Source organism: Bacillus sp. FSL W8-0920 (assembly GCF_038593215.1).
Lineage (GTDB): Bacteria > Bacillota > Bacilli > Bacillales > Bacillaceae > Bacillus > Bacillus pumilus.
In genome coordinates this window covers 3,052,134-3,109,804 of sequence record NZ_CP151974.1, presented here as the reverse complement: position 1 = coordinate 3,109,804, position 57,671 = coordinate 3,052,134, and the positions used below count along the sequence as shown (strand labels likewise).

Here is a 57,671-nt window from a genome sequence, read left to right as displayed (position 1 = left end):
CAGATGAACCTTCAATATACACGTACCTTTCAAGTTTTATTAAAAAGTCCGATCGTCATTGAAAAAGTAAAAGAAACACTCAATCTCACAGAATCAGCTGAAGGATTAAAACACAAAATTGCCACAAGTACAGAAAATGAGTCTGAGGTCATCAATATTTCTGTGCAAGATGAGGATCGCGCAAAGGCAGTTGCCATCGCGAATACTGCAACAGAGGCGCTGCAAGAAGAAATCAAAAAAACCATGAATATGGATCGCATTAATGTTTTGTCTGAAGCCAAGCTGTCCAATACGATTCTCATGAATTCAAGAAAATTCGTTCATATCGTACTGGCACTAGGCGCCTCTTTATTAGGGGGGATAACACTCATTTTCTTAATGAACCTACTCGATGATACTGTAAAACGAACACATCAAATAAGAGAAGAGATCGGATTGCCGTCGCTCGGTAGCGTCTATCAGATGCAGGCAGACAGGAGGGCAAAAAAAGACAAGCAGTCCGTCATAACGGGAGGACAGAACATTGATCTTTAAGAGAAAGAAAAGAGAAAAGAGAGATTTATCCTGTATTTCTGTATTAGATCCTCACTCTGTCATAGCAGAACAATTTCGTACGATCCGAACGAACATCGAATTCACATCAATCCAAACAAGGCTGAAATCCATATTGGTGACATCCTCCTTGCCGAAGGAAGGGAAATCATTTACGGCTGCAAATCTAGCAGCTGTTTTTGCACAGCAGAAAAAGCGGGTGCTGCTAATGGATGCTGATTTGCGAAAGCCGGCTGTTCATGAATATTTTGACCTGAGTCATCACACTGGCTTAACCAATGTGCTATTAAATAATTGCAGCTTGGAGGAAGCTATTTTACCCACACCTATTGAACATTTAGAGCTGCTTCCGAGCGGAACCATTCCGCCGAATCCAGCTGAGCTGCTCTCCTCATCTGTCATGAAGCAGCTGTTTTATGAAATTGAACAGCAATATGACATGGTGATTGTTGATTCTGCGCCGCTTCTGCCAGTAGCCGATGCAAAGATCCTGGCGAACCGGACAGATGGAAGCATTCTTGTTGTCTTAAGCGGCAAAACCAAGATAGCTGCGGTCAAGAAATCAAAAGAAGTGTTAGACGGGACAACAGGTAAACTGCTTGGGGCTATGCTAAATGGCAAGAAAGAGAAAAAGGGAAGGCTGTATATGTATTAACAAGATTGATAGGTGATGTCTCCTAATCTTTAACAATGGAGGCACTCGATCCTGCTGTGGGCATGACCAATGCCTTAGATGCTCGTCATCAATAGTGGGATGTGAGGACGGGTTTGATGCCCATTTTACGTAAGAATAGTGATGTTTTAAAAAGGGGGAGGAGCGTTGACTTACGCCCAAAGATTATCAATCATCGTGGCACTAGATTCATATCTCATCTTAGTGGCTGTCTTTTTTGGTTTTCAATTTGTCCAAGAAGCGGCGTTAACTGTTTATACATTTGAAATGCTCGTCATTTCTTCGCTCAGTCTACTCATTGGGCACCATTTGTTTTCGTATATTTTTCACGTGTACAAGCAAGTATGGGCTTATACAGGGGTAAGAGAGCTATTTTCTTTAATGAAGACCTTTGTATGTTCTTTTTTATTTTCAATGGCAATACTGTACCTTTTCGTGCAGACATGGCCCTTCCGTTTTTTATTCATCGTATGGCTTTTTCACGTATTATTCATCGGTGCATCTCGAATGGCGTCCCGGCTATTACATGATGGGGCAAAGCGGCTGCAGGTAGAAAAGGAGCGGGCCTTAATCATTGGCGCCGGATCAGCTGGAACCATCATCGTTCGTCAGCTTCAGCAATCGAGTGATGTACATATTGAGCCAGTCGCCTTCATAGATGATGACAAGACGAAGCATAGGCTTGAAATCATGGGACTACCTGTTCTAGGGGGAAAAGAACAGATTCAAACAGCTGTTGTGATGATGGATATTCAAAAGATCATCATCGCCATTCCGTCCAAAAGCAGCCATACGTTAAAAGGGCTGTATAAGGAATGCGTAGCGACTGGGATCAAGACACAGATCATGCCGGAGATGGAGCAGATTTTAAAAGGAACCCATGCGCTGAATCAATTACGAGATGTACAGCCAGAGGATCTATTAGGTAGAGAACCGATTCAATTAGATTCGAGCCGTCTATCTGTCCATTTAAAGGGGAAAACCATCATGGTCACAGGGGCAGGCGGATCGATTGGGTCAGAAATCTGTCGTCAAATTTGTGTGTTTGCTCCTCAAGCGATTGTGCTTGTGGGACATGGAGAATTTAGCATTCATTCTATTTTACTAGAGCTGAAAGAAATCTATGGGGACACCATCAGTCTCTATCCGCAAATTGCGGATATCCAAGATAAACAGAAAATGAGTGAAATCGTTGGTCAGTTTCAGCCGGATATGATTTATCATGCTGCGGCACATAAGCACGTCCCGCTCATGGAGATCAGTCCAAAAGAAGCAGTGAAAAACAATATTATCGGGACAAAAAATGTCGCAGAAGCTGCACATGAGCATGGCATTGAAACATTCGTCCTCATTTCCTCTGACAAAGCGGTCAATCCTGCCAATGTGATGGGCGCCACAAAACGATTTGCTGAAATGCTGATCATGCACATGGGGGCAAGCAGTGACACCAAATTTGTCGCGGTTCGATTTGGAAATGTACTCGGAAGCAGGGGAAGCGTCATACCAATTTTTAAGAAACAGATTGAACAAGGCGGGCCGGTCACGGTCACACACCCAGCCATGACAAGATATTTTATGACCATTCCAGAAGCATCAAGGCTTGTCATTCAGGCGGGTGCCTTGGCAGAAGGAAGACAGATTTTCGTATTAGACATGGGGGAGCCAGTGAAAATTGTTGACCTCGCAGAAAACCTCATTCATCTCTCAGGTTACACCACAGACCAGATTCCGATTACGTTCACAGGCATTCGCCCTGGGGAGAAAATGTATGAGGAACTACTCAACCAGCATGAAAAAGCACAGGAACAAATTTTCCCGAAAATTCATATCGGCCATGCGCTGGATGGAGACCCATATGTACTGAACCGCTTTATCCATGAATTTGACATGATGAGTGAAGAGCAAATGAGAGAAGCATTGTTTGCTGCCATCGAATCGCATGATTTGTTGTCTGAACAGATGAAAAGAGAGGGGGAAGCGCTTGCCGATGAAGAAAAAAGTCTTGTTTTGCGCAACGGTTGACTATCATTTTAAGGCATTTCACCTTCCGTATTTCCGGTGGTTTCAGGAACAAGGATGGGAAGTGCATACAGCGGCAAATGGTCAGCTGGAGCTTCCCTATGTGGATCAAGCGCACTCGATTCCGATTCAGCGATCTCCTTTTCATGTGCACAACCGGTTTGCGTATGTGGAGCTGAAGAAGCTGTTAGCGAAAGAGCACTACGACTTTATCCATTGCCACACACCAATGGGAAGTGTGATTGGCAGACTAGCAGCCAAAAGCACGCGCAAAAAAGGGACGAAGGTTCTTTACACAGCACATGGTTTTCACTTTTGGCAAGGAGCACCGCTTCAAAACTGGCTGCTCTATTATCCGATTGAGCGATGGCTCGCCCGCCATACAGACGCTCTGATCACCATTAATGGAGAGGATTTTAAAAGAGCAGATCGTCTATCAAAAGAGCGGGCATCTGTTTATTACGTTCCTGGTATGGGTGTGGATATGAAACGATTTGCACCAGTTATTGAAAAAGAGAAGCAGCGTCTTCGCGCAGTCCATGGCTTTTCTTCAGAAGATTTTATTGTGCTGTGCGCTGGCGAATTAAATGCGAATAAAAACCAAGGGATGCTCATCAAAGCATGTGCCCAGCTATATAGGAAAATACCAAATGTGAAGGTCGTGTTTGCCGGTGAAGGGGCAATGAGGCCGATGTATGAAAAGCTGGTTCACGAGCTCCATCTTGAAAAGCATGTCCACTTTGCTGGTTTTTGCAAACAAATTGAGGAATGGATGCATTTGAGTGATGTATGTGTGTCGACTAGTTTGAGAGAAGGGCTCGGCATGAATCTGCTTGAAGCGATGTCTGCAGAAAAGCCGGTCATTGCAACAGAGAATAGAGGACACTGTGAGTTGATCAGACATGGCGTGAATGGTTTTTTAGTCAAACTGCATGATGTGAATGACTTGGCTGAATATTTGCACCAGCTTTATCACAAAAGAGATCAGCTGCCCCTCATGGGAAAAGCGGGGCGCTCCTTAGCCCATGCATTTGCACAGGAGCAGACGGTGAGTGCTATGGAAGAAATTTATACAACCTTTATGGATCAAGCAGAGAAGGTGATGTGAGCATGCATAAGCCAAAGGTGTCTATCATCATGGGCGTCTACAATTGCCAAGACACAGTAGAAGAAAGTATTGAATCTATTCTTCATCAAACATATGACAACTGGGAGTTCATCATATGTGATGACGCATCAACAGACGGCACCTATGAAAAAGTGCTGTCCTATACAAAACGAGAACCTGAAAGAATTCGCCTTATCCGCAATGAGCATAATCAAAGGCTCGCTGCCAGTCTGAATCGCTGTCTAGCTGAAGCGAGGGGAGACTTGATTGCAAGGCAGGATGGCGACGATATATCAGTACCTGATCGTTTAGAAAAACAGGTGCATTTCCTTGAATCACATCCTGAATATGATGTGGTCGGGACGGCGATGACCGTGTTTGATGAATCGGGTACAAAAGGTGTACGTGCACTGATTTCAGAGCCTGATCGAAAAGTGCTGGCAAGAGGGACGCCTTTTTGTCATGGAACCATTATGATGAGGGCTGCTGCGTACAAGGCTTTAAATGGATATCGCTCTGTGAAAACAACGAGGCGGATGGAAGATATTGATCTGTGGATCCGTTTTTTTGCTACGGGGAGAAAAGGCTTTAATTTACAAGAGCCGTTATACCTTGTGAGAGAGGATGAAGCGGCTTTTCAGCGTCGTAAGTTTCAATATTCGATAGACAATGCTTGGCTCGTTTTGAAAGCATGCTGGTTATTAAAATTGCCGCCGGTTCATTATTTGTTTGCGCTAAAGCCGGTGATCCGCGCCTGTTTATCACCGAAGATCATGAAATTTTATCACCAGCGGAAGCTGGAGGCGTCTTTGTTGAAAAGGAGGACGATTCGGGATGAGTGAGCCAAAGCGTGTACTTCATATTGTGGGCGGGATGAACCGCGGCGGAGCTGAAACGTTGATCATGAACATCTATCGTGCACTTGATAGAAATGTCCTCCAATTTGACTTTATTACCCACCGGAAGGATGTCTGTGATTATGATGAAGAAATTCAGAGGCTCGGAGGACGTATCTTTTACGTCCCGAGTATTGGGGCATCCTCTCCTTTGGCATTTGTCAGAACATTGACAAAGACGATCAAACGAACAGGACCGTATCAAGCAGTGCATGCACATACAGATTTTCAAACAGGCTTCTCTGCCCTTGCTGCGAAATTGGCGGGTGTAAAGGTGCGGATTTGTCATTCGCATAATACAGCTTGGAAACAGTCGCCAAATTGGGTAGACCATTTGATGCTCAAAGGGTTTCGCCGGCTGATTTTTGCATTTTCTACAAAGCTTGTTGCATGCGGTGAGGATGCCGGCTCCTTTTTATTTGGGCAGAAAAAAATGAAGAATGGACAGGTTGAGGTGCTGCCGAATGGGATTGATTTATCCCTTTTCTTTCAGCCTGATCCAGAAGAAAAGGTGAAGATCAAAAAGCAGCTTGGTCTTCAGGAAAAGAGTATGGTGATAGGTCATATTGGTCGTTTTCATGAACAAAAAAATCACGTTTTTTTTATGGAATTGGCACAGACCTTAAAGAAGCAGGGGGTCTCATTTCAGCTTGTCCTTGTAGGGGATGGACCGCTGAGGCAGGTGGTTGAATCATATGCGGAAAAGGCCGGTTTGTTAGACAACATTGTCTTTACAGGCGTTGTATCGGACGTTCCAGACTATATGAAAGCATTTGATGTATTTGTGATGCCTTCCTTGTTTGAAGGCCTTCCACTCGTTTTAGTGGAAGCACAGGCATCTGGATTGCCTTGTGTGATTTCAGATCATATTACAGAGGAAGTAGATTTAGGCTGCGGTCTTGTGAAAAGAATGTCGCTGCGGGATTCCGCGCATGAATGGATGAAGGCGGTACTTGAAGCGTATCATGCAGAGCCTCCTCTTCAAGAGACCATTACGTACCAGCTTGAACAAAGAGGATTTGATGTCAAACAGAACATCACACGTGTGATGAAAGGATATGGACTGTAAGGAAGGAATGGCAGATGGCGGTATATTTGGTGAACATGATCATGGTCTATTTATGGTCGAGCTTTGCCGCATTTTACGGCAGGCGTGATGATACCATTCAAAGCGGATGGCGGCCTAACAAGATTCTCGTGTTATTTCCGTTTTTGTTTCTTTGTATTGTCGCTGGTATTCGGTACAAAGTAGGAACCGATTTTGTCACATATGGACAGATGTATGAGTTCTCCATCAATTATGAAAAGCCTTGGCACATATTCGGATTTGGTGTGGACAAGGCGGCCACTGACCCAGGATTTACGTTTATTTTATGGATGCTCAATCAACTGTCCCATGATCCGCAAATCATGTATATCTCGGTTGGGGCGATCACTTATTTTTTTATCATCAAGACGCTCATTCAATATGGTCGTCCCTTTGAGCTGAGTATGCTGCTTTTTCTCGGCACCTTTCATTATTACGCTTCGTTTAATGGCATGCGTCAGTATATGGTGGCGGCGGTTCTTTTTTATGCCATCCGTCTTGTGATCAATGGTCAGTGGAAATTGTATTTTCCGCTCGTCCTCGTATGTTCATTGTTTCATTCATCGGCTCTCATCATGATTCCTGTGTATTTTATCGTGAGAACAAAATCGTGGTCTTGGATGATGCTGGTCTTATGCATGATTTTCTTAGGGTTAACCGCTCTTTATGACCGCTTTATTTCCGTGTTTGTCGTAATGCTGCAAGGCAGTTCATATGGGCATTACGAGGAATGGCTCACAACGAATACAAATGGAATGAATGTGACAAAAATCGGTGTATTGATTTTGCCGCTTTTGCTTGCGTTCTTTTATCGAAAACGGCTTCGTGAGCTGACGCCTGAGAGTGATTACGTTGTGAACTTTTGTTTGCTCGGTTTCTTGTTTGGCATCCTTGCCACCAAGGATGTCATTTATGCAAGATTTCATATTTATTTTGGCTTGTATCAGCTTATTTTACTGCCGTATTTCACACGTATTTTTGATCAGCGGTCTAATGTTTTTATCTATGTAGGGATTGCTGTTTGCTATATTCTGTACAGCATCATGCTGATGCCGTTCGATTCATCTGTGTTACCGTACAGGACGATATTTACAAAGTAGATTTTGAGAAAGGTGGGGCATGTTGTAATGCCAGCTATCAGTCTATTGGTCGCAGTCTACAATACGAGTCAGTATGTGGAGCAATGCCTTCAATCAATTGCAGATCAAAGTTTTTCAGATATAGAGGTTATTCTCGTGAATGATGGATCTACAGATCACAGCGGAGAATATCTTGAAGCATTTGCTGCACAAGATCAGCGGTTTCGGGTCATTCATCAAACCAATCAAGGGTTAGGCGCTGTGAGAAACCGGGGCATCGAAGAAGCAAAGGGCACGTATATTGCCTTTATTGATTCAGATGATATTCTCGCGCCTCATTACTGCGAAGCCTTGTATGAAAAAGCTGAAATGATCGGCGCAGATTTAGTTATCAGTGAGTACTGGATTCAATTTGAACAGTCAAAGCGAACCATACCAACGACGCTGTTAGCCGAGCGGTCGGCCGAAAAAACGAGTTTAATTGAAGCGTTATTGCACGGAGACATGACGGGGTTTTCATGGAATAAGCTGTATCGGCGTGCCTTTATCGAAGAACACGACATTCGATTTCCGTTGCGGGGAGAACTTGAGAACATAGAAGATCAATATGTGACGCTGCGCTGTTTTTCTTTATCACACAGTATTGCCTTTGTTCATGAACCACTTTATTACTACCGTGTTCATCTATCTTCTATTGTGCAGCGATATCAAAAGCAGTATTTTCATCATGGACTAACCTTTTATCATGCACAGCGCTTGTTTTTGACAGAATATGATGACATCTCTCTGTATGAGAAGGCACTTGATTTTTTTATTGTCAATCACACTCTTCATTGTATGCTCAACGAATGGAAGAGCCAAAATGCACTCTCTCTTCGGGAAAAGCTTGATCATATGCGGGAAATGGTGACACACGAGGCTTTTCAGCATGCCGTCAAACAAGTGGAGCCATCGAAGCTCACCGCGCGGAAGCGAATGATTTTATTCCTTGCGAAGTGCCGGCTGGTCTATCCACTTTCTGCCGCCGCTTCTAGCTATCAAAAATGGATCGAATATCAAACAAGGAAATAGGGGTGATGAGATTGACATTGCAGCAATTGAAGGCGCACGCCGCAGAGTGGCTGCTCTTAAAGGTTAAATATCCGCTTGAATATCGACTGAGCCGCCAAAGCCTGCCAGAGCGGAGTCATCAGAAGAAAATCATTCTCACGCTGCTGCCAGGACATGATAATTTAGGGGATCATGCGATTGCCTATGCGAGTTATTGTTTTTTAAAAGAGCACTTTCCCGCCTATGACATCATGGAAGTGGACATGAAAGAGATCTATCGCCTCGCCCGTCCGTTAAAGCGTATGCGGCACCCGGAAGACATCGTCTGTATCATCGGTGGGGGCAATATGGGAGACTTATACCGTTATGAAGAATGGACGAGACAATTTATCATGAAAACCTTCAAGTCCTATCCGGTGATTCAACTGCCGGCCACTGCCCATTTTACAGAAACAAAGAGAGGAAAAAGAGAGGAACGCCGCGCTATTCAAACATACAAACACCATCCGAGGCTGCTTCTCATGGCAAGAGATCAAACAACCTACACTTGGATGAAGCAGCACTTCCCTGATCAAGATGTGTGGAAACAGCCTGATATGGTGCTGACATTAGATGAATCAAACAAGGAACAAAAACGTAAAGGGGTTTTACTTTGTTTGCGAGAGGATAAGGAAGCGTACCTCACCGAAAAGGAGCGGCGGCAGCTAAAGCAGCAAATTCAAGAGACGTATGATCAAGTCGATTTGATCACAACGACAATTGGCAAACGAGTGGATCGAACGACTCGCTTAGATGAATTATCTGCCTTATGGACAGAGTTAAGTAAGGCGCAGGTCGTCGTGACAGACCGGCTTCACGGTATGATTTTTTGTGCGATTACGCAAACACCGTGTGTTGTCCTCAGGTCGTTTGATCACAAGGTGATGGAAGGGTATGAATGGGTGGCTCATCTTCCGTTTTTGACGCTATTGAAAGAACCGAATGGGGCGTCTGTGAAAGAGGCGATTCATCAGCTGATGAAAACGAGCAGACAAAAGGGAGAGGAAGCTGGATGAAGGCTTTTACACGCTGCGTGAAATCAAAATGAATCGAGCGTTTCTTTACAATGCCAGTGCAAACATCATGACGTTTGTCTTGATGATGCTTATGTCTGTTTGTTTAACACCGTACATCGTTCATACACTTGGAGTCGAAGCATTCGGCTTAATCCATCTGACGCAAAATATGATCAACTATTTATCGGTTATTACGGCGTCATTAAGTGCTGTGGTGGTGCGCTTTTTTTCTGTGGCGGCTCATAAAGGGGAAATGGAGAGGGCGCAGCGCTATCTCTCATCTTATTTCGTCAGTTCCATTTTTTTATCGATCAGTCTTTTTCTGTTTTGTCTATTCATGTCCCGCCAGCTGGTAGAGTGGCTTCATGTGCCTATTTATCTCGCAAAAGACACACAGACCGCCTTTATATTAGGGGGTCTTTTATTTATGCTCAATTTTGTCATGTCCGGCATTGGGGCTGCCCCGTTTTATGCGAATAAGTTATATGTATCAAGTATTGGTCAGGCCATTCAAATGTTTTTGAGGGCACTGATGATTGTGCTGCTGTTTACATGGACGGCACCCGCCATCTGGCATATTCCACTTGCGGCTGTGATAGGAAGCTTGGCGGCTATGGGAATTGGTATCTATTATTTTAAAAAGCTTATTCCTTGGTTTTCGTTTAAGTGGCGGCACGTTTCACTATCTTCTAGTCTCACACTTGTTCGATCAGGGGTCTGGCATTCTTTTGAGCAAATGGGGATTTTGCTATTTTTACAGATTGATTTATTGATGACGAATCTGCTCATTGGAGCGGAAGCGACGGGACAGTATGCGGCGATATTACAATTTCCATTATTATTACGCACACTCGCAGGGACATTGGCAGTTGTGTTTGCCCCAACGATTACGAAATTTTACTCGAATCAAGATGAAGACGGTCTCATCCAATATGCAGCCAGTGCCATTAAGTGGAGCGGATTATTTGTCGCGTTTCCGGCCGCTCTGCTAGGAGGACTTGCCGGTCCGCTCATGCTTTTATGGCTTGGACCTGCCTTTGAAGAGCTGAAATGGCTTCTCATGATTCATGCTGCTTATTTATGCTTGACCTTGATGTTTTTACCGCTGACATATGTGCCGACCGCTTTTAATCGATTGAAGGTTCCAGCGGTGGTCACGCTCATATTAGGTGTATCCAATGTACTTTTTGCCTATGGATTGACTCATACGCTTCAGCTTGGTTTATACGGCATTGCATCAGCGGGAGCGATTGTTTTATTGATCAAAAATATCGTGTTTCTGCCATTTTATACGGCCCGCATCACGAATCAGAAACGCACCATCTTTTACAAACATACGATGGTTCCACTTGCAGGAGCGCTCATGGTTTGGGGCGTCTGTGCAGGAATTCAAGCGATTTATGACGTGACGTCCTGGTGGGAGCTGTTTTGTATTGGCGGTCTATGTTTCTTTCTCTATATGGGCTACTTGTATCAATTTGCAGGAACAAAACGAGAGCGGCAGCAGCTGGTGCACAAGGTAAAACAAGCTGTTTCCCGCTAGTGAGATAAGGAGATTTCATGATGAAAAGAATGTTAGATGTGATGGTGGCATTGACGCTGCTCATCGCAGGCAGTCTTCTTTTTCCTCTGCTTTATGGACTGATTCGGTGGAAAATTGGGACGCCTGTGTTGTTTCGGCAGAAGCGGCCTGGTCTGTATGGCCGGCCATTTATGCTATATAAATTTCGGACGATGACCGATGAACGTGACGAGCAAGGGGCGCTCCTGCCAGATCATCTTCGATTAACAAAAACCGGCGCTTTGATTCGCAAGCTCAGTCTTGATGAATTGCCGCAGCTAGTCAATGTCCTAAAAGGAGAGCTCAGTCTCGTTGGACCAAGGCCGCTTCTGATGGAGTATTTGCCGATGTATACAGAGGAGCAAGCAAGGCGCCATCTTGTCAAGCCTGGCATTACTGGATGGGCACAGGTGAATGGAAGGAACACGATCTCCTGGGAGGAGAAATTCACCTATGACCTCTGGTACGTCGAGCATCAATCATTTTGGCTTGATATGAAAATTTTATGGATGACCTTGCTGAAAGTCATCAAAACAGAGGGGGTGCAGCAGCCGCATCATGCCACAGCTGAAAAATTCAAAGGAACTGATATGTAAAGAGCAACCGATTGGTTTAATTGGGGATGGCGGGCATAGCAAAGTCATTCAAGAAATGATTGCTGCCCATCCCGATTACTCATTATGTGCCGTATTAGATGATCAATTTGAAGAGACGACGACTCAAAGCAGTATCTTGTATGGACCGATCTCCATGAGTCAACAGCTGAGAGAGACAATGCCACATATGAAATGGCTGATTGCGATCGGACAAAATGAGAGCAGACAGTTAGTAAAGGAACGCCTCTCCTTTGAAAACACGGCATTTGCCACACTCATCCATCCACAGGCGGTCGTAAGTCCATCAGCAGTCATTGGAAGAGGAGCTGTCGTTATGGCAAGGGCAGTAGTTCAAGCAGATGCAGCAATCGGTGAACATGCGATTATCAACACAGGATCTATCGTAGAGCATGACTGTATACTGGAATCGTTTGTCCATCTGTCACCGGGAGCAGTGTTAACTGGCTGTGTGTCTGTACGAATGGGTACACATATTGGAGCAGGTGCTGTTGTGATACCCGGGACATCGATCGGAAGCTGGACACTCATTGGCGCAGGAGCCGCAGTAACAAGAGATATACACGATCAGAAAATCGCTGTAGGCATTCCTGCAATAGAAATCAAAGATCGGCGAGAGGGTGGGAAATGATGCAAGAAAGGAAACGAATTTACTTATCACCACCGCATATGAGCGGAAAAGAGTATTTGAAAATAGAGGAAGCCTTCAAGAGCAACTGGATTGCACCGCTTGGACCTCTTGTGAATGAATTTGAGCAGGCAGTTGCGCGCTATGCAGGAGTGGATGCAGGAGCGGCTTTATCTTCTGGAACAGCAGCAATTCACCTCGCCTTAAAGCTTATTGGCGTTCAAAAAGGGGACATTGTCTTTTGTTCCACCCTCACATTTGTTGCAACTGCAAATCCGATTTTATATGAACAAGCGACACCCGTTTTTATTGATTCTGAAAGGGATACATGGAATATGTGCCCGATTGCTTTAGAAAAGGCATTTGTGGAATCAAAACGACTTGGAAAAAGACCCCGTGCTGTCATTGTCGTGCATTTATATGGACAAAGCGCAAAAATGGACGAGATTCTGGCGTTGTGTGAAGCATATGATGTACCAGTCATTGAGGATGCGGCTGAATCGTTAGGCTCTCTATATAAAGGAAAAAAAAGCGGCTCAATGGGCAGGTTCGGTGTCTATTCGTTTAATGGAAATAAAATCATTACAACATCAGGCGGCGGAATGCTTGTGAGTGATGATGAAGCTGCGATCGAACGCTGCCGCTTTCTCGCTTCACAGGCTAGAGAACGCGCGATGCATTATGAGCATCAAGAGATAGGATACAACTATCGCATGAGCAACCTGCTAGCAGGCGTCGGGATTGCTCAGATGGAAATATTGGACGAGCGTGTTGAACAAAAGCGCCGCATTTTCAGGCGTTATCAGGAGGCGTTATCTAAAGTAGAGGGTCTTTATTTCATGCCTGAATATCAAGACACCAAATCCAACCGCTGGCTGACGACATTGACTATTGATCGCGATAAAAATACCTCTCCAGTGGACATTATTGCTGCACTAGAAGAAGAACAGATTGAAGCAAGACGTGTATGGAAGCCGCTGCACGAGCAGCCGCTCTTTCGTGATTGTCCCTTTTATTCAGCGGTGAAAGGCACTCCCGTATCTGAATTGTTATTTGAAACAGGGCTTTGTCTCCCCTCTGGAACAAGTATGACAGACGCTGAACAGGATCGTATCATTGACACACTTCGTCATGCCCTGCGAGAAAAAAACTTCACCTCTTCACAGGCTGCTCACTTGTAAGCAGCCTGCCTCTCTTTTTATCAAATTCATCAACTAATGGAATAATTAGGATTTTTTGTTGTCATATCGTTTTAAATATGTTATTGACAACGGGGTTGTTCCTCCTTAAAATGAAAATGATTATCAGCATCAATTAGGAGGAACATCTTATGTCTATTTGGAGCCAATTTTTTCCGAAAATTAAAATAAATACTGTGTTTACATTTTTACTTATCTTTTTATTAGTAGGCTGCTCTCAAGCAAACAATGGAGCAGATGGAAACAAGGATCATCCTGACATGATCACGATGGCTTGGCCGAGAGATATTGGCGAAATGAATCCGCACGTATACAACCCATCACAATTGTTCGCGCAATCAATGATTTATGAGCCATTGGTCAGCTATCAAAAGAATGGAAAGCTAAAACCTGAATTAGCGAAATCATGGGATGTGTCAAAGGATGGAAAGGTGTACACGTTCCATTTAAGAGACAAAGTGACATTTTCAGATGGATCTGAGTTTAATGCAAACATTGTGAAAAAGAACTTTGATTCCATCTTAAAAAACAAGGATATACATAGCTGGTTAGGTGTGATAAAAAAAATCAAAAAGACAGAAGCAGTAGACAAGAAAACGTTTAAACTCACATTAACAGAGCCATATTATCCAACTGTTCAAGAATTAGCCGTTGTCCGCCCAGTTCGTTTCTTAGGCGAAGCAGGCTTCCCTAAAAACGGAGATACGTCAAAAGGAATTGAAAAACCAGTGGGGACAGGCCCTTGGGTATTAAAAACATATCAAAAAGATGACTATGCCATTTTCGAACGAAATGATCATTATTGGGGAGAAAAACCAAAGGTCAAAGAAATCAAAGTCAAGGTCATCCCAGATGCGGAAACGAGAGTCATGGCATTTGAAAAAGGTGATGTAGACGTCCTTTACGGAGAAGGAACCATTAGCCTTGATGCCTACAAACAGCTAGAGGCGAGCGGTAAGTACGAAACGAAAATGTCAGAGCCAGTTGCAACGAGACAGCTTGTCATGAACACAAAAGTGGATCAGCTGTCAGATGAGAAAGTGCGTCATGCCCTTCAATATGCTATGAATAAGAAATCAATGGTTGAAGGTGTCACCTCTGGCTTAGAGGATGAAGCAGATCACATATTGCCGACCAACATGCCTTACACTTCTGATATTAAGGTGAAGTCGTTCCAATATGATGTAGACAAAGCGAAAGCATTGCTGGATGAAGCAGGCTGGACACTACCAAAAGGAAAAACCGTTCGTGAAAAAGATGGAAAAACGCTTGAATTTAGTATGATGTATGATTCAGCAGAATCGATTCAAAAAGCGATGGCTGAGACGCTTCAAGCAGAATGGGGTGCCATTGGCGTTGGTGTCAAACTTGAAGGTGTGGAGCTGGCAACACAGGTGCAGCGCTTTAAAGCTAATAAGTTTGATATGAACTTCTTTAGCAACTACGGAGCGCCATATGATCCGCATACATTTATGAACGTCGTCTCATCAGATGGTTTTGGATTCAAAGAAGCCATCTCAGCCTATCCAAATAAGGACAAGCTGATCAAAGAAATGAGCGAAATTCCATCAACAACCAATGAAAACAAACGAAAAGCACTTTATTCGTCTGTCTTATCTTCATTACAGGATCAAGGGGCAATTGTGCCAATCTCTTATTTTAAAAAGACAGCCGTTTATCAAAAAAATGTGAAGGACTTTGAGTTCCCAGCAAATCGCGACGAACATCCATTCACAGGTATTAAGCTGAAGTAATAGAAGGAAGGTTAGGAAATGGGCCGCTATATCGTCAAACGCATGCTATCAATCATCCCTGTATTTTTATTAGCCACTCTTTTCACGACTGGTATGATTCACCTTTCGCCAGTCGACCCGGCTGAGGCATATTTAGCAGCGGCTCATATCCAGCCAACGGATGAAATATTAGCGCAAAAACGAAGTGAATTTGGTTTAGATCAACCGTTTTATATGCAGTATCTTCACACCATTGAAAAAGTCATTCATCTTGATTTTGGCAAGTCATATATGTCCAACCTGCCTGTGCTCAATGAGGTGATCTATAGAATACCAGCGACGATTCAATTGGCGCTGACTAGTCTACTGATTGCAATTTGTGTCAGCATTCCACTCGGCTTTTTCAGTGGCATGAGGAAAAATGGCATCGTTGATCATGTGAGCCGGCTCATTTCTTTCTTAGGAGCATCTATCCCGACGTTTGTCTTGGGGTATTTGCTCATCTTCTTTTTTTCGGTGAAGCTCGATCTTCTACCGGTTGAAGGGGTGGGAACATGGGAGCATCTCATTCTGCCGTCGGTCACACTGGCCGTCCCTTTAATTGCGATGTATACAAGGCTATTACGATCAAGTGTGAGTGAGGCGCTTCAAGAGCCGTTTGTTCAATATGCGAGAATCAGAGGATTAAAGGAACGGTCGATCATGTTCAAGCATGTATTGAGAATCGCGATATCGCCAATGCTGACAGGGCTTGGGGTGAATCTTGGCAAGCTGCTGACAGGAACCATTATCGTAGAGGCAGTTTTTTCATGGCCAGGGTTTGGGCGCTTCTTTATTGAAGCGATCTTTAACCGGGATCTGCCGGTCATTCAATTCTATGTCCTCATGGCAGCATGTATCTTTATCTTGAGCAGCTTGATTGTGGACTTACTTCAGCTGATCATTGACCCCCGTATTTCCAGAAAGGAAGGCCGCCAGTCATGATGACAAAAGGAAAATATCTCTTCTCTCATCAAAAGCTGATCTCGATCTGCGTGGTGCTCCTTGGTCTATTGCTGATTGTGACAATATGTGCGCCGTGGATCGCTCCACATGATCCGGCGGCTGTCAATCTAGCGATGAAGCTAAAGGGGTCTTCGTGGGAGTATCCTCTTGGGACAGATCAATTAGGCCGATGCAATTTATCTCGAATTTTATATGGTGCACGTGTTTCACTAGGCTGTGCGTTATTAATCTTTATCTCTTCTTTATTGATTGGGTTAATCGTTGGTTTGTTGTCAGGTTACAAAGGTGGCTGGATCGATCACGTCTTAATGAGAATCTGCGACGGGATCATGGCATTCCCGAACCTGGTGCTGATCCTCGGATTAGTCGGCATCTTCGGTCCTGGACTTTCTCAAGTAGTGCTTGCCTTGATGCTTGTGCAGTGGGTATACTATGCTCGCGTCTTCCGAGGAATGGTGCTGAGTTTAAAAGAACAGAACTTTATTGCCGCTGCGAAAATCAGCGGGACATCCCACTGGAACATCATGAGAAAGCATATGATTCCAAATGTCCTGCCGCCACTCGCGGTCATTGGCACACTTGAAATGGGCTGGGCGATTATGGACATTTCTGCGATGTCCTTTCTCGGATTAGGCGTTCAGCCTCCTATGCCTGAATGGGGAGCGATGATCCATGAAGGGAAATCGTATATTCAAACAAATCCTCAGTTGATGCTGTATCCAGGTCTTGTCATCATGGCTGTCGTCGTCCTCTTTAATTTACTAGGAGAAGCCCTTTCAGAGAAATATGGTATCAAACGCCGTGTGTAAAGGAATGATCAATGTGCAAGAGTCCATTTTACAAATAGAGAACCTGCATGTGCAGACGAAAACGCCTTATGGAACAACCTCTCTTATTCAGGACGTATCGTTTGAAGTAGGGCGAGGTCAAATCGTTGGATTAATAGGTGAGAGCGGCTGCGGGAAAACGGTGACAAGTATGTCGATCTTACATATGCTTGACCGAAAAACAACCGATGTCACTGGTAGCATCACACTTCAAGGACGAGAATTGATCGGTCTGAGTGAAAGGGATATGCGTTCTATTCGGGGCAAGGACATCTCATATATCATGCAAAATCCAATGAACAGCTTTACGCCAGTATGGACGATCGGTCATCAGCTGATTGAAACCATCCGCCGGCATACCGCTGTCAGTAAAAGGCAGGCAAAAGCGAAGGCAGTCGATGCGTTAGCGCAGATGAATCTGCCGCAGCCAGACAAGCTGTTAAACAAGTATCCCTTTGAACTAAGCGGCGGCATGCTGCAGCGTGTCATGATTGCCATGGCTGCCTGTATGCACCCGCCTCTCCTCATAGCAGATGAACCAACAACTGCTTTAGATGTACACACGCAGAAGCTGGTGCTGGAGCATCTGAACCAAATTCGTCATGACTATGGAACTGCCATCTTGCTCATTACTCACGATCTTGGCGTCATTGCAGAAATGGCAGATCAGGTTGTTGTCATGAGACAGGGAGAAATGGTTGAAAAAGCAGAAGTGCTTGAGCTTTTTGAAAACCCCAAGCATGATTATACAAAGAAACTATTAGCAGCTCGTCCATCCATCCCAGCTGTTTGCCCGATTTGAGGTGAGAAGGTCCTTGCATTTATTAGAAGTGAAAGCAGTTAGTCATTCATACAACAGCCGGTCGTTTCTGATGAGAAGAAAAGGCGCAGATCAAGTCTTAAACGGCGTCAATTTAATCATTGAAGAAGGCACGTGCGTCGGATTGCTGGGGCAAAGCGGTGCAGGGAAAAGCACGCTAGGCCGTATCATACTTGGTCTAGAGAAGCCAAAAGCCGGTCAGGTCCTTTTTGAAGGGCAGGATATATATTGTGCAGATCAAAGAACACGCAAACATTATCGCCGGCATGTGCAAGCGGTGTTTCAAGATTCGTACTCGGCGGTAAATCCAAGGTGGACAGTCGAACAAATTTTATCCGAGCCGTTTGAAAACTATGAAACCATGAGCCGAAAAGAACGCAAAAGCGTGCTGATCCATTGGCTGGAAAGAGTCGGGCTCAGTGAAAAGGACTTGTCTAAATATCCGCATCAATTCAGCGGCGGCCAGCTGCAAAGAATCAACATTGCAAGAGCCTTATTGCTGCAGCCAAAGCTCGTCGTACTGGATGAATCCGTCAGCAGCTTAGACATGGTCACACAGGGTGTCATTTTAGATTTATTAGTAGAATTAAAGAAGGAACTAGGTGTCGCTTACTTATTTATTACGCATGATATGACGGCAGCCTACCACTTAAGTGATCAATTGGCGATATTAGATCAAGGTGAACTTGTTGCTCAATTTCGATCAAAGGATGATTTCTTTTCATCAGAAGAGAAAGCGGTGCAAAAGATGAGAGATGCAATGCTCGCAGACCATCCTTTGTCTCGAACAATTGGCAGACCGGTTCGATAAATCTTCATTTCATCAATGCCTCTTTTAGAGAGGCTATTTTTCATGAAAGGCAGGTGGCATCGTGAACCATCGAGCGTATTTAGCTTTAGCCATTCCTTTAACCATCTCAACGATGACCACTCCATTACTTGGAGCTGTTGATACAGCAGTTGTCGGTCAGCTTGCCAATCCCGCGTATATTGGAGGCGTCGCAGTTGGCAGTCTCATTTTCAGTACACTCTATTGGCTCTTTGGTTTTTTGCGGGTGAGTACATCTGCTTTTGCCGCTCAAGCAAACGGGGCGCAAAGTGAAGAGCAGGGTGTACTTGCTTTTCTGAGACCCTTTTTAATCGCCATCATTGTTGGCCTTTGTTTTATTGCCCTGCAATGGCCCATTATTCAATCTGCTTTTCTAGTGATCTCTCCCTCTGCGGATGTTCGGCAATTTGCAGCAGATTATTTTCATATTCGGATTTGGGGTGCGCCGTTTACCTTGATGAATTATGTGATATTAGGCTGGCTGATGGGGATGGCAAAAATGAAAGAAGCCCTCTCTTTACAAATCTTGATCAATGTCATGAATATGGTCCTTGCCCTTCTGCTTGTTCATGTGTTTTCGTTTGCAGTCAAAGGGGTGGCGGCTGCGACATTGATATCTGAATTAACCGCCTTTGTATTAGGCGCATGGATCATCATGAAGCATTCAAAAAACGGGTTCCAGATGCCTTCTATTAAGAAAATCATGGATACACAGGCAGTGCAGAAAATGTTTCATGTGAATAAAGATTTGTTTATTCGGACGATTTGTCTCCTTGTCGTGATTAACATGTTTACAGCAAAAGGTGCTTCTTTTGGAACAGAAATGCTTGCGGCTAATGCCATCTTATTTCAAATTCACTACATCATGGCTTATTTGTTCGATGGTTTTGCCAATGCATCCAGCATCCTTGTGGGCAGATCAGTTGGTGCAAATGACCGCACCCTTTATGAGAGAACCTTAACCCTTTCAAGGCAGTGGGCACTTGTCATGGCATGCGTCATTGCGTCGGTTTATTTCCTCTTAAAAGAGCCGATCTTGGGCTTGTTTACAAATCTTCCCCGGCTTCTTGATGTGACATTAGGCTATGCAGACTGGCTCGTTCTCTATCCGTTTGCCGCTTGTTTCGGTTTGGTCATATACGGCGTATTTACAGGTGCGACAGAAATTGCCCCTGTCAGAAATTCGATGCTGTTTGCGATGATCTTGTTTATCGTTGTTCAAGCAGCAGTTACGCCTATTTGGCACAATCACGGATTATGGTTTGCTTTTATCATCTATACTGTAGGACGTTCTGGCTTTTTGATGATGTACAAATCAAGGCTGGATCGGAAGCTTTTTGCAAATGAAAAACACCCTTTGCCATCGTGACAAAGGGTGTTCTTTTTCGTTCATTCGCTTTCTTTTTTCACCTTTTGATACGCCTCATCAAGGTGCTGAATTCGCTTCAAAACCACAGCATTTTTGGTCAGCTGGTCTTGTACAAGCGTTGACACCACTGAGCGGTAATAGGCATTCATGGCATGAATCTTGTCTTCATTTTGATTCATGGCGATGTGTTGTTTCAAGTTGTCAACAAAGTATGGAACGGAAAAAAGTTCAGACATGGGAATCACTCCTATTTCGTATATACGGTCCGTCAATCTTCATGTAAAATGATGAGAGGGAGGGGAGACAATGAGCCTTAATCTGCAACAAGAACAGGTATTAAAGCAGGTGCTCACACCAGAACTCAGGCAGGCCATTACATTGCTCCAGCTGAATAGCACTGAGCTTGGCGAGTATCTTGACCAGTTAGCGCTTGAGAACCCTCTGATTGAGCGGAAAGACACGGACAGCTATCAACCAGTTTATCATAAAAAATCTCAAGATCGAATGACAGAGCCGTATCGAACGCATCAAAAAGAAAGCCTGCAAATGTATTTAAAGAAGCAAGCCATTGATTTAAATCTAAGTGAAAAGAATCAAAGGATCTTTCACTTTATGATTGAGTCCATTGATTCTAATGGCTATTTAAATGAACCGGTTGACGAGATGGCAGCTGTCTTAAAGGTGTCAGCTGAAGAAGTAGAAGCCGTCCTTCATCAGCTTCAATCGCTAGAGCCTGCCGGTATTGGCGCAAGATCTTTACAAGAATGCATCCTGCTTCAGCTGAGAAGAAAAAAGGAGCGCTGGTATGAAGCCGAGCTGATCATTGATGAGCACTTCTTTCTCTTTGCAAGAAAGGCTTGGAAGGAAATCGCGGCGAAAACAGGCATTTCCATGAAAACACTTCAAGCGGTACAAGATGAGGTGTCGCAGCTTGAACCAAGACCCGGCATCCATTTCTCATACGAAGAAGACCATGTGTATATAGAGCCGGATGTGACGATTACTGTCGTGCAGGACCACATCACATTTGAGCTGAATCAGCGCGCTTTCCCAGACGTTGAAATGAATGAAGGATACTTCGCCATGATTCAAGACCGAAAGCGGCATGAAGCATATGCGTATCTAAAGGAAAAAGAGCAGCAGTACAATTGGCTTGTCCAAGCGCTGAAGCAAAGAAAACAAACGATGACCCATGTCGTTCGTGAGATTATCTTACACCAGACAGATTTTTTCCTTACAGGGAAACATAAAATGAAACCGCTTACGATGAAGCGGATCGCAGATATATTGCAAGTGCATGAGTCAACAGTCAGTCGAACGGTGAAAGGGAAAATGGTGCAAACCCCTTATGGCCTCATGGAAATGAAGCAATTTTTCCAAGCAAAGCTAGAAGGACCCTCGCTGGAAGAGGCGTCCAGCTACACAGTCAAGACGTACATCGCAGAGCTGATCCAAACGGAAAATAAGAAAAAACCGTATTCAGATCAGCAAATGATGACGCAGCTACAGCAAACCTTTGGCATCCGAGTGTCGCGCAGAACCATTGCGAAATATCGTGAACAAATGAATCTTCCATCATCTACACTGCGGAAGCGCTATGATTAAAAAGAAGTACTTGCCAGAAACATGGCAGGTGCTTTTTTAGTTGAAAGCGAGGCATACAGAAGATTTTTTGAAAATTAAATCGGGGAGACGTGTGAACGGAAATTTTGGGGTAAAGTATAAGATAGGGCATGAGCCGAAAAGGGTAGACAACAGTGATGAGGTGAGACCAATTGAAATATAAACAAATCAAAACCAAAAAAATATATGAAGAAATTGCGGATGCATTAATCGAATCGATTCGCACTGGTGAGCTTCTTCCGGGAGAAAAATTAGATTCGGTTCAATCGCTCTCAGAAAGCTTTCAAGTCAGCCGTTCCGCTGTGAGAGAGGCGCTGTCTGCTCTCAAAGCGATCGGATTAATAGAGATGAAACAAGGGGAAGGCACATATGTGAAGCAGTTCGATCCTGAACAGCTCGCATTTTCTTTATCTCCTGCATTTTTAATGAAGCAGCATGATGTCAGGCAGCTCCTTGAAGTGAGAACCATTATTGAAACAGGTGCTGTCAAAAAGGCGGCGCTGCTTCGGACGGACGATGACCTACATCAGCTGCGTGATGCACTCGAACAAATGAAGCTGGCAGAAGCCCATGAAGAAATTGGTGAAGAGGCAGATCTTACCTTCCATCTCGCCTTAGCCAAAGCCTCGAAGAATGATGTATTAAAGGTGTTAATGAATCAAGTCTCATCCTTGTTAGTAGAAACGATGCGGGAAACGAGAAAAGTCGTGTTATTCTCAACGAAAGCCTCCATTCGGAAGCTTTACGAAGAACATGAACAAATTTACAAAGCCATCGTTGCAAGGCAGCCAGAAGAAGCAGAGAAAGCGATGCTTACGCATTTGAAAAATGTAGAAAATCTGCTCGGTGATGTGCTGCCAAAACCAGCAGAACAGTCAGATACACAATAAGCTGTGCCGGATGATGGCACAGCTCTATTATTGACGAGAAATATGTAGCTTTTTCATTCGATATTGCAGACTTTGCCTGCTCATGCCCAATAACTTTGCAGTCTGTGAAATATTATCGTCCATTTTTTCTAAGTAATGGACGATGTATTGTTTTTCGAATCGTTCCATTTGGGTTTGGAAATCAGTCGTTTGTTCTGGGCTTGTATACACAAAGGTGTCAGCAGCTGCGGTTTGCTGCAAAGAATTTGTTTGCAATTGCGCCTTAGGACGGACTTCCCCGTGCTTAAATCTAAAATGATAGGGAAGGTGATGCATGCTTAAGTCGTCTTCATCCATCATCATATTCATCCCCGCCTCAATCACATGCTCAAGTTCTCTTACATTGCCTGGCCAATGATACGCCTTAAAAAGGGCAAGTACCTCTTCATCAGCCGCTTTCACCTTCATTTGAAACAGCTCATTATATTTTTGAATAAAATGATTCACAAACGTAGGAATGTCCTCTTTTCGTTCAGAAAGCGGCGGAATAAATAAGGTGACAATACCGAGACGATAAAATAAATCCTTGCGCATGCGTCCACCTGCGATTGCATCCACAGGGTCCTCATTCATATTGGCAATCACCCTTACATCAACAGCAATTTCCTTTGTGCTTCCTAGCCTTCTCACACGTTTCTCCTGTAAGACGCGCAGTAGTTTTGCTTGAAGATGAGGATTTAGTGAGTTGATCTCATCTAAAAGCAAGGTTCCTCCTTGCGCCTGCTCAAATAAGCCAGGCTGATCAGCTGCCCCCGTAAAAGCCCCTTTTTGTGTACCAAAGAGCAGACTTTCAATCAGATTATCAGGCAGTGCCGCACAATTTTGAGTAATAAAAGGTCCAGATGACCGGCTGCTGCCGTTATGAATGCTTTGAGCAAACAGCTCTTTCCCAGTCCCAGTTTCGCCAACAATGAGCACATAGGAAGAGGTGCGTGTCGCTCGTTTCGCATGCTCAATCACCTCTAAAAAGGCAGGGCTTTGTCCAATAATAGAATCGAAGGTAAAGCGGGTGCTTCCTTTTTTCTTCATATTGTGATGAATCAGCCGTTCCAGCTTGGTCACATCATTCGAAATTTCAACTGCCCCTTGAATGAGACCATCTCGAACGAGCGGGTATGTATGGTTAATCGTTGTGATTTCTTTTCCGTTGTAATTATGATACGTCTGCTTGGCATGTACGGTTTGTTTCCCGGTACGCAGCGCTTGGACAAGTGTACTGTGCATCTCATCTTGAAAGGCGAAGAAATCGAGTACATTTTTATGGAGAACATCTGAGCGTTTTAAAGACTCGATCTCCATCATTTTTTTATTATAAACAACCGTATGTCCATTCTCATCAATTGCGTGAACCCCGACATCAATTAAATCGAGCATTTGTTTATATAAATCAATCTCATTTTCAAGCTTTGCGGCATGCAGATCTTTTTTCAATTGCGCCACCTCCTGACGTTACCTCTATTTTACATGAAAAATTTTGCGGTTTCCTCTAAAAAATTTGGCATATGCAAAGAAATTTTGCGTAATTAATGAAGTAGACCCCATGATCAAGCGGTCAGAAAGTTGGCACGATCCTTGCATAACATATGGATGAAGATGAACCCAATTGAAAGAAGCTACCTTACAGAAGGAGGAATAGATGATGACGACACAGACAAATGAATTGATTCAACAAACAGAGCAATATGGAGCGGCAAACTATCATCCGCTGCCAATTGTCATTTCAGAGGCTGAGGGAGTGTGGGTGACAGATCCTGAAGGCAATCGATATATGGATATGCTGAGTGCGTATTCCGCAGTGAACCAAGGACATCGCCATCCCCGCATTATTGAAGCGCTCAAAAAACAGGCAGACCGCGTGACGCTCACCTCGAGAGCCTTTCATAATGATCAGCTTGGTCCTTGGTATGAAAAAATTTGCAAACTGACGAATAAAGACATGGCACTGCCAATGAATACAGGTGCTGAGGCTGTAGAAACCGCTGTAAAAGCAGCGAGACGCTGGGGCTATGATGTGAAAGGAATCGAAGAGAATCGTGCAGAAATCATTGCGTGTGTTGGCAATTTCCATGGGAGAACGATGACGGCTGTATCTCTTTCCTCAGAAGCAGAATACCAAAGAGGTTTCGGCCCAATGCTTCCTGGAATTAAGCTAATTCCTTACGGAGATATTGAAGCGTTACGTGAAGCGATCACACCACAGACAGCGGCTTTCCTCATTGAGCCGATTCAAGGAGAAGCGGGGATTGTCATGCCGCCAGAAGGCTTCTTGAAAGAAGCCAAAACGCTTTGTGAGCAAGAAAATGTGCTGTTCATTGCGGATGAGATTCAAGTGGGGTTAGCACGAACAGGTAAGATGTTTGCGTGTGATTGGGAAGACATTGAGCCAGATATGCTGATTCTTGGGAAAGCTTTAGGCGGCGGAGTATTCCCAATCTCGTGTGTTGTAGCAAACCGCGATATTTTAGGCGTGTTTAACCCTGGTTCTCATGGGTCTACCTTCGGAGGAAATCCTCTTGCGTGTGCAGTGTCGCTTGCTGCACTGGATGTTTTAATCGACGAAAAGCTTGCAGCACGCTCTATGGAGCTTGGTGAATACTTCAAAGACAAATTGGCACGCATTCAAAGTCCTGTGATTAAAGAAGTGCGCGGCCGCGGACTATTTATAGGCATGGAGCTGACAGAGGCAGCTAGACCTTATTGTGAAAAGCTGAAGCAAGCAGGTTTGTTATGTAAGGAAACTCATGAAACAGTCATCCGTTTTGCACCACCACTGACCATTTCAAAAGCAGATTTAGACTGGGCGATTGGTCATATTGAAGCACTGTTTCAAGCTTAAATGGCAAAGGGGGAGGAAGCTTCACTTTCTCCCTTTCTTTTTCAACGAACAGCGAATTTTGTCAAAGGATGCTGAATAGAAGAGTGAAAGTGGGGAAGTGGATTTGATGCAAGAACAGCATAATGAACTAGAGCGTTCCATGAAAAGCAGACATCTCTTTATGATTGCCTTAGGCGGCGTCATCGGTACAGGGCTTTTCCTTGGGTCAGGATTGATTATCCATCAGGCAGGACCGGGGGGAGCCATTCTATCGTTTATCATTGGCGGATTTTTAATGTATTTGGTCATGCTCTGTCTTGGAGAATTAGCAGTGGCGATGCCAACAGCCGGTTCCTTTCAGGAATATGCAACCAAATATATAGGTCCGTCCACAGGCTTTATGATCGGCTGGCTGTATTGGTTTAGCTGGGCGTGTACGATTGGTCTGGAGTTTACATCAGCAGGCATATTGCTCCAAAGGTGGTTTCCAGATATTCCGGTTTGGCTCTGGTGTCTAGCATTTAGCGTGATATTATTTGCCGTGAATGCCATCTCTGCTCGCAGCTTCGCTGAAACGGAGTTTTGGTTTTCAGCCATCAAGGTTGCGGCCATCCTATTGTTTATTATCATCGGAATTGGCGCAATTTTCGGAATGATTCATTTAAAAGGCGGAGAACCAGCCCCTTTATTTCGTCATTTGACGGATCATGGCGGACTATTTCCTAATGGTGTTTTTGCTATTTTATTAACCATGGTCACGGTCAATTTCTCCTTCCAAGGAACAGAACTTGTAGGGATCGCAGCAGGTGAGAGTGAACGCCCTGAAAAAACATTGCCTCGATCAATACGGAATATTATTTGGAGAACGATGGTCTTTTTCGTTTTATCAATTGCGGTTCTAGCCGCACTTCTTCCATGGCAGACAGCAGGCGCTGTCGACAGTCCGTTTGTGGTCGTGCTGGACAAGGTCGGCATCCCATATGCTGCAGATATCATGAATTTTATTATCATCACAGCTGTCTTGTCTGTAGCAAACTCTGGATTATATGCATCATCACGTATGCTCTGGTCGCTTTCAAAGGACGGGAAAGGACCTGCCTTTACGAAAAAGCTGTCCAAGCGTAAAATCCCGATCAATGCATTATTGGTGACAATGGGTGTATCCGCTCTATCTCTGCTCACAAGTATTGCGGCACCAAAAACGGTGTATGTGTGGCTTATTTCGATTTCTGGAATGGTTCTTGTTGTGGTGTGGATGTCCATTTGTTTGTCTCAATATTTCTTTAGAAAACAATTCATAAAAGACGGGGGAGATGTAAAGGATCTCGTCTTCCGTACACCGCTCTATCCATTTGTCCCACTAGCAGGCTTCATCGCATTTGGCATCGTGCTCATTAGCTTATTTTTTATCGAGGATCAGCGGATCGGTCTTTATTGCGGAATCCCGTTCATGGCTGCCTGCTACATCATTTATTATCTCAAAATCAAACCGAAGGAAGAGGCAAAGCGTTTCGCCGAAGAGGAAGGAATCCCAAAAACATAAAAGACGACTATATCAAAAAAGTGTGCATGCGGACCTCTTACGCATGCACACTTTCATTGATGAATTCATTCAATATAGAAGAAAATAAAATATTTCGAAAAGAAAAATCATAGCAAGAACCTTGATGACAAGCAGGCTATCGGTGAAAATGTGTCTATTTTTTGTCTAAATGTGTTTGTAATAGTTGAAAATGCAAGATGATCCTGTTAAAATAATTAAAGAAAGCAGGGATTGATTTTTTTTGGCTGTGGCGGGACGTTTTTTGTCACAGTGGGACGTTTTTAGTCCAACGTGAAAAGAAAGGGTCGTTAGCCATGAATCGTTTATTGGAAGCTCAAAAAAAATTATTGCCAGATCTTCTCATCGTTATGCAAAAACGCTACGACATTTTGCAGTACATCAGATTAGCTGAACCAATCGGCCGCAGAAGTCTTGCGACGAGTCTTGGTCTCAGTGAGCGCATCTTAAGAGCTGAAGTTCAGTTTTTAAAAGAACAAAATCTGCTGGATGTCAAAACGAGCGGCATGATGCTGACGAGTGAAGGCCACGCTTTGCTTGAAATGCTTGAAGGAATGATGAAAGACGTTTTAGGTTTAACCTTTTTGGAAAATACATTGAAGAGGAAGTTAGGCCTAGAAGAAGTCGTGATCGTTTCTGGTGACAGTGACGAATCCCCGTGGGTGAAGCAAGAGATGGGAAGAGCTGCTGTCCAATGTATGAAAAAAAGGTTTACTGGAAATAATATCGTCGCCGTCACTGGCGGAACGACGATGGAAGCCGTTGCCGAAATGATGACCCCTGATGCCAAAAACAGAGACATGATGTTTGTCCCTGCGAGAGGCGGTCTTGGGGAGAATGTAAAAAATCAGGCAAACACCATTTGTGCCCACATGGCTGAAAAAGCTTCCGGTACTTACAAACTGCTGTTTGTTCCAGGACAGCTGTCAGAAGGTGCTTACTCTTCCATTATTGAAGAGCCGTCAGTCAAAGAAGTGCTTCAAACGATTAAATCATCCACGATGCTCATTCATGGAATCGGTGAAGCAAAAACAATGGCGATGAGACGAAACACACCAGCTGAAGATTTAAAAAAGATTGATGAGCATGACGCAGTGACAGAGGCCTTTGGCTATTACTTTAATCGTGATGGTGAGGTCGTCCACAAAGTGCACTCCGTCGGCATGCAGCTAGATGATTTAGAAAGCATTCCACACATCATTGCTGTTGCAGGTGGATCATCAAAGGCAGGGGCCATTGAAGCTTATTTCAAAAAACCCCGCCGAACGGTTCTCGTCACAGACGAAGGAGCCGCAAAAGAGTTATTAAGGGAGTCAATTGATCCCTCAATATAAAACATTGTGACCTATAAAAGGAGGAAACATCATGGCAGTAAAAGTCGGTATTAACGGATTTGGACGTATTGGACGTAACGTATTTCGTGCAGCATTAAACAATCCTGAAGTTGAGGTAGTAGCGGTTAACGATCTAACAGACGCTAACATGCTTGCACACCTTTTACAATATGACTCTGTTCACGGAAAACTAGATGCAGAGGTTTCTGTAGACGGTACGAACTTAGTAGTGAACGGTAAAACAATCGAAGTATCAGCTGAGCGTGACCCTGCGAAATTAAGCTGGGGTAAACAAGGCGTAGAAATCGTTGTTGAATCTACTGGATTCTTCACAAAACGTGCAGACGCTGCAAAACACTTAGAAGCTGGCGCTAAAAAAGTCATCATCTCTGCTCCTGCTAACGAAGAAGATATCACAATCGTTATGGGTGTAAACGAAGACAAATACGATGCAGCTAGCCACGATGTCATCTCTAATGCATCTTGTACAACAAACTGCTTAGCTCCATTTGCAAAAGTACTTAACGATAAATTTGGTATCAAACGCGGTATGATGACAACTGTTCACTCATACACAAATGACCAACAAATTCTTGATCTTCCGCACAAAGACTACCGTCGTGCTCGTGCAGCTGCGGAAAATATCATCCCAACTTCTACAGGTGCTGCGAAAGCTGTTTCACTTGTATTGCCTGAACTTAAAGGTAAATTAAACGGTGGCGCTATGCGTGTTCCAACACCTAACGTTTCTTTAGTTGACCTTGTGGCTGAATTAAACCAAGATGTAACTGTTGAAGATGTAAATGCAGCACTTAAAGAAGCAGCTGAGGGAGAACTTAATGGAATCCTTGGCTACAGCGAAGAGCCATTAGTATCTGGTGACTACAATGGTAATGCAAACTCTTCAACAATTGATGCTCTTTCTACAATGGTAATGGAAGGCAGCATGGTGAAAGTCATTTCTTGGTACGATAACGAGAGTGGATATTCTCACCGCGTTGTTGACCTTGCAGCTTACATTGCAAAACAAGGTCTTTAATTTGTCACACTGAAGGAACTCACTTGGTTCTTTCCTATAGACACGATATAATGAAGACGGACAAGGGAAGGGGAAGCATCCCTTTCCCTTTTTCTCTGTTTTTATCCGTTCTGCACGATTTCTCGTTTTGATGAGGGCAAAATGGGAAAAGGATAAAGAGAGACTTGTCCAATGCGTAAGGAAACCAGAATAAAGGAGGATCTCCTGACGAGCATGAATAAGAAATCAGTAAAAGACATTGACGTAAAAGGTAAAGTTGTGTTCTGCCGCGTAGATTTTAACGTTCCAATGAAAGACGGAAAAGTGACGGATGATACTCGTATTCGCGCAGCATTACCAACGATTGAGTATTTAACAGGACAAGGCGCAAAGGTACTACTAGCTAGTCATTTGGGTCGTCCGAAGGGTCAAGTTACTGAAGAACTGCGTCTGACACCTGTAGCGAAACGTCTGCAAGAGCTTCTTGGACAAGAAGTGAAAAAAGCGGATGAAGCTTACGGCGACAACGTGAAAAAGCAAATCTCTGACTTAAAAGAAGGAGATGTGCTAGTGCTTGAAAACGTTCGTTTCTATCCTGGTGAAGAAAAGAACGATCCTGAACTATCAAAAGCATTTGCTGATTTAGCCGATGTGTATGTCAATGATGCGTTCGGTGCTGCACACCGTGCACATGCATCCACTGCTGGTATTGCAGCATATCTTCCGGCTGTTTCTGGCTTCCTCATGCAAAAAGAGCTTGAGGTTCTAGGAAAAGCCATTTCAAACCCTGATCGCCCATTTACAGCGATTATCGGTGGCGCAAAAGTAAAGGATAAAATCGGTGTGATTGAAAGTCTTCTTGATAAAGTGGACAACCTCATCATCGGCGGCGGACTTGCTTACACATTTGTGAAAGCACTAGGCCACGAAGTAGGAAAATCTTTATTAGAAGAAGACAAAGTCGATTTAGCGAAATCCTTTATGGACCGTGCAAAAGAAAAAGGCGTGAACTTCCTGATTCCAACAGATGTTCTGGTAGCCGACGACTTTTCAAATGATGCGAATACAAGCATTGTGCCAATCTCTGAAATTCCAAGTGATCTAGAAGCACTTGATATTGGAACAGAGACAATAGGCAAGTACGCTGATGTGATTAAAAACAGCAAGCTTGTTGTTTGGAACGGACCAATGGGTGTATTTGAAATCGACGCATTCGCTAAAGGAACAAAAGCAATCGCAGAAGCACTGGCAGAAGCAAAAGATACATATTCTGTCATTGGCGGTGGAGATTCAGCAGCAGCTGTTGAGAAATTTGGTCTGGCTGATCAGATGAGCCATATTTCTACAGGCGGCGGCGCTTCACTTGAATTTATGGAAGGCAAAGAGCTTCCAGGTGTTACTGCATTAAACGATAAATAAGACCAAAACTGCTATAAGGAAGTGTCAATCATGAGAAAACCAATTATAGCTGGGAACTGGAAAATGAACAAAACACTTGGCGAAGCGGTTAGCTTCGTTGAAGAAGTCAAGTCATCCATTCCATCTCCTGACAAAGTGGAAGCAATTGTCTGTGCGCCAGCTCTTTTCCTTGAAAAGCTAAACAGCCTTTCTAACGGAACAGACCTTAAAATTGGTGCACAAAACATGCACTTTGAAGAAAATGGTGCATTCACTGGTGAAATCAGTCCTGCTGCGCTAAAAGATCTTGGCATTGGCTACTCAGTGATCGGTCATTCAGAGCGCCGTGAATTCTTCGCTGAAACAGATGAAACAGTGAACAAAAAAGCACATGCTGCATTCAAGCATGGCATCGTTCCAATTATCTGTGTAGGTGAAACGCTTGAAGAGCGTGAAGCTGGCAAAACAAATGAACTTGTCGCTGATCAAGTGAAGAAAGCACTAGCTGGTTTAACAACTCAGCAAGTTTCTGAATCTGTTATTGCATATGAGCCAATCTGGGCGATCGGTACAGGGAAATCTTCTACAGCGAAAGATGCAAACGACGTTTGTGCGCATATCCGTCAAACGGTTGCAAGCGAATATGGTCAAGAAGCGGCAGACAGCCTTCGCATTCAATATGGCGGAAGCGTGAAACCTGCGAATATTAAAGAATATATGGCAGAATCCGATATTGACGGTGCTTTGGTAGGCGGCGCAAGCTTAGAACCTCAGTCTTTCGTTCAATTATTGGAGGAAGGTCAATATGAGTAAGAAACCAGCTGCATTAATCATCTTAGATGGATTCGGTTTAAGAGGCGAAACAGTTGGTAACGCTGTTGCCCAAGCAAAGAAACCGAACTTCGACCGCTACTGGAACGAATTCCCGCATCAAACCTTAACGGCTTCAGGTGAGGCAGTAGGCCTCCCACAAGGTCAAATGGGGAACTCTGAAGTTGGGCATTTGAACATCGGTGCAGGACGCATTGTGTATCAAAGCTTAACAAGAGTGAATGTTGCCATTCGTGATGGGGAATTTGAGAAAAACGAAACGTTCCTAGAGGCAATGACTTATGCAAAAGAGAATGACAAGGCCCTTCATTTATTCGGTCTCCTGTCAGACGGCGGTGTGCACAGCCACATCCAGCATCTTTTTGCCTTGCTGAAACTAGCGAAAAAAGAAGGCTTAACAAAAGTATACATTCATGGCTTCTTGGACGGACGTGATGTTGGTCAAAAGACAGCCAAAGTGTACTTAAAACAGCTTGAAGAACAAATCAAAGAAATCGGTGTCGGAGAAGTGGCAACACTTTCTGGACGCTATTACTCAATGGACCGTGACAAACGCTGGGATCGTGTGGAGAAAGCATATCGCGCGATGGCGTATGGTGAAGGCCCAAGTTATCAAAACATCTATGATGTCGTTGATGACTCCTATGAAAATGGAATCTACGATGAATTCGTTATTCCATCTGTCATCACGAGAGAAAATGGTGAGCCAGTTGCAAAAGTAAACGACGGCGATTCTGTGATTTTCTATAACTTCCGCCCAGACCGTGCAATCCAAATTTCGAACACCTTCACAAATGAAGATTTCCGCTCGTTTGATCGCGGAGAAGCACATCCGAAGCATTTACACTTCGTCTGCTTCACACACTTCAGTGAAACGGTTGATGGCTATGTTGCCTTCAAACCAGTGAATTTGGATAACACAGTAGGAGAAGTGCTAGCGCAAAATGGATTGAAACAGCTGCGGATTGCTGAAACAGAGAAATATCCTCACGTGACGTTCTTTATGAGCGGTGGACGTGAAGAAGAATTTCCTGGTGAAGACCGCATCTTGATCAATTCGCCAGATGTGGCAACCTATGACCTCAAGCCAGAAATGAGCGCTTATGAGGTAAAGGATGCACTAGTTGCAGACATCAATGCTGACAAGCATGATGCGATCATCCTGAACTTTGCTAACCCGGATATGGTTGGTCATTCAGGTATGCTTGAGCCAACAATCAAAGCCATTGAAGCAGTAGATGAATGCTTAGGAGCTGTTGTCGACGCAATCCTAGCAAAAGGCGGACATGCCATCATCACGGCAGACCACGGTAACGCAGACGTGCTGATTACTGAAGAAGGAAAGCCGCATACTGCACATACGACAAACCCTGTTCCAGTCATCGTAACGAAAAAAGGTGCAACGCTTAGAGAAGGCGGCATTCTAGCCGATCTATCTCCAACGCTTTTAGACTTACTTGGTCTTGAAAAACCAAAAGAGATGACAGGAACATCATTGATTCAGAAATAACAAATTGATTCAAAAGGAGAGAAATAACGATGCCATACATTGTTGACGTATATGCACGCGAAGTATTAGACTCCCGCGGTAACCCAACAGTTGAAGTAGAAGTTTACACAGAATCTGGCGGCTTTGGCCGTGCACTAGTACCAAGTGGTGCCTCTACTGGTGAATATGAAGCAGTAGAACTACGTGACGGAGACAAAGACCGTTACCTTGGAAAAGGTGTTCTGACAGCTGTAAACAACGTAAACGAAATCATTGCACCAGAGCTTTTAGGCTTTGATGTAACTGAACAAGTAGCAATTGACAAAATGTTAATCGAACTTGACGGAACAGAAAACAAAGGGAAATTAGGCGCAAACGCAATCCTTGGCGTATCTATCGCTGTAGCACGTGCTGCTGCTGATTTCTTACAAATTCCACTTTACCAATACCTTGGTGGATTCAACTCCAAAACGCTTCCAGTGCCAATGATGAACATCGTCAACGGCGGAGAGCATGCGGATAACAACGTAGACATTCAAGAATTCATGATTATGCCTGTAGGTGCACCTAACTTCCGTGAAGCACTTCGCATGGGCGCACAAATCTTCCATAGCCTGAAATCTGTATTAAGTGCAAAAGGCTTAAACACAGCTGTAGGTGACGAAGGTGGATTCGCTCCAAACCTTGGTTCTAACGAAGAAGCACTTCAAACAATCGTTGAAGCGATTGAAAAAGCTGGTTTCAAACCAGGTGAAGAAGTGAAACTTGCAATGGATGCTGCATCTTCTGAGTTCTACAACAAAGAAGACGGTAAATATCATTTATCAGGCGAAGGTGTTGTGAAAACATCTGCTGAAATGGTTGACTGGTATGAAGATATGGTATCGAAATACCCAATCATCTCGATCGAAGACGGCCTTGATGAAAACGACTGGGAAGGTCACAAACTATTAACTGAGCGCCTTGGCAGCAAGGTTCAGCTAGTAGGAGATGACTTGTTTGTGACAAACACGAAGAAGCTTTCTGAAGGAATCAAAAACGGCGTTGGTAACTCAATCCTAATCAAAGTAAACCAAATCGGTACATTAACTGAAACATTTGATGCAATCGAAATGGCAAAACGTGCAGGATACACAGCTGTTATCTCTCACCGCTCTGGTGAAACAGAAGACAGCACAATTGCAGACATCGCTGTTGCAACAAACGCTGGACAAATCAAAACAGGTGCTCCGTCTCGTACGGACCGTGTGGCGAAATACAACCAATTACTTCGCATCGAAGATCAATTGGCTGAAACAGCACAATATCATGGCATTGCAACATTCTATAACTTGAATAAATAATGCCAGCAACGCGCTGCGTTCCGCTCTTATAAAAGAGTGGGCGCAGCGTTTTTTTGTGTTGAATGAGATCCCGCAGCTGTTTCAATAGTCACATCCTATTTTTGTAAAAAGTCATCCTTCAGTCAGAGGGAAAGTGAGAAGATCCACCATTTATAAGCAATAGATCATGAAAAATCGACTAAAAATATGATCTGAAATGAACTTATGCTTTCTGTAAGGGGGTGGTATCATTTTACATATATTAGGGGGTGATGAGATGCTGAATCCTTTTAGCCTTCGTTTTCCAGTAGGTGTGTATATGTATATTCTCCACCTACTGGCGGCATATGATGAAAGGAAGCAACGAATTCTAACTTCTAAGAATGTACAGAAAAACGCATTTTGGATTTATGTCCTTGCCGCTATATTGGGCATTATTTCACTTGGAGCATTGATTTGGGCATGTAAGACCTTTGGACAGGGCTCCAAATTTTTAGGAGAGTTCAAATTATTAGGCATGTACGTTAAAATCCAATGCGGGTTCTAACAGGGATGAGAACAGATGCAAGGTCATCTGTTCCATCTGAAACAAACGGAGGGATATGATGCTGACATTACAATTACAAGAAAAAACGTATAGCCGCACCTTCTCTCTCCGCCATATACAAATGAACGTGGAGAAAGGCCAGATGATGCTTCTTTTAGGGCATAATGGTGCAGGAAAGACAACGATGATTCAAGCTATGTTTGGGCTGACGCCATTTACTGGCTACGTTTCCTTACATGGTGCACAGCTGAACCTTCAATCCTCAGCACATATTTCCCTGTTGAAAAAACATGTTTCCTATATTCCTGACGATCATGCGTTGTTCGATTATTTAACACCGAGGGAATACTTTCAATTACTTCAGCTGCCACATGAGCAAGATGTCACTCGAGAAGAGACATTCACCGATTTGTTTGAGCTGAGTCCGTATATGGATCAGCCAATCGCTCAGCTGTCCCATGGCAATCAAAAGAAAACACAGATCATTTCGCAGCTCCTCAGACCATGTGATTATTATGTGTTCGACGAGCCAACGAACGGTCTTGATCCAGATATGATGATCATCTTAAAAAAGGTGCTCATGAAGCTGAGAGATCAAGGCGCTGGTATCCTGATTTCAACTCATCATTTGAGTTTTGGTGATACATTATATGATCATCTCATGATCTTAAGAAATGGTGACGTCAAGCTGAATATGTCCCGCCAAGAAACGAATGAGACATTTCCTCATCAGGCACTTGAAGAGATTTATAAAGAAGTAAATCGAGATTACTATATGCAGGTGGAGAGGTTACTCAATGATTTGGACACGACACGTTCTTCATAAAATCGAATGGGGTATGCTGACAACGAAAGGAAAGCAGCTTGGAAAAAAGTATCCTTTGCAGCTGCTCTCAGCTGCCGTTTTTCTCTTGCTCATCTATGCGATATACGTTGTCATCAGCCTGCGCTTTTACATGCAGGCAGGTGAAAGTGAGCCAGCTGCGCTATATCTCCAATTTGTCAAAATGTCGCTCTTACTATTAGGAGCAGGGATTGTGTTATCCCGCAATAAACTGAAGCGCCAAGAATATCAATTCTACTTTTTGAACAGTGCGATACAAAGTGTACCCTTTGTCCTTTGTGCGTATTTCTTTCCAGTGCTTTTTTGCTTCCTCATGGCTGGACTGCTTTTTTTACCGATTGTATTAGGTCTTTTTATCACAGGTGTCACCCCATCTCTGTATTGGATCATCGTTGTCTGCATCACATGCGGCATATTGGCACTTTATACGCTCTCTTCATGGATGCTAATGAGGATCGGTGTAAGTTATTTCGTATCAAAAACAAAGGAGCATTTACTGCTACAAACAATCGGCTTTGCGGCACTTCAAGTACTCATATTTCTTCTTTTTCAAAAAGCAGTGGAGATGATCCATGTATGGCCGGCTGTCTATCTGACGTTGCTGGTGATTCTTCTAAGCGCTGGCTGGCTATGGGTAAAGGGCTTAGCAGCTTGCTATGTTCATCAAATGTTTTTGCAGCTGAAAACAGAGGTAAAGTCATTTTCTTACCAGAAAATTAGGACGTACTCTTCCTTTCTGACGCATGTGCGGCAGGAAATGGTCTATTTCATCCGATCAGCTGTTTTTAAAGAACAAGGCATTTTGTTCCTCTTTCTCGTTTGTTTGACGATTGGGCTGCCATTTGTTTTTACACCTGAAGAAACTGGCTGGCTGTATGCCTTTATTGTGCAGTTTGCGTTAAAGGAAATATTGATCATGCTTCCGCTGATGATTGGCAGAGAATATCATATCAATCAACGGGCCATCTTTATGTTAAATACATCAAAGGGCGTGTATATATTGCCAAGAATTTTATTTTATTACACAATCAATTTACTCATTTATTTTGTGTATATTGGCCTTGCTTATTTGGTGATCGGTATTGAAAGTGAAGGTCATGGCTTGGCGAGTTTGTCCATTTTATTCATGACCGTCATGGCAGCCTGTACGGGGTTTGTCGTGAAAATCAGTGATTTTAATAAACTGTTTGTCATCGTGATGATGATTGCTGTATTCAGCTTCATCGATATGCTTTTATTAGAGTGGCTGTCAGCTCATATGTTTCTTCTTGCCACCGCTTATCTGCTTGGGTCACTTGCCTTTTTCAGTTGTATATATGCTGTGATGTTAAAAAGGCCGATATTGCGATGATGGGGCTTGTCATTAGTTTACTAGCGGTTGTGCTTATTCATGAACTCGGTCATATGCTGATGATCATGGTGTGTAACAAAGTCGAAAAAAGGCCGCTCTTTGATTTTGTGGTAACGATTGATTGGAAGCATGTGGCGATTATTCATGAGACATTTGCCCGGCCGAGCTTTAATCTGATGGTGGCACTTGCAGGTCCGCTGTTTCCGGTACTCTGCTCAATTGTGCTTTTATTAACGTGGAAGCATTCGGTGAGTCATCAGCTGCTGTTTTTTTCTTTACTGAACACTGTGATGCTGCATCCAGCTTGCCCAGACGGGAAAAATATCACAGTCAGTTTAAAAGAGATGAAGGAGAGAAAGAGATGATCAAAGTATTTCATTCGTTTTCTAGCGGCTTAACACTTGCGATGCTGTATATATTTGCTGTGTTTATGACCCCTGTCTTTTTACTACTGTTAGAGGTCAATCATATCGAATCAAGTCCAACGCTGTTTGGTATGCCATTTTATATTATGAAAATTGAAGAGTATCAATTCAGCTCTGAGGCGACGCTTTTTGGATGCGTTGTCTGCTTTTTAGCCGGCGCTGTGCTTTACTTATTCATTCAATATGTGATTCATGCTGTGAAAAAGCAAAAAGCATAAAAAAGCAGGCTGAACAAATAGTCAGTCTGCTTGAAATGTAAGTGACAGCCGTACCATATCCATACACTGAATCCCGTTTTCATAAATGGGTTCATCATAATGCTTAAGGAAGAAATCGCGATCGATCGACGTTAGACGGAAGCCGCATTTTTGATAAAGTGCGAGCTGCTGAATACTCGAGTTGCCTGTGCCGATTTCAATCGTATGAAAACCAGTGGCTTTCGCTTCAGCGATCGCATGGCGGATCAGCTGCTTCCCAATTCCCCTTCCCTGCCATGACTCCTTCACAGCAACATTCATGATTTCCACTGAATGCTGAGAGAGCGATGATAGCACATAGACACCAATCACTTCCTGTTCATGAAAGGCGGCATAACAAGAGCCGGATTGCACATAAGCGAGAACCTTTTCCTTTGAAGGATCAGCTAATAGTAAAAGATCCATAGGGAGAGATTGATCATGAGATAATGGCCGAATCTGTATCACACTTTTTCATCCTTTCTATTCTTTTATATACCCTTGTTTCACGCCCCAATCGTATTGGTCCTGTACCCACTGTGAGGGAGGGTGATGAGTAACATTCGGGTCTTTTTTTACAGTTGGTTTTCTTGTACCCTGAGCGGTCTGCTTATTTGCTTTGCTTATTATCATCGGTTAAAGATATACAGGTTTTAACATCACAAGGGAATATTCACATCAGAATGGCAGACACTATGAAAAAAGGAGGGTGTCTGTTGATTTCCTTTATGATTCATGTTGTCGTCTCATTATTTGCTGTATCAAACCCCATAGGAAACGTACCTCTTTTCATCACCTTAACAGAGGGCTATACAGAGAAAGAGCGCTCCCAGACAGCCAAAAAAGCCATCGTGGTCTCTTTTATTATTTTGATTGCCTTTCTATTGGCAGGCAGGCTCATTTTCAAACTGTTTGGAATTGATATTCATGCACTCCGCATCGCTGGCGGTATTTTTATTTTTGGTATCGCTTACAATTTGCTGAATGCAAAAGAATCACACGTCCAAAATCCTCATTCGGAGGAAAAGGCAGAAAGCAAAGAGAAGTCAGATATCTCCGTTACGCCGCTCGCCATTCCGATCATCGCTGGTCCCGGTACAATCGCTACAGTGATGAGTTTAACCCCGGGAAGTCAAGGGATGCTCCACATGTTTGCGATTCTAATCGGCATTGTCATCGTTCTTGCCATGACGTATTATGCCTTTCATTATTCAAGTTTTATTATGCGAAAAATGGGGAAAACAGAGATGAATGTCGTGACGCGTTTGATGGGATTAATTCTGGCTGTAGTGGCAGTTGAAATGATCGGCGCAGGCTTAAAAGGGATGTTTCCGATGTTTATGTCATAAGTGTATATAAAAAAGCTGTTTTTTTCTACAATGATGTAAAATAAAACAGCTTTTTTTAAGGTTTCGGCACATGCTTAAATACTTCTTCACTTTCAAAGAACTCAATTAAGCGGCTAATCCAATCATAGTAATCAAGACTTTCCTTGATTTCTGAAAGAAGCAGATTGATTTTATCCTCTGTTTCTTCTGGTAAATCTTTCTGTTCAAGCAGCTCTTGCAATTCCTTGCACGTTTTCTTATGTGCTTTACGGTTTTTACTGACAACACGTGTCCAATTGGCTGCAAACAATGAAATAAACGTTTGGTATTGATCTTGCTCAACGTCATAAAGATCTTTACGTATTCCTTTTTCATAAACCTTTTCCGCAATATTTAAATCGAGCATTTCTCGAACGACTTGACTCATCCTCGTTTTGCTCATGCCGGTCGCCTCTGATAGCTCTTCCAGCGTCATTGGTTTACGGTTCATGTGAATGATACCAAGCACTCTACCCACTGTAGAAGAAAGACCAAAGGCATTCATGTTCTCTGCAGCTTTTTCAATATAATGATCCTGTGCTTTTTGAATGGCGCCTAGCGCTTGCTTGTCCACTCCCCGCTTCATCCCTTCACGACTGACAATTTGTAACACAATATATCATATACCTGTTTGTTGATGAAAACAATAAATATTGAGTAATTGCTAGTAATTTGGAGGAAAAAGGAGAGATATCTAGATATTACGGCGTTAACTGAAAATTTTATATAAATGTTATGCAATACAAACACATCATAAACTTTTTATTTTATAAAGTTTGCACTATAATTAATAAGGTGTAAATTTTCTGAATATATAGATCCAACTAATTGGAGGTGTCTCATTTGCTGAAACTAGAGAATGTATCTAAGACGTATAAAGGCGGAAAAAAAGCTGTCAAAAATATTGATTTAGACATAGCAAAAGGAGAATTTATTTGTTTTATTGGACCGAGTGGCTGTGGTAAGACCACAACCATGAAGATGATCAACCGACTCATCGAACCTTCCTCAGGAAATATTTTTATCGAGGGAGAAAATATCATGAAAAAAGATCCAGTTCAATTAAGAAGAGAAATCGGTTATGTGATTCAGCAAATTGGACTGTTCCCCCATATGACCATCGCGCAAAACATCTCACTTGTGCCGAAGCTCTTAAAATGGCCGGAAGAAAAACGGAAGGAACGAGCACGCGAACTGCTGAAGCTCGTCGACATGGGCCCAGAATTTTTAGAGCGCTATCCTCATGAACTCAGTGGAGGACAGCAGCAGCGCATCGGAGTTCTTCGCGCACTGGCAGCAGAACCCCCTCTGATCCTCATGGACGAACCATTTGGTGCACTTGATCCAATTACACGAGATACATTGCAGGAAGAATTTAAGAAGCTGCAAAAAACGTTAAATAAAACCATCGTATTCGTCACACATGACATGGATGAAGCAATTAAACTGGCTGACCGAATTGTGATTTTAAAAGATGGAGAGATTGTTCAAGTAGGCACACCAGAAGATATTTTACGTAACCCAGCCAACGAGTTCGTTGAAGAATTCATTGGAAAAGAACGCCTGCTTCAGTCAAATCCGAATATGGAACGTGTAGAACAAATGATGAACACGTCACCAGTTACCATTACAGTCGAACAAACGTTGACTGATGCCATCTACATCATGAGAGAAAAGCGGGTCGATTCCTTGCTTGTAGTAGATGACCATGATGTGTTAAAAGGCTATATCGATATTGAAACTATTGATGCGAACCGCAGAAAAGCGGCTTTCGTTGGTGAGATCTTAAATACAGAGTTCTATACTGTACAAGAAGGCGCACTTCTCAGAGACACCGTTCGGAAAATCTTAATACGCGGTATTAAATATGTACCAGTTGTCGATGCCAAAGGGCATTTAAAAGGCATTGTGACACGGGCAAGTCTTGTAGATGTTGTGTATGACTCCATTTGGGGAGACGATACGCCAGCGTCTGCCATTGAAATGAACTAAGGGAGGTGGACACATGGATCAAATCATCGATTTTCTAGAGAAAAATGGTGGGGAACTCCTCACAAAAATGTGGGAGCATTTATATATTTCCTTAATTGCTGTCGTGCTAGGAATTATCGTTGCCGTTCCTTTAGGCGTCGTTCTCACGCGAATGAAACGAGGCGCAGGTTTTGTCATCGGTGTCGTGAATATCTTTCAAACACTCCCTAGTTTAGCGATTCTTGCATTTTTTATTCCTATTTTGGGGGTTGGGAAAATACCTGCAATCGTTGCTCTCTTTTTTTATTCGGTATTGCCTATTTTGAGAAATACGTATGCCGGCGTCCAAGGTGTGAACAAAAATCTGCTTGAATCCGGTAAAGGGATCGGCATGACGACATGGGAACAAATTCGTCTCGTGGAACTTCCACTTGCTGTACCGATCATTATGGCAGGTGTCCGAACGTCAACGATTTATTTAATTGGCTGGACAACACTTGCTGCTTTTATCGGTGGAGGCGGTCTTGGTGACTACATTTTGATTGGACTTCAGCTATACCAGCCGGAATACATTATTGCAGGTGCCATCCCAGTCACCATTTTAGCGGTCATCATTGACTTTACATTGATGAAGCTGGAGAAAAAAGTAACACCAGAAGGCTTAAAAGGATTGAAGGAAGTTTCATAAGGAGTTGGCTTATGTGAAGAATCGAAAAACAAAATGGATCAGTGCACTGCTTGCCGGATGCTTGCTATTGATAAGCGGCTGTTCACTTCCTGGACTAGCCGGCTCCTCAGGCAATACGCTGCGGGTGGGAGCACAAAACTTTACCGAATCAGAAATCATGGCCTATATGGTTAGCGAGATCATCGAACATTACACAGATAAAAAGACAACCATTGTGAAAAACTTAGGCTCTAATACCGTACAGCAGAAAGCAATGGAAAATGGGGATATCGACATTTCGGCGACAAGATATACAGGGACAGATTTGACGAGTACGCTTGGAATGGATGCGGAAAAAGACCCGGAGCGTGCAATGGAAATCGTCCAAAAAGAATTTAAGAAACGCTATGATTACAAATGGTTTGATTCCTATGGCTTTGACAATACGTATGCCTTTGCCGTGACGCAAAAGATGGCGAAGGAAAACAAGTTAGAAACGGTCTCTGACTTGAAAAAGAATGCGAAGAATTACCGGTTCGGTGTCGATAATATATGGCTCAAAAAGAAAGGCGACGGTTATGAAGGATTCGTGAAAACATACGGAATTGAATTTGGAAGCACGTATCCAATGCAGATTGGTTTAGTGTACGATGCATTAAAAAATGAAAAAATGGATATTGTGCTTGCCTATTCAACAGATGGGCGAATCAAAGCCTATGACCTCAAAATTTTAAAAGATGATAAGCGGTTTTTCCCGCCATATGATGCATCGCCCGTTGTCCCGGAAAAAGTTTTAAAAGAGAACCCAGGGCTTGATAAGGTGATCAACAGACTGATCGGAAAAATTAATACAGAACAAATGCAAGAGCTGAACTATCAAGTCGACGGAGAGCTTCAAGAACCAGCCACCGTTGCGAAGAATTTCCTGAAAAAGCACAATTACTTTGAGTAAGATAAGATGGGGAGGTGTCACGGCTGATGGACACACTGCAGCAATTATGGACGTATTATCAGCAGAACGGTTCATATGTGTTAGAAGAATTTTATCGGCATTTTCTCATGTCAGCGTATGGGGTGCTGTTTGCGGCAATAGTCGGAATTCCAGTAGGCATCTTTGTGGCGCATTACCGTAAGCTAAGCAATTGGATCTTCGCCATTACCAACGTCATTCAAACCATACCGGCGTTAGCAATGCTTTCCGTGTTGATGCTCGTGTTAGGACTTGGCGCAAATACAGTCATCATATCACTCTTTCTGTATTCGCTGTTGCCGATCATCCGCAACACGTATACAGGGATTGTCAGCATTGAACATGCTTATTTAGAATCGGGTAAAGCGATGGGCATGACGAAATGGCAAGTGCTGAGAATGGTTGAATTACCGCTTGCTTTATCGGTTATTATGGCTGGTTTAAGAACTGCGCTGGTCATCGCCATCGGCATTACAGCGATTGGGACATTTGTTGGCGCAGGAGGTCTAGGTGATATCATCATCAGAGGATCAAACGCCACAAACGGAACAGCCATCATTTTAGCAGGTGCTATTCCAACTGCCCTCATGGCCATTATCGCTGACCTAGTCATGGGCTGGCTCGAACGCTATTTAAGCCCAACGAACAAGAAAAAAGAAAGAAAAGCATTAGCTGAAAAAAACATGACATCTGCTTAAGCGGTTGTAAAGACAAAACCTCCCTTACATCTGTAAGGGAGGTAGTTTTATGATGATCAGGCAGTTCACATGCGGGTATTTTATGATTCAAGCGTGATCCATTCAGTAGACCACTTCGAAATTTCCTCAAAAACGGGTGCAAGGGAACGCCCCATATCAGTTAAAGAATACTCAATACGCACGGGTGTTTCAGCAAAAACCTCCCGTTTTACAATGCCTGCTGCTTCCAGCTCTTTTAATCTCTCAGATAATACTCTTCCGCTTAAATTTGTCAGAGCGGCCTCAATTTCACCAAAGCGCTGCGGACTTGAGAGAAGCTGAAAAACAATCAGTGCAACCCAGCGTTTACTCAATAACTCAACTGCTTTTTCAAACCGCGGGCACATGTCAGATTGATTCATCTTTCTTCACTCCAATCTGAACCCATTATACCGTAAATTTGTCATAAATCAGCTCAAAAAGCTTGTCAATGATCAAAACATTCTATGATGACGAACGGCTGTTTAATATAAATAACAGATAGCGGTTAAGATCTTCTATTTCTTTTTTCGAAAGAGTTGACCAAATGTCTCCATCAAATAGTTCGAGATCACCAAGTTCATATTGCGCTGCGGCTTCCTTTATTTTGGATAATGCCGTTTCCTCTTCCTTCAGCTGATGGACAGAAGAGGCTTCCTCAATATAGCCCGCAGCCTGCATCATTTCCTCATAAGGAACCTTTAATGCACCGGCTAGTTTTTTTATCGTAGGAGGCTTCGGAATGCCGCGTTTCCCATTTTCAATACGAGAAATACCAGCAGCACTGACCTCTGAATACATCGCTAATTGGTTCACTGACAGCTTCTTTTCCTCACGTAATGCTCTTAAGTATGCACCAAAGTTCATCAAGGCAAAACCTCACATGGTTATAGATTAGATATATCTATTTTACTTGATTTGTTGACTATTGGCAACAAGTATACCATGAAAATATTGACATTAGTTAATAGTGAATGTATCTTAGGGTTATGCCCCGCTATTTGTTCGTCTTTTTTTGGTTGATGAGCGTGAGAAAGTATTCATTCAGCTGGCTGATGTCTTGTGCGGATAGCCTTTCCCATAGGTCTCCGTCAAAAATGGGAAGATGTTCTACATCCTTTTGAAGCGCCGTTTGATAGATTTTCAACATGGATTCATATTTTGGTTTCATTTCATGAACTTGTTCCTGTTCAATATGACCTGCAAGCAGCATTAAATCCTCATAAGGCACCTTCAAGGCGTGTGCTAATTTTTTTATGGTTAAAGGCTTCGGCACACCACGCTTTCCATTTTCGATTCGAGAAATACCAGCAGCGCTTACACCTGAATACATGGCGAGTTGATTGACAGACATTTTTCTATTTTCTCTTAAAATGCGTAATTGTTCACCAAAGTGATTCATGACATCGAACCTCACATTTCAGTATATGACTTATTTTAGTATGATCATTGACCAAAGGAAATAGCAGAGGGGTAAAAGTGTTGACTTAAGTTAATGAATCTGTTTCATGTGAGCACCTACACGTTGTACATATTGATTCCATAGGAGGTTGTAATGATGGTCGAAAAGATTCAGATCAGGCGGACTTATGTCATGCAGTATATGATCGAAAACGATATGTCTTTAAATCAGCTCGCTGATGAAATTGGCATTTCTCCTGCCACACTCAGCAGGGTATTAAATGGTCATCGGAAACCAGGTCAGCTTGTCATTGGCAAAATGATTCATTACTTTGATAAAAAATTTGAAGATCTATTTTACTATGAAAATGTTGACAAAAGTCAATGAATGAAATGATCAAGGAGGCAATGTCGTTGAAAAGAACTGGGATGGTCAGACATATTGATTCACTAGGCAGAATTGTTCTGCCTTCAGAAATGCGCAAGGTACTCAATATTAAAGAAGAGCAGCTTTTAGAAATTTTCATTGAAGATCAAACCATTATGCTGAAAAAATATGATGCAGATAAGAGCTGCCTGTTAACTGGACAAGTGACGAAGTATAACAAAAGCTATGGAAATGGGAAAGTGATGCTGAGTCCTGAAGGAGCTGAACGTTTGTTAGTAGAATTAAAACAGCTATTGAAAGAAGAAGCAACCCGTTAAAAACATGTTTTTAAACGAAAATTGCATATAAAAAATGCTGCATACTACTCTTTGGAATGAAATTGAATCAAAATAACGAGTAAAGTCCAGAATATAGAGGGAATCTTTATTTTGATGTTTCGTGACATGCACCTTGTTTTCATGTAAAATAAAGTTATGTGTACCAGTTTGTCTGGAGGTGTTTTCATGCACGCATTTGTTATCACATTACTCGTAATTGTCAGTATCGCACTTATCATCGTTGTATTGTTACAATCTAGTAAAAGTGCTGGACTGTCAGGCGCTATTTCAGGTGGAGCCGAGCAGCTTTTCGGTAAGCAAAAAGCGAGAGGTCTTGACTTGATACTTCACCGTTTAACGGTTATTTTGTCAGTGCTTTTCTTCATCTTAACACTTGCATTGGCATATTTAGGCGTATAAAGCGCGAGTAACAGAAGGTCTGATCTTTTTTCAGACCTTTTTTTATTATCAGCACTCTTTTGTGTTTGTTTCATACATACAAGTGGAAAATATAAACCATATCGGAAGGAAAGGAAGTCACATCATGAAAGTTGTTACACCAAAACCATTTACGTTTAAAGGTGGAGAAAAGGCGGTGCTTCTTCTTCACGGTTTTACTGGGAATACAGCCGATGTTCGAATGCTAGGCCGTTATTTGAACGAAAGAGGGTATACGTGTCATGCACCACAATATAAAGGACACGGCGTGCCGCCAGAAGAGCTTGTCCATTTTGGACCGGATGACTGGTGGAAGGATGTAGAAGAAGGCTATCAATTCTTAAAAGATGAAGGCTATGAGGAAATTGCGGTTTGCGGCCTATCCCTCGGAGGAGTTTTTTCATTGAAATTAGGTTACACTGTACCTGTAAAGGGAATTGTACCTATGTGTGCACCTATGTACATAAAAAGTGAAGAAGTCATGTACCAGGGTGTACTAGAATATGCCCGTAACTATAAGAAATTCGAGGGTAAGTCAGAGGACCAAATTGAACAGGAAATGGAAGAGTTCAAGAAAACGCCCATGGATACACTGAGAAGCCTGCAAGAACTGATTGCAGATGTTAGAAATAATGTCGACATGATTTATTCACCTACTTTTGTTGTTCAGGCACGTCACGATCATATGATTAATACAGACAGTGCGAATATCATTTACAACGAAGTAGAGACAGATCAAAAGCATTTGAAATGGTATGAAGAATCAGGCCATGCGATCACGCTTGATAAAGAGCGCGAGAAGGTTCATCAGGATGTATATGCATTCTTAGAATCACTTGATTGGTCAGTTTAAATATATAGGGGGTTAGAGTGTGCAAAAAGAAGAATTTATGAATGAATTACTCGCTTTTATGAAAGATGAAGCGTATAAACCGTTAACCGTTCAAGAGCTGGAAGTGATGATGGAGATTACCAATCCAGATGATTATAAAGAGCTCGTCAAAGCACTTGTGATGCTGGAAGATCAAGGACTCATCGTTCGCACGCGCAGCGATCGCTACGGTGTACCGGAAAAAATGAACTTGGTAAAAGGAAAGCTGTCTGCTCATGCAAAAGGCTTTGCATTTGTGACACCAGAAGAGTTTGGACAGGATGATATTTTCATTCCGCCTAATGAGCTAGGCACAGCGATGAATGGTGATACGGTCATGGTTCGTGTCAGCCACAAATCAAACGGCACAAAAAAAGAAGGGACTGTCATCCGAATTCTGGAGCGTAATACTCAGACGGTTGTCGGTACCTATACAGAAACGAAAAGCTTTGGCTTTGTCATTCCTGATGATAAAAAAATCACAACCGATATCTTCATCCCGAAATCCGCTAAAAATGGAGCGGTCGAAGGGCATAAAGTGGTCGTGACGCTGACTAGCTACCCAGAAGGAAGAATGAGTGCAGAGGGCGAAGTCACTGAAATCCTTGGTCATAAAAATGACCCTGGCATTGATATACTATCAATCATTCATAAACACGGCCTGCCAGGTGAGTTCCCAGAAGAAGCGCTCCAGCAGGCAGTAGACACACCTGAAACGATTGATGAAAAAGACCTAGAAGGCAGACGTGACTTACGCAATGAAACGATTGTAACCATTGACGGAGCAGATGCGAAGGACTTAGATGATGCCGTTACGGTGCAAAAGCTGGATGATGGCAAATATAAGCTAGGGGTGCATATTGCAGATGTCTCTCATTATGTCACAGAGAACTCTCCGATTGATCAGGAAGCTTATGAGCGTGGAACGAGTGTATATCTCGTAGACCGCGTCATTCCTATGATCCCGCACCGCCTGTCAAACGGTATTTGCTCGTTGAATCCGAAGGTCGATCGTCTCACGCTGTCTTGTGAAATGGTCATTGATCGAAATGGGAAGGTCGTCAAACACGAGATTTTCCAAAGTGTGATCAAAACGACGGAAAGAATGACCTATACTGATGTGAATAAGATTTTAGTCGATCAAGACGAGGAGCTTATAGACAAATACGAGCCGCTCGTCCCAATGTTCCAAGAGATGGAGAAGCTTGCAGAGATCCTTCGCGAAAAACGGATGGAGCGCGGGGCAGTAGACTTTGACTTCAAGGAAGCAAAAGTACTTGTAGATGATGAAGGAGCGGCGAAAGACGTTGTCGTTCGCGAGCGTTCAGTCGCAGAGAAATTAATTGAAGAATTCATGCTTGTTGCTAACGAAACAGTTGCAGAGCATTTCCACTGGTTGAATGTACCTTTCATTTATCGAATTCACGAAGAACCAAATCCTGAGAAGCTTCAGCGCTTTTTAGAGTTCGTGACAACGTTTGGTTACATTGTGAAAGGAACGTCGACAAACATTCACCCGCGTGCACTTCAAAGTGTACTTGATGCTGTGAGGGATCAACCAGAAGAAGTTGTGATACAAACCGTGATGCTTCGTTCGATGAAACAGGCGAAATATGATCCAGAAAGCATCGGCCATTTTGGATTATCAACGGAATTCTATACACATTTCACATCACCGATCCGCCGTTATCCGGATTTAATCGTGCATAGACTAATTAGAACCTATTTGATTCAGAAAAAGACAGACGAAGCAACTCTAGAAAAGTGGGGTCAGCTGCTTCCTGAAATTGCAGATCATGCGTCTACAATGGAGCGCCGCTCAGTCGATGCAGAGCGTGAAACAGATGATCTCAAGAAGGCAGAATTTATGCTTGATAAAATCGGTGAAGAGTTTGATGGCATGATTAGTTCCGTGACGAACTTCGGACTATTTGTTGAACTGCCGAATACAATTGAAGGTCTTGTTCATGTCAGCTACATGACAGACGACTACTATCGCTTTGATGAGCAGCACTTTGCCATGATCGGTGAACGCACAGGAAATGTCTACCGTATCGGTGATGAAATCACAGTCAAAGTGGTGAATGTCAATAAAGATGAGCACTCGATTGATTTTGAAATCGTCGGCATGAAAGGCACCCGCCGTAAATCGCCGAAAGATTTTAAGTTTAAAAAACGAACAGATTCACCAGCGAAAAAAGGGCACGGAGGCCAAAATGCCTCTGGGGATAAAGCCAAAGAGGATAAAGGCGGAAGTGACTGGTTCACAGGCCGTAAGAAGAAGAAAAAGAAAAAACGCGTATTTGATAACGCACCAAAACAAAAACGTAAAAAGAAAAAGTAACGTGACAAAAAGCAAATAGAGCATCACGCTCTATTTGCTTTTTGACCACATAGCGTCAGCGTTGTCGAAAGCTGGATTGTTTGATAAAATAATCCGTACGATTTGGACCGTGTTTGTGTCAAAAGGAGGGTGTACGCCAATGCCAAAGGGAGAGGGAAAGGTTGTTTCCCAAAACAAAAAAGCAAATCATGACTATTTTATAGAAGAAACGTATGAAGCTGGCCTTGTGTTACAAGGAACTGAAATCAAATCGATTCGTGCAGGAAAAGTGAATTTAAAAGATTCCTTTGCCAAAATTGAGCGAGGAGAAGTGTTTCTTCACAACATGCACGTGAGCCCATACGAGCAGGGGAACCGTTATAACCATGACCCGCTGAGAACGAGAAAGCTGCTGCTTCATCGCAAGCAAATTAGTAAATTGATTGGTGCGACAAAGGAAGAAGGCTACTCACTCGTGCCTCTGAAACTCTATTTAAAAAATGGCTTTGCCAAAGTGTTGATCGGAATTGGTAAAGGGAAAAAGAAATACGATAAACGTGAAGATCTGAAGAAAAAAGATGCAAAACGCGAAATCGACCGTGCCTTCCGTGATCGACAAAAGCAATTCTAGCCTGATGCAGATGGCTTGCTGAGAGCGGAAGCATTATGCTACAATATGTTATGCAGTAAACAATCACCGCTTTTCTTACAGAAACCACCAGTTGTTTCAAGCGATAAGATTGTTATAATAGTTATATACGGAAGCAGTTAAGCTGAACGTTTCCATCCCGTATATCCCTTTTACAAGGGGACGTTACGGATTCGACAGGGGCGGTTCGAGCTTGAGCTGCGAGCCGAGAGGCGATCTCGTTAACACGCACTAAATGTAACTGGCAAAACTAAAAGTTTTAACCAAAACTTAGCACTAGCTGCCTAATAAGTGCAGCGAGCTCTTCCTGACATCGCCTATGTGTCTGTGAGGAGCCCAATGAAGTAGGCTACGCTTACGTTTTCGTCTGAGGACGTAAGAAGAGATCCATCAGACTAGCTCTCCAAGCGCCCGTCAGCAGGCATGAGGATGAGTGAACACCAAATATGTTGACTACGCTCGTAGACGCTTAAGTAATCGATGTCTCTGGACGTGGGTTCGACTCCCACCGTCTCCATCAAAACTTTTAGAATGCAGCCGAATCAAGGGTTTGAAAGCCCTTGATTCGGGGGCTGGCAACATTTTGGCAACATGGTGTTCTAAACGATTGGTTAACACAAAAGGATTTTATTAAAAACTTTAAGAATAAAAAAGACGCTATTTTAAGCGTCTTTTTTTTATTCCGTAGTATTATAACCTAAATTATTATTCGGCGTTTTTGCAGGTATTAAGAATTGGAAATTCGATTATATTTAATAATTATTTACCTATCTAGAGAATATTATACTATTTTTTTATGATTTTTATGTTAAAATAGACTTTATGTGTTTTAATTTAACTTTTATAGGAGGTATTTGTAAAGGTGTCGATGAATGTATTTTTTAAGAGAGTATCAATTTTGACAGTAATTATCTTTACGATTAGTTCATTATCTACTCTAACTAGTTTTGCAGAGTCAGATAATGAGGAACAACCTGTGTTAGAGGGGGTTCTAGTAGGTGAAACAGTAGAGGGTATAAATTCAAATGATGTTAAATTGAGTAGGGAAGTTTTATCTGAAGAGTTCGATCTTGAAGAAGAGGTTAGAAATATGCCTTCGATAGATGAAATGACGAAAGATGAGAGGCAACTTTTTGATAAAATAGTAGAAGAACAAACAGAGCTTGCAAATGTTAGTGAGAAGGAAATATTTAAAAAAGAATTAACAAATTTCTTCGATAAAGAATCTGATACATATAATGATTTGTCAGCAGCACAAGAAGAGTTAGTGGAAGAAATAAATGATTCAACTCTATTTGAAAATGAGAATTTAGCATTTGCTAAAGAGGTATTTGCTTCTTCATTTGGGGTTAAAGAAGTTGAAGCTGCTAAAAAGAAAAAATCATCTGGTATAAAGGTTGGTGTATCTGTTAGGTTTGCAGGTGCAGTTTTCAATGCTGTGATTGGTTTTGCTGTTGGGGGTGGCGTTGGTGTTATACAATCATTTATTATTAAAAAAGGCAAAGCAGAAGCTAAAAGAATATTCACTAAAACCGTAACAAGTAGATTAAAGGCGTGGGGAGCTAAAAAATTAGCGGTTTCTATTGGTGTTGCTGTCGCAATTGCTCTAAATTATTTGGATATTGGAACCCAAATTGCTAAACAATTAGATAAAAGGGATAAACGCCCTAATAATGGCTGGGTGGATATTTATTAGGAGGAATTTTGTGAAAAGTATAATGAAGTATGCTGTTATGATTCTCTTTATCAGTGTATTTTTCTATTATTACAATATGTTTGTACCTAAAAACTTTTTGTACATTATCATTGCACTTCCTATTTGTCTTATTGCTATTAACATTATTGATAAGTTATTTACTAATAAGTGATTATGAAAAATAAGCAAGCTTCTGCTTGCTTATTTTTTGTAAGGTAATTCAATTGACCATTTACACTAGTTAGTTGTCTATTTAACTAATAATTAAACTTGCAAAATAAGTACTAACATAGTCTCATTTTTGTATAGTTTTCAAGAACGTGTCTTCTGAGAAGACACCACCAACCGAACAAACAAAGGAAAAACGACAACCACCGCAATCATCATCAAAAATCCATCCGGCACAAGTTCCACAAACGTTGTTTGGATCACATAAATCGCAATCAGCAGTAAATAACTGATCAAAAATAACAATCCAGAACTTCTCTTTTCAAACGGTTTCTTCAAAAGAATCAGTATAAACAGCCCTGTCATGATCATCCAAAAAGTCATATTTCTTTTGAGTCTCCTCTCCATTCATCCCCACATTGTACAGATATTTCTCCGAGCGCAACATACTTCTATCTTAAATTAAGCAAAAAGTAGTGAAAATATAAGAGATCACGAACAGATAACGCCTGAAATGTTACAAAAAACCTCCACCCAAATCAAAATCACATCTTCCCATTTGTGACTTCCTCATATATAGTTATATTAGACTAGTTCTAAATAACTGAAATTGGGGCGTTTACATGGATTCGATTGTTTTACATTTTATTGTGATCATGAGTGTTTCTGGCATTCTGTCCGTGATATTATCAATCATTGCTCATGCGAACCGCCACCGGTATATTGGCTGTCAATTGTTTATGTACATGTCTGGAGCAACTGCGATTTATATCTTTGGGCACACGTTTGAATTATTGGCAAGTACACCTGGGGAGATTATGTTCTGGGTTTGTTTTCAATACATAGGTCTTCCGTTCATCGCGCCATTCAGTCTGATGATTGTGCTGCAATTTACGGGATCCCATCAATATTTCACAAAGCGCCGCGTGCTTCTCATCTTACTGATTCCAACTCTCACCACCATTATGGTGTTCACCAACTCTTTTCATTCACTCTTTTATCGAAGCATCACGATGAATCCAGTAGACGGATTTTTATTGGCTGACTTTACGATTGGCTATTGGTATATCATTCATGGCGTCTATACATTTGGCTGTTCGATGCTCGCTATTTTTATGCTGGTTTGGTTTTTGCGTGTTACAAAAAAAGAGTATTTAAAGCAGATCCTTATTTTGCTAGTGGGCATGTTACTGCCAATCACGACATCTTTTATCTATTTATTAGGCGTGACACCTCTTCATATTGACCCGGTCCCTGTGGTGATGTTTTTAACCAATGCGCTCTACTTATGGGCGATTATGTCGTTCCAGCTCTTTAAGCTCTCTCCCATTGCGATGGAGCGTGTGTTTGAGCATATGTCTGAAGGGGTTCTCATTTTAGATCGATACCGGACACTCATAGATTACAACCCCGCTGCTGCATCGATCATTCCAGCACTTTCTAATAAAAAGGGGATTGGCTTTAAAATTGACGATATTTTCTCAGGGATCATCAAAGATACCGCGTTCTTCCAGTGGCTGCGTTCTCCGCAGGATCATTCGCAATATGATTTAATGTGGAAAAAGGAAGAAGATCAGTCCAGCTATTATCTTCTGACCGCTTCATCGTTATTTAATAGAAGAGGAGAGATTGAGGGCAGGCAAATTGTGATCAGTGATGTAACAGAGCAGCGTTTGCTGCAGGAAGAGCTGGAGCGTCGTGCGTATATTGATGGATTGACGAATATCTTCAATCGGTCTTCATTTATTGAACGAACGCAGATGATCCTGGAAGAGGATGCGCAGGATACGGCTGTTATGCTGTTTGATATTGATTTCTTTAAACAAATCAATGACACACACGGACATCATATTGGAGACGAGGCACTGCGTCATGTTGTCACCATTTGTCAGCAGCATTTACAAATGGACGATTTATTCGGACGATATGGCGGAGAAGAGTTTGCTATTTGTCTGCCGCATCATTCTTTCGAAGAGGCATGTCATATTGCGGAGCAAATTAGACATTCATTTGAGATGAGTTTCTTTGAGAATGATGAGGAAAAAGTGCGAGTAACAGCGAGCTTTGGAATTGCTCACACAGCTTATGATCCAAATGTATTAGAAACTCTTCTATTTGAAGCGGACCAGGCCTTGTATATGTCAAAACGCCAAGGACGCAACCGGATTTATGCGTCCACTGGAGCGGATTATATGCTTTATGAAGAGAATTGACCTACCGCTTGCTTCTCATTGACGGTTGTCCTGACATTCGATATGATAAACATAACATTTGAACAGTTTCCTAAAGGGGAGTAGCTTTTACGGTTTGGTCGTCATTACAGAAGCAGCGATTGCTTCTCGGCCATTCCGGCATGAACAATGTTAGCCAGACCTTTGCCTATCACACATGAGGCAAAGGTCTGGCTATTTTTAAGGTCTTTTTAAGTCTGTGTGATAGGGAAGCTGAACAAATGATGCTTTTAATCCCACAGATGAAAGGATGATCGATCTTGAAAAAATATGTGATAGCTTTCCTATTTTCCGGAACGCTTGTATTAAGCGGGTGCTCCAGCTTACTTGATCAAGTCAACGATACAACGACATATGTCACTGAGGCAAATGACTATGTCACAGACATTCAGCAATTTACAGAGGACTTTCCAAAGCTCGCTGAAGAAGCTGTCCAAAACGCCGCCAAAAAGGCAGAATTAACGCAGCAGCTTGAATCATTGAAGGCAGACATTCAAGATTTTAATGAGGTCACAGCGCCAAAAATGGCAGAAGACCTGCATGCGCAAATCATTGAAAAAAATAAAGTGCTGTCAGAGGAAATTCAGACGTATTTACAGCAATTGAAAGCAGACAACATCGACGTTGCCGCCATGCTTGAGGACCAGCAAGGATTGATTAAGCAGCTTCAGCAATCCGTCAATCTATTGCAGGACATTGAACAATTAACAAATTAAAGCAAACACTATAGAGTGTATTCAGCATATCTTTGCCTTTTCCGGTGGAGATATGCTTTAATTTAGGTAAAGACAAGTCATAATGGAAAAAAGGTGATCACATGACAGAACATGAAGAAAGACATATGGCTTCGCCTAGAGCCGAGAAGGAAAAAGATCAATTGATCAATCGGTTGAAACGAGTGGAAGGACAAGTGCGCGGGATTCAGCAAATGATTGAAAACGATCGTTACTGTATTGATGTTGTCAATCAAATCTCCGCAGTCAATGCGGCTTTGAAAAAGGTCAGTCTTCATTTAATGGAAAAGCATACACATCATTGCGTAGCGGATGCGATCAAGAGCGGCAATGGGGATGAAGCCATTGAAGAGTTAATGACGGTCTTTACGAAACTGACAAAATCATAGCATTTATGTTTACATTGATACCCTACTAGGGTATAGTAAATTTTAGAAAATGATTGATGGAGGCGATGAGAAGTGGAACAAGCAACACTTCAAGTGCAGGGCATGTCTTGCGGACATTGTGTGAAAGCAGTCGAAGGAAATGTAGGAGAACTAGCAGGTGTTGAATCTGTGAAAGTCCATTTAGACAAAGGAGAGGTGGAAGTTTCATTTCACCCAGATCAAGTCACGTTGCACCGTATCTCTGATGTAATTGAAGAACAGGGATATGATGTCGTATAAATGAACATACGTGCTGCATAACAGCACGTATTTTTTTCAAAATATAATACCCCCATGGTGTATATGGAGAGGTGAGGTCAATGAAGAAGGAAATCGACTTTCAAATTACGGGGATGACCTGTGCTGCCTGTGCAGGGCGCATCGAAAAGGGATTGAACAGGCTGGAAGGTGTAGAGGATGCCAATGTGAATTTGGCGCTGGAAACATCTCATATTGTGTATGAAGCAGAACAACTCACACCAGATGATCTCAAGCAAAAAATTCAATCTCTCGGCTACGATGTGGTGATGGAGCAAGCAGAATTTGATATAGAAGGAATGACGTGTGCAGCGTGTGCCAACCGAATCGAGAAAAAAATTAACCGGATGGATGGTGTCGATCACGGATCTGTGAACTTTGCGCTGGAGACCCTTCAGGTCACGTATCACCCAGGCCAAACGTCTACAAGTGATATAAAGCAAGCGGTTCAGTCCATTGGGTATTCTTTAATTGAACCAGCTGCAGATGAAGCAGAGGAAGGAAAAAAAGATCATCGCCAAGCAGCAATAGAGAAGCAGACGGCACGCTTTCTATTCTCAATGATCCTGTCACTGCCACTTCTTTGGGCAATGGTCAGTCATTTTTCTTTCACGTCTTTTATTTGGCTGCCTGAAGCGTTCATGAATCCTTGGGTTCAGCTGGCGTTAGCAGCGCCCGTTCAGTTCATTGTCGGCTGGCCCTTCTATGTAGGTGCGTATAAAGCGTTACGTAATAAAAGTGCCAACATGGATGTTCTTGTCGCACTTGGGACATCAGCTGCGTTTTTCTATAGTTTATATGAAAGCATTCAGTCAGCGGTTCAAGGCACACATGAGGCAGCCCTCTATTATGAAACAAGTGCTGTACTCATTACGTTGATCGTACTCGGAAAATTAATGGAAGCAAGAGCAAAAGGGAGATCATCAGAAGCGATTCAAAAGCTGATGGGTCTACAAGCGAAAGAAGCGGTCATCGAGCGAGAGGGGAAAGAGATGACCGTGCCAATTTCCGAAGTGAAAGTGAATGATCTTGTGTTTATCAAACCGGGAGAGAAAGTGCCGGTAGATGGAGAGATCGTGGAGGGAACAACCGCAATTGATGAGTCCATGATTACGGGCGAAAGTTTGCCTGTTGATAAAACGGCTGGTGATGCGGTCATCGGGGCAACCATTAATAAAAATGGGTTTGTGAAAGTGAAAGCGACAAAGGTTGGGAAAGAGACCGCCCTTTCACAGATTATTAAAGTCGTAGAACAAGCACAGGGCTCAAAAGCACCGATTCAAAGGATGGCAGATCAAATATCAGGGATATTCGTTCCCATCGTTGTAGGAATTGCCATGCTTACCTTCCTGATTTGGTTTTTCTTTGTTGATCCAGGAAATGTGACGTCAGCCCTTGAAACGTTTATCGCAGTCATCGTCATCGCATGTCCGTGTGCGCTCGGCCTTGCCACACCAACCTCGATTATGGCTGGGAGCGGTCGTGCAGCTGAATCAGGCATTCTGTTTAAAGGCGGAGAGCATTTAGAAGTGACTCAATCACTCGACACGGTGGTTTTAGATAAAACAGGAACTGTGACAAAAGGGGAGCCGAGTCTGACAGATGTGCTGGCATATGCCAATTGGACAGAAGATGCGCTGCTACAGCTAGCAGGATCAGCAGAACAGCAGTCGGAACATCCGCTTGCTAGAGCCATCACAGACGGAATGAAGGAACAAGGTCTTGAAGCGGTCGAGATTGAAGCCTTCCAAGCTGACCCAGGTCATGGAATTGAAGCAACGGCAGCAGGGCGCAAGCTTTTGATTGGAACGCGTAAGCTATTACAGAAACATCATATCCCATATGATCAAGTCGAAGCATCCGTCACAACGCTGGAGCAGCAAGGGAAAACGGCAATGCTCGTCGCGATTGACGGCGAAGTCGCTGGCATTGTCGCGGTCGCAGATACGATCAAATCATCTTCACCTCAAGCGATCAAGCGTCTGAAAGAGCAAGGGATTCACGTCGTGATGATGACAGGTGATAACAAGATGACAGCAGAGGCGATTGCGAAACAGGCGGGCATTGATCATGTCATTGCTGAAGTCCTGCCTGAGGAAAAGGCGGCTCACATCGCGGTGCTTCAGGAACAAGGAAAGAAAGTCGCCATGGTCGGAGATGGTATTAATGATGCCCCGGCCCTTGCGACAGCGAATATTGGGATGGCAGTTGGAACTGGGACAGATGTCGCCATGGAAGCAGCAGATATCAC

At 42.9% G+C, this 57,671-nt stretch carries 59 protein-coding genes and 1 other RNA gene (2 of these 60 cut by a window edge); 52 read left to right on the top strand and 8 right to left on the bottom strand.

The features are described 5' to 3' along the window. The 19 genes from NSS78_RS15895 to NSS78_RS15805 all read left to right on the top strand — a co-directional run. Nucleotides 1-534, top strand: the 3' portion of a protein-coding gene (locus NSS78_RS15895; RefSeq protein WP_251190791.1) for a Wzz/FepE/Etk N-terminal domain-containing protein. It extends 198 nt beyond the left edge of the window; only the last 534 of its 732 coding nucleotides appear in the window; the start codon falls outside the window, past its left edge; the stop codon is at nucleotides 532-534. After that, nucleotides 524-1,207 carry a CpsD/CapB family tyrosine-protein kinase gene (locus NSS78_RS15890; protein ID WP_003212774.1) on the top strand — a complete coding sequence of 228 codons (684 nt, stop codon included), beginning with the start codon at nucleotides 524-526 and terminating at the stop codon, nucleotides 1,205-1,207. Before NSS78_RS15895 ends, NSS78_RS15890 begins: the two co-directional genes overlap by 11 nt. A 165-nt stretch (nucleotides 1,208-1,372) precedes the next feature. Continuing rightward, a complete protein-coding gene (locus NSS78_RS15885) occupies nucleotides 1,373-3,247 on the top strand; it encodes a nucleoside-diphosphate sugar epimerase/dehydratase (protein ID WP_327839776.1) in 1,875 nt (624 codons plus the stop codon). Beyond that, nucleotides 3,213-4,352 (top strand): glycosyltransferase family 4 protein, encoded by a 1,140-nt coding sequence (locus tag NSS78_RS15880; protein WP_327839777.1) that lies wholly within the window; start codon nucleotides 3,213-3,215, stop codon nucleotides 4,350-4,352. The genes NSS78_RS15885 and NSS78_RS15880 overlap by 35 nt, the downstream gene beginning before the upstream one ends. Before the next feature lie 2 nt (nucleotides 4,353-4,354). Then, on the top strand, nucleotides 4,355-5,194 hold the full coding sequence (locus NSS78_RS15875; RefSeq protein WP_327839780.1) for a glycosyltransferase: 840 nt from the start codon (nucleotides 4,355-4,357) through the stop codon (nucleotides 5,192-5,194). Next, complete coding sequence (locus NSS78_RS15870; protein WP_327839782.1) at nucleotides 5,187-6,317, top strand: glycosyltransferase family 1 protein; 1,131 nt, start codon at nucleotides 5,187-5,189, stop codon at nucleotides 6,315-6,317. The genes NSS78_RS15875 and NSS78_RS15870 overlap by 8 nt, the downstream gene beginning before the upstream one ends. Nucleotides 6,318-6,331: 14 nt before the next feature. Next, entirely contained in the window at nucleotides 6,332-7,435 is a 1,104-nt protein-coding gene (locus tag NSS78_RS15865) for an EpsG family protein (protein ID WP_003213102.1), read from the top strand. A gap of 27 nt (nucleotides 7,436-7,462) precedes the next feature. After that, nucleotides 7,463-8,485 (top strand): glycosyltransferase family 2 protein, encoded by a 1,023-nt coding sequence (locus NSS78_RS15860; RefSeq protein ID WP_339206094.1) that lies wholly within the window; start codon nucleotides 7,463-7,465, stop codon nucleotides 8,483-8,485. 5 nt (nucleotides 8,486-8,490) lie between these two features. Beyond that, nucleotides 8,491-9,519 (top strand): polysaccharide pyruvyl transferase family protein, encoded by a 1,029-nt coding sequence (locus NSS78_RS15855; RefSeq protein WP_342468159.1) that lies wholly within the window; start codon nucleotides 8,491-8,493, stop codon nucleotides 9,517-9,519. A gap of 28 nt (nucleotides 9,520-9,547) precedes the next feature. Then, entirely contained in the window at nucleotides 9,548-11,062 is a 1,515-nt protein-coding gene (locus tag NSS78_RS15850) for an MATE family efflux transporter (RefSeq protein ID WP_212045559.1), read from the top strand. 20 nt (nucleotides 11,063-11,082) lie between these two features. Then, complete coding sequence (locus tag NSS78_RS15845) at nucleotides 11,083-11,676, top strand: sugar transferase (RefSeq protein WP_285859615.1); 594 nt, start codon at nucleotides 11,083-11,085, stop codon at nucleotides 11,674-11,676. Beyond that, complete coding sequence (locus NSS78_RS15840; RefSeq protein ID WP_327839790.1) at nucleotides 11,639-12,325, top strand: acetyltransferase; 687 nt, start codon at nucleotides 11,639-11,641, stop codon at nucleotides 12,323-12,325. Before NSS78_RS15845 ends, NSS78_RS15840 begins: the two co-directional genes overlap by 38 nt. Continuing rightward, nucleotides 12,325-13,503, top strand: a complete 1,179-nt coding sequence (locus NSS78_RS15835; RefSeq protein ID WP_327839949.1) for an aminotransferase class I/II-fold pyridoxal phosphate-dependent enzyme — start codon at nucleotides 12,325-12,327, stop codon at nucleotides 13,501-13,503. The genes NSS78_RS15840 and NSS78_RS15835 overlap by 1 nt, the downstream gene beginning before the upstream one ends. Nucleotides 13,504-13,652: 149 nt before the next feature. Further along, on the top strand, nucleotides 13,653-15,275 hold the full coding sequence (nikA, locus tag NSS78_RS15830; protein ID WP_050944217.1) for a nickel ABC transporter substrate-binding protein: 1,623 nt from the start codon (nucleotides 13,653-13,655) through the stop codon (nucleotides 15,273-15,275). Nucleotides 15,276-15,293: 18 nt separating this feature from the next. Beyond that, nucleotides 15,294-16,238 (top strand): nickel ABC transporter permease subunit NikB, encoded by a 945-nt coding sequence (gene nikB / locus NSS78_RS15825; RefSeq protein WP_327839793.1) that lies wholly within the window; start codon nucleotides 15,294-15,296, stop codon nucleotides 16,236-16,238. Continuing rightward, nucleotides 16,235-17,068, top strand: a complete 834-nt coding sequence (nikC, locus tag NSS78_RS15820; protein WP_050944214.1) for a nickel ABC transporter permease subunit NikC — start codon at nucleotides 16,235-16,237, stop codon at nucleotides 17,066-17,068. Before nikB ends, nikC begins: the two co-directional genes overlap by 4 nt. Before the next feature lie 4 nt (nucleotides 17,069-17,072). Continuing rightward, nucleotides 17,073-17,888 (top strand): ABC transporter ATP-binding protein, encoded by an 816-nt coding sequence (locus NSS78_RS15815; protein WP_199852785.1) that lies wholly within the window; start codon nucleotides 17,073-17,075, stop codon nucleotides 17,886-17,888. Between the two features lie 13 nt (nucleotides 17,889-17,901). Continuing rightward, nucleotides 17,902-18,717: an ATP-binding cassette domain-containing protein gene (locus tag NSS78_RS15810; RefSeq protein WP_327839796.1), complete on the top strand. Its 816-nt coding sequence runs from the start codon at nucleotides 17,902-17,904 to the stop codon at nucleotides 18,715-18,717. 61 nt (nucleotides 18,718-18,778) lie between these two features. Next, nucleotides 18,779-20,104, top strand: coding sequence for an MATE family efflux transporter (locus NSS78_RS15805; RefSeq protein WP_251190803.1), 1,326 nt, complete (start codon nucleotides 18,779-18,781; stop codon nucleotides 20,102-20,104). A gap of 20 nt (nucleotides 20,105-20,124) precedes the next feature. On the opposite strand, the gene yvfG is transcribed toward NSS78_RS15805, so the two are convergent. Next, complete coding sequence (yvfG, locus tag NSS78_RS15800) at nucleotides 20,125-20,340, bottom strand: protein YvfG (protein WP_003213121.1); 216 nt, start codon at nucleotides 20,338-20,340, stop codon at nucleotides 20,125-20,127. A 70-nt stretch (nucleotides 20,341-20,410) separates the two neighbouring features. Between yvfG and rpoN the strand changes: the two genes are divergently transcribed. Further along, the gene (gene rpoN / locus NSS78_RS15795; RefSeq protein WP_113387377.1) at nucleotides 20,411-21,709 is read left to right on the top strand and encodes an RNA polymerase factor sigma-54; all 1,299 of its coding nucleotides are present in this window, start codon (nucleotides 20,411-20,413) and stop codon (nucleotides 21,707-21,709) included. 170 nt (nucleotides 21,710-21,879) lie between these two features. Continuing rightward, nucleotides 21,880-22,617, top strand: coding sequence for a FadR/GntR family transcriptional regulator (locus NSS78_RS15790; protein WP_212045555.1), 738 nt, complete (start codon nucleotides 21,880-21,882; stop codon nucleotides 22,615-22,617). A gap of 27 nt (nucleotides 22,618-22,644) precedes the next feature. Here NSS78_RS15790 and NSS78_RS15785 read toward each other — a convergent pair whose 3' ends face one another. Continuing rightward, a complete protein-coding gene (locus NSS78_RS15785; protein WP_113387375.1) occupies nucleotides 22,645-24,087 on the bottom strand; it encodes a sigma 54-interacting transcriptional regulator in 1,443 nt (480 codons plus the stop codon). A 208-nt stretch (nucleotides 24,088-24,295) separates the two neighbouring features. On the opposite strand from NSS78_RS15785, the gene NSS78_RS15780 reads away from it, so the two are divergent. The 13 genes from NSS78_RS15780 (at nucleotide 24,296) to NSS78_RS15720 (ending at nucleotide 37,809) form a co-directional block, all read left to right on the top strand. Continuing rightward, nucleotides 24,296-25,492 carry an ornithine--oxo-acid transaminase gene (locus NSS78_RS15780; protein WP_113387374.1) on the top strand — a complete coding sequence of 399 codons (1,197 nt, stop codon included), beginning with the start codon at nucleotides 24,296-24,298 and terminating at the stop codon, nucleotides 25,490-25,492. Between the two features lie 106 nt (nucleotides 25,493-25,598). Further along, the gene (locus NSS78_RS15775; protein ID WP_342468158.1) at nucleotides 25,599-27,014 is read left to right on the top strand and encodes an amino acid permease; all 1,416 of its coding nucleotides are present in this window, start codon (nucleotides 25,599-25,601) and stop codon (nucleotides 27,012-27,014) included. Nucleotides 27,015-27,328: 314 nt separating this feature from the next. Beyond that, nucleotides 27,329-28,366, top strand: coding sequence for a sugar-binding transcriptional regulator (locus NSS78_RS15770; RefSeq protein WP_003212739.1), 1,038 nt, complete (start codon nucleotides 27,329-27,331; stop codon nucleotides 28,364-28,366). Between the two features lie 31 nt (nucleotides 28,367-28,397). After that, complete coding sequence (gene gap, locus NSS78_RS15765) at nucleotides 28,398-29,405, top strand: type I glyceraldehyde-3-phosphate dehydrogenase (protein WP_003212811.1); 1,008 nt, start codon at nucleotides 28,398-28,400, stop codon at nucleotides 29,403-29,405. A gap of 213 nt (nucleotides 29,406-29,618) precedes the next feature. Next, a complete protein-coding gene (locus tag NSS78_RS15760; protein ID WP_003213359.1) occupies nucleotides 29,619-30,803 on the top strand; it encodes a phosphoglycerate kinase in 1,185 nt (394 codons plus the stop codon). A gap of 30 nt (nucleotides 30,804-30,833) precedes the next feature. Continuing rightward, nucleotides 30,834-31,595 carry a triose-phosphate isomerase gene (gene tpiA / locus NSS78_RS15755; protein WP_106029339.1) on the top strand — a complete coding sequence of 254 codons (762 nt, stop codon included), beginning with the start codon at nucleotides 30,834-30,836 and terminating at the stop codon, nucleotides 31,593-31,595. Beyond that, on the top strand, nucleotides 31,588-33,123 hold the full coding sequence (gene gpmI / locus NSS78_RS15750) for a 2,3-bisphosphoglycerate-independent phosphoglycerate mutase (protein WP_050944194.1): 1,536 nt from the start codon (nucleotides 31,588-31,590) through the stop codon (nucleotides 33,121-33,123). The genes tpiA and gpmI overlap by 8 nt, the downstream gene beginning before the upstream one ends. Nucleotides 33,124-33,152: 29 nt before the next feature. Continuing rightward, nucleotides 33,153-34,445: a phosphopyruvate hydratase gene (gene eno / locus NSS78_RS15745; RefSeq protein WP_003212752.1), complete on the top strand. Its 1,293-nt coding sequence runs from the start codon at nucleotides 33,153-33,155 to the stop codon at nucleotides 34,443-34,445. Between the two features lie 256 nt (nucleotides 34,446-34,701). Further along, nucleotides 34,702-34,971, top strand: a complete 270-nt coding sequence (locus NSS78_RS15740; RefSeq protein ID WP_034620133.1) for a hypothetical protein — start codon at nucleotides 34,702-34,704, stop codon at nucleotides 34,969-34,971. Between the two features lie 58 nt (nucleotides 34,972-35,029). After that, nucleotides 35,030-35,797, top strand: a complete 768-nt coding sequence (locus tag NSS78_RS15735; RefSeq protein ID WP_342468157.1) for an ABC transporter ATP-binding protein — start codon at nucleotides 35,030-35,032, stop codon at nucleotides 35,795-35,797. Beyond that, nucleotides 35,769-37,166 (top strand): hypothetical protein, encoded by a 1,398-nt coding sequence (locus NSS78_RS15730; protein ID WP_327839810.1) that lies wholly within the window; start codon nucleotides 35,769-35,771, stop codon nucleotides 37,164-37,166. Before NSS78_RS15735 ends, NSS78_RS15730 begins: the two co-directional genes overlap by 29 nt. Beyond that, on the top strand, nucleotides 37,163-37,531 hold the full coding sequence (locus tag NSS78_RS15725; protein WP_003213453.1) for a membrane protein: 369 nt from the start codon (nucleotides 37,163-37,165) through the stop codon (nucleotides 37,529-37,531). The genes NSS78_RS15730 and NSS78_RS15725 overlap by 4 nt, the downstream gene beginning before the upstream one ends. Continuing rightward, a complete protein-coding gene (locus NSS78_RS15720) occupies nucleotides 37,528-37,809 on the top strand; it encodes a hypothetical protein (RefSeq protein WP_113387371.1) in 282 nt (93 codons plus the stop codon). Before NSS78_RS15725 ends, NSS78_RS15720 begins: the two co-directional genes overlap by 4 nt. A 21-nt stretch (nucleotides 37,810-37,830) precedes the next feature. Here NSS78_RS15720 and NSS78_RS15715 read toward each other — a convergent pair whose 3' ends face one another. Next, nucleotides 37,831-38,295 carry a GNAT family N-acetyltransferase gene (locus NSS78_RS15715; protein ID WP_050944183.1) on the bottom strand — a complete coding sequence of 155 codons (465 nt, stop codon included), beginning with the start codon at nucleotides 38,293-38,295 and terminating at the stop codon, nucleotides 37,831-37,833. 248 nt (nucleotides 38,296-38,543) lie between these two features. Here NSS78_RS15715 and NSS78_RS15710 point away from each other — a divergent pair, with 248 nt between their 5' ends. Next, nucleotides 38,544-39,176, top strand: a complete 633-nt coding sequence (locus tag NSS78_RS15710; protein WP_212045550.1) for an NAAT family transporter — start codon at nucleotides 38,544-38,546, stop codon at nucleotides 39,174-39,176. A 55-nt stretch (nucleotides 39,177-39,231) separates the two neighbouring features. Here NSS78_RS15710 and NSS78_RS15705 read toward each other — a convergent pair whose 3' ends face one another. Then, the gene (locus tag NSS78_RS15705) at nucleotides 39,232-39,768 is read right to left on the bottom strand and encodes a GbsR/MarR family transcriptional regulator (RefSeq protein WP_212045549.1); all 537 of its coding nucleotides are present in this window, start codon (nucleotides 39,766-39,768) and stop codon (nucleotides 39,232-39,234) included. Nucleotides 39,769-40,037: 269 nt separating this feature from the next. Between NSS78_RS15705 and NSS78_RS15700 the strand changes: the two genes are divergently transcribed. The 4 genes from NSS78_RS15700 to NSS78_RS15685 are packed head-to-tail and all read left to right on the top strand — an operon-like array spanning nucleotide 40,038 to nucleotide 43,500. After that, on the top strand, nucleotides 40,038-41,186 hold the full coding sequence (locus NSS78_RS15700; protein ID WP_268459241.1) for a betaine/proline/choline family ABC transporter ATP-binding protein: 1,149 nt from the start codon (nucleotides 40,038-40,040) through the stop codon (nucleotides 41,184-41,186). A gap of 13 nt (nucleotides 41,187-41,199) precedes the next feature. Further along, nucleotides 41,200-41,853, top strand: coding sequence for an ABC transporter permease (locus NSS78_RS15695; RefSeq protein WP_003213477.1), 654 nt, complete (start codon nucleotides 41,200-41,202; stop codon nucleotides 41,851-41,853). A 13-nt stretch (nucleotides 41,854-41,866) separates the two neighbouring features. Continuing rightward, nucleotides 41,867-42,784 (top strand): osmoprotectant ABC transporter substrate-binding protein, encoded by a 918-nt coding sequence (locus tag NSS78_RS15690; protein WP_003213573.1) that lies wholly within the window; start codon nucleotides 41,867-41,869, stop codon nucleotides 42,782-42,784. Nucleotides 42,785-42,810: 26 nt separating this feature from the next. Next, complete coding sequence (locus NSS78_RS15685; protein ID WP_003213726.1) at nucleotides 42,811-43,500, top strand: ABC transporter permease; 690 nt, start codon at nucleotides 42,811-42,813, stop codon at nucleotides 43,498-43,500. Between the two features lie 80 nt (nucleotides 43,501-43,580). Here NSS78_RS15685 and NSS78_RS15680 read toward each other — a convergent pair whose 3' ends face one another. From NSS78_RS15680 to NSS78_RS15670, 3 genes are all read right to left on the bottom strand, one after another. Next, nucleotides 43,581-43,901: a helix-turn-helix domain-containing protein gene (locus NSS78_RS15680; RefSeq protein ID WP_050944175.1), complete on the bottom strand. Its 321-nt coding sequence runs from the start codon at nucleotides 43,899-43,901 to the stop codon at nucleotides 43,581-43,583. Between the two features lie 82 nt (nucleotides 43,902-43,983). Further along, complete coding sequence (locus NSS78_RS15675) at nucleotides 43,984-44,385, bottom strand: helix-turn-helix transcriptional regulator (protein ID WP_003213015.1); 402 nt, start codon at nucleotides 44,383-44,385, stop codon at nucleotides 43,984-43,986. A gap of 130 nt (nucleotides 44,386-44,515) precedes the next feature. Continuing rightward, nucleotides 44,516-44,920, bottom strand: coding sequence for a helix-turn-helix transcriptional regulator (locus NSS78_RS15670; RefSeq protein WP_003213200.1), 405 nt, complete (start codon nucleotides 44,918-44,920; stop codon nucleotides 44,516-44,518). Nucleotides 44,921-45,073: 153 nt separating this feature from the next. On the opposite strand from NSS78_RS15670, the gene NSS78_RS15665 reads away from it, so the two are divergent. The 8 genes from NSS78_RS15665 (at nucleotide 45,074) to NSS78_RS15630 (ending at nucleotide 51,601) form a co-directional block, all read left to right on the top strand. After that, nucleotides 45,074-45,307, top strand: a complete 234-nt coding sequence (locus tag NSS78_RS15665) for a helix-turn-helix transcriptional regulator (RefSeq protein WP_003213379.1) — start codon at nucleotides 45,074-45,076, stop codon at nucleotides 45,305-45,307. A gap of 26 nt (nucleotides 45,308-45,333) precedes the next feature. Continuing rightward, on the top strand, nucleotides 45,334-45,624 hold the full coding sequence (locus NSS78_RS15660; protein WP_003213714.1) for an AbrB/MazE/SpoVT family DNA-binding domain-containing protein: 291 nt from the start codon (nucleotides 45,334-45,336) through the stop codon (nucleotides 45,622-45,624). A 186-nt stretch (nucleotides 45,625-45,810) separates the two neighbouring features. Beyond that, the gene (gene secG, locus NSS78_RS15655; RefSeq protein WP_003212746.1) at nucleotides 45,811-46,044 is read left to right on the top strand and encodes a preprotein translocase subunit SecG; all 234 of its coding nucleotides are present in this window, start codon (nucleotides 45,811-45,813) and stop codon (nucleotides 46,042-46,044) included. Nucleotides 46,045-46,168: 124 nt separating this feature from the next. Beyond that, on the top strand, nucleotides 46,169-46,915 hold the full coding sequence (locus NSS78_RS15650; protein ID WP_251190812.1) for a carboxylesterase: 747 nt from the start codon (nucleotides 46,169-46,171) through the stop codon (nucleotides 46,913-46,915). A gap of 19 nt (nucleotides 46,916-46,934) precedes the next feature. Then, on the top strand, nucleotides 46,935-49,277 hold the full coding sequence (gene rnr, locus NSS78_RS15645) for a ribonuclease R (protein ID WP_050944163.1): 2,343 nt from the start codon (nucleotides 46,935-46,937) through the stop codon (nucleotides 49,275-49,277). Between the two features lie 139 nt (nucleotides 49,278-49,416). Further along, nucleotides 49,417-49,887: an SsrA-binding protein SmpB gene (gene smpB, locus NSS78_RS15640; RefSeq protein ID WP_003213153.1), complete on the top strand. Its 471-nt coding sequence runs from the start codon at nucleotides 49,417-49,419 to the stop codon at nucleotides 49,885-49,887. A gap of 176 nt (nucleotides 49,888-50,063) precedes the next feature. Next, nucleotides 50,064-50,425, top strand: a transfer-messenger RNA (tmRNA) gene (gene ssrA / locus NSS78_RS15635). Nucleotides 50,426-50,767: 342 nt separating this feature from the next. Continuing rightward, nucleotides 50,768-51,601, top strand: a complete 834-nt coding sequence (locus NSS78_RS15630; RefSeq protein WP_106032204.1) for a hypothetical protein — start codon at nucleotides 50,768-50,770, stop codon at nucleotides 51,599-51,601. Nucleotides 51,602-51,913: 312 nt separating this feature from the next. Here the strand turns inward: NSS78_RS15630 and NSS78_RS15625 are convergent, their stop codons facing one another. Further along, entirely contained in the window at nucleotides 51,914-52,153 is a 240-nt protein-coding gene (locus tag NSS78_RS15625; RefSeq protein WP_050944161.1) for a hypothetical protein, read from the bottom strand. 239 nt (nucleotides 52,154-52,392) lie between these two features. Here NSS78_RS15625 and NSS78_RS15620 point away from each other — a divergent pair, with 239 nt between their 5' ends. The 5 genes from NSS78_RS15620 to NSS78_RS15600 all read left to right on the top strand — a co-directional run. Then, on the top strand, nucleotides 52,393-53,982 hold the full coding sequence (locus tag NSS78_RS15620) for a histidine kinase N-terminal 7TM domain-containing protein (RefSeq protein ID WP_342468156.1): 1,590 nt from the start codon (nucleotides 52,393-52,395) through the stop codon (nucleotides 53,980-53,982). Nucleotides 53,983-54,260: 278 nt separating this feature from the next. After that, a complete protein-coding gene (locus NSS78_RS15615; protein WP_003213149.1) occupies nucleotides 54,261-54,716 on the top strand; it encodes a DUF6376 family protein in 456 nt (151 codons plus the stop codon). A 101-nt stretch (nucleotides 54,717-54,817) separates the two neighbouring features. Further along, complete coding sequence (locus tag NSS78_RS15610) at nucleotides 54,818-55,123, top strand: metal-sensing transcriptional repressor (protein ID WP_012011272.1); 306 nt, start codon at nucleotides 54,818-54,820, stop codon at nucleotides 55,121-55,123. Nucleotides 55,124-55,195: 72 nt separating this feature from the next. Next, a complete protein-coding gene (gene copZ, locus NSS78_RS15605; RefSeq protein WP_012011271.1) occupies nucleotides 55,196-55,402 on the top strand; it encodes a copper chaperone CopZ in 207 nt (68 codons plus the stop codon). Nucleotides 55,403-55,482: 80 nt separating this feature from the next. Next, nucleotides 55,483-57,671: the 5' portion of a heavy metal translocating P-type ATPase gene (locus tag NSS78_RS15600; protein ID WP_268492592.1), read on the top strand. Its footprint extends 247 nt past the window's final position; 2,189 of the gene's 2,436 nt are visible here — the first part of the coding sequence; the start codon lies at nucleotides 55,483-55,485; the stop codon falls past the right edge of the window.

Excerpts from the sequence above, each read along its gene's own strand:
- NSS78_RS15880 (WP_327839777.1), top strand. The coding sequence starts at position 3,213 with ATGAAGAAAAAAGTCTTGTTTTGCGCAACGGTTGACTATCATTTTAAG.
- NSS78_RS15875 (WP_327839780.1), top strand. The coding sequence starts at position 4,355 with ATGCATAAGCCAAAGGTGTCTATCATCATGGGCGTCTACAATTGCCAA.
- NSS78_RS15870 (WP_327839782.1), top strand. The coding sequence starts at position 5,187 with ATGAGTGAGCCAAAGCGTGTACTTCATATTGTGGGCGGGATGAACCGC.
- NSS78_RS15865 (WP_003213102.1), top strand. The coding sequence starts at position 6,332 with ATGGCGGTATATTTGGTGAACATGATCATGGTCTATTTATGGTCGAGC.
- NSS78_RS15860 (WP_339206094.1), top strand. The coding sequence starts at position 7,463 with ATGCCAGCTATCAGTCTATTGGTCGCAGTCTACAATACGAGTCAGTAT.
- NSS78_RS15855 (WP_342468159.1), top strand. The coding sequence starts at position 8,491 with ATGAGATTGACATTGCAGCAATTGAAGGCGCACGCCGCAGAGTGGCTG.
- NSS78_RS15850 (WP_212045559.1), top strand. The coding sequence starts at position 9,548 with ATGAATCGAGCGTTTCTTTACAATGCCAGTGCAAACATCATGACGTTT.
- NSS78_RS15845 (WP_285859615.1), top strand. The coding sequence starts at position 11,083 with ATGAAAAGAATGTTAGATGTGATGGTGGCATTGACGCTGCTCATCGCA.
- NSS78_RS15840 (WP_327839790.1), top strand. The coding sequence starts at position 11,639 with ATGCCACAGCTGAAAAATTCAAAGGAACTGATATGTAAAGAGCAACCG.
- NSS78_RS15835 (WP_327839949.1), top strand. The coding sequence starts at position 12,325 with ATGCAAGAAAGGAAACGAATTTACTTATCACCACCGCATATGAGCGGA.
- nikA (WP_050944217.1), top strand. The coding sequence starts at position 13,653 with ATGTCTATTTGGAGCCAATTTTTTCCGAAAATTAAAATAAATACTGTG.
- nikB (WP_327839793.1), top strand. The coding sequence starts at position 15,294 with ATGGGCCGCTATATCGTCAAACGCATGCTATCAATCATCCCTGTATTT.
- nikC (WP_050944214.1), top strand. The coding sequence starts at position 16,235 with ATGATGACAAAAGGAAAATATCTCTTCTCTCATCAAAAGCTGATCTCG.
- NSS78_RS15815 (WP_199852785.1), top strand. The coding sequence starts at position 17,073 with ATGATCAATGTGCAAGAGTCCATTTTACAAATAGAGAACCTGCATGTG.
- yvfG (WP_003213121.1), bottom strand. The coding sequence starts at position 20,340 with ATGTCTGAACTTTTTTCCGTTCCATACTTTGTTGACAACTTGAAACAA.
- rpoN (WP_113387377.1), top strand. The coding sequence starts at position 20,411 with ATGAGCCTTAATCTGCAACAAGAACAGGTATTAAAGCAGGTGCTCACA.
- NSS78_RS15780 (WP_113387374.1), top strand. The coding sequence starts at position 24,296 with ATGACGACACAGACAAATGAATTGATTCAACAAACAGAGCAATATGGA.
- NSS78_RS15775 (WP_342468158.1), top strand. The coding sequence starts at position 25,599 with ATGCAAGAACAGCATAATGAACTAGAGCGTTCCATGAAAAGCAGACAT.
- NSS78_RS15770 (WP_003212739.1), top strand. The coding sequence starts at position 27,329 with ATGAATCGTTTATTGGAAGCTCAAAAAAAATTATTGCCAGATCTTCTC.
- gap (WP_003212811.1), top strand. The coding sequence starts at position 28,398 with ATGGCAGTAAAAGTCGGTATTAACGGATTTGGACGTATTGGACGTAAC.
- NSS78_RS15760 (WP_003213359.1), top strand. The coding sequence starts at position 29,619 with ATGAATAAGAAATCAGTAAAAGACATTGACGTAAAAGGTAAAGTTGTG.
- tpiA (WP_106029339.1), top strand. The coding sequence starts at position 30,834 with ATGAGAAAACCAATTATAGCTGGGAACTGGAAAATGAACAAAACACTT.
- gpmI (WP_050944194.1), top strand. The coding sequence starts at position 31,588 with ATGAGTAAGAAACCAGCTGCATTAATCATCTTAGATGGATTCGGTTTA.
- eno (WP_003212752.1), top strand. The coding sequence starts at position 33,153 with ATGCCATACATTGTTGACGTATATGCACGCGAAGTATTAGACTCCCGC.
- NSS78_RS15740 (WP_034620133.1), top strand. The coding sequence starts at position 34,702 with ATGCTGAATCCTTTTAGCCTTCGTTTTCCAGTAGGTGTGTATATGTAT.
- NSS78_RS15735 (WP_342468157.1), top strand. The coding sequence starts at position 35,030 with ATGCTGACATTACAATTACAAGAAAAAACGTATAGCCGCACCTTCTCT.
- NSS78_RS15730 (WP_327839810.1), top strand. The coding sequence starts at position 35,769 with ATGATTTGGACACGACACGTTCTTCATAAAATCGAATGGGGTATGCTG.
- NSS78_RS15725 (WP_003213453.1), top strand. The coding sequence starts at position 37,163 with ATGATGGGGCTTGTCATTAGTTTACTAGCGGTTGTGCTTATTCATGAA.
- NSS78_RS15720 (WP_113387371.1), top strand. The coding sequence starts at position 37,528 with ATGATCAAAGTATTTCATTCGTTTTCTAGCGGCTTAACACTTGCGATG.
- NSS78_RS15695 (WP_003213477.1), top strand. The coding sequence starts at position 41,200 with ATGGATCAAATCATCGATTTTCTAGAGAAAAATGGTGGGGAACTCCTC.
- NSS78_RS15685 (WP_003213726.1), top strand. The coding sequence starts at position 42,811 with ATGGACACACTGCAGCAATTATGGACGTATTATCAGCAGAACGGTTCA.
- NSS78_RS15680 (WP_050944175.1), bottom strand. The coding sequence starts at position 43,901 with ATGAATCAATCTGACATGTGCCCGCGGTTTGAAAAAGCAGTTGAGTTA.
- NSS78_RS15675 (WP_003213015.1), bottom strand. The coding sequence starts at position 44,385 with ATGAACTTTGGTGCATACTTAAGAGCATTACGTGAGGAAAAGAAGCTG.
- NSS78_RS15670 (WP_003213200.1), bottom strand. The coding sequence starts at position 44,920 with ATGAATCACTTTGGTGAACAATTACGCATTTTAAGAGAAAATAGAAAA.
- NSS78_RS15665 (WP_003213379.1), top strand. The coding sequence starts at position 45,074 with ATGATGGTCGAAAAGATTCAGATCAGGCGGACTTATGTCATGCAGTAT.
- secG (WP_003212746.1), top strand. The coding sequence starts at position 45,811 with ATGCACGCATTTGTTATCACATTACTCGTAATTGTCAGTATCGCACTT.
- NSS78_RS15650 (WP_251190812.1), top strand. The coding sequence starts at position 46,169 with ATGAAAGTTGTTACACCAAAACCATTTACGTTTAAAGGTGGAGAAAAG.
- smpB (WP_003213153.1), top strand. The coding sequence starts at position 49,417 with ATGCCAAAGGGAGAGGGAAAGGTTGTTTCCCAAAACAAAAAAGCAAAT.
- NSS78_RS15625 (WP_050944161.1), bottom strand. The coding sequence starts at position 52,153 with ATGACTTTTTGGATGATCATGACAGGGCTGTTTATACTGATTCTTTTG.
- NSS78_RS15620 (WP_342468156.1), top strand. The coding sequence starts at position 52,393 with ATGGATTCGATTGTTTTACATTTTATTGTGATCATGAGTGTTTCTGGC.
- NSS78_RS15610 (WP_012011272.1), top strand. The coding sequence starts at position 54,818 with ATGACAGAACATGAAGAAAGACATATGGCTTCGCCTAGAGCCGAGAAG.